This is a genomic window from Amycolatopsis saalfeldensis (assembly GCF_900110575.1).
Lineage (GTDB): Bacteria > Actinomycetota > Actinomycetes > Mycobacteriales > Pseudonocardiaceae > Amycolatopsis > Amycolatopsis saalfeldensis.
The window spans coordinates 54,372-112,042 of sequence record NZ_FOEF01000024.1; the positions used below are offsets into that span (position 1 = coordinate 54,372).

The following is a 57,671-nucleotide window of genomic DNA, read 5'->3' on the forward strand; positions in this document are numbered from 1 at the left end:
ACGTGGTCTACCTGCGCTCGCTGAGCAAGAGCGTCTCCCCGGCGGTCCGGGTGGCCGCGCTGATCGCCCGTGGCCCGGCGCGCAAGCGGATCCTCGCCGACACCCAGGCGGAATCGATGTACGTCAGCGGGGTGCTGCAGGCGGTCGCGCTCGACGTCGTCACCCAGCCCGCCTGGCGGACCCACCTGCGCCGGCTGCGCCACCAGCTCAAGTCGCGCCGCGATCTGCTCGCCGGCAGCCTGCGCGAGCACGCCCCGGGTGCGAGGCTGGAGGCCGTGCCGCAGGGTGGCCTGAACCTCTGGGCGCGGCTGCCGGACACCGTGGACCTCGACCGGTTCCTGCACGACTGCACCGCGGCCGGGGTGGTGATCGGCCCGGGCCACGAGTGGTTCCCGGCCGAGCCGACCGGGCAGTTCATCCGGCTCAACTACGCGGGCCCGAACCCCGGGGCGTTCCCGGACGGGGCCCGCGTGATCGGCCGCGCGCTCGAAGGCCACTGACCGGCCCGGTCAGCCGACGGCGGCGAGCCGGTCGCGTTCGCGCAGCAGGATCGGGCGGACCCGGCGCATCCGGAGTCGCGTGTAGACGATCACCAGCACCAGCACGGCCAGCAGCGGAGCCTGGGAAAGCAGCAGTGAGTCCAGCACCTGCGCGGGCGGGAAGCGGAACACGATGACCGCCCGCAGCACGGCGTCCACCAGGAACCCGGCACCCCAGACCGCGGTCACCGAACGGATCGCCGAGCGGAACGGCGGGGAGGTGTCCCAGCACCGTTCGTAGGCCGCCACCATCCGTGGTTCTCCCTTGGTGGCAAACGGTTTCCCGGACTCGTAGACCAGCGGGCGGCCCACGGCCAGGGTGCCCAGCGCGTACAGGCCGCCGACGGCGACGTAGAAGGCGGGCTTGAGCAGCAGCACCCGCGGGTCGTCGCTGACGAACAGCAGCGCCAGCGACAGCGCGACCTCGAGCACGACCAAGCCGCCGAACGCGTCGAGCCGGCCCCGGTGCACGGTGGTGACCACCGCGTTCACCGCGGTGGCCAGCCCGCCGGCGGCCAGCGCCCAGAACGGGCTGAGCCCGAACCCGTTGTGCAGCAGGTAATAGACCGCGACGGGCAGGACCAGGTCCAGCAGGAACGGCGCCAGCGCGCGGATTCTCGGTTTCATCGGTTCCCCCTCACCCACGGCCGCGGGCCAGTCCCGCGGCCAGGTTGCTCCGGTGCACGACGGCGGTGGCGTACTCGCGCATTTCGTGCTCGTAGGCGGCGATCGCGGCCAGCGGGTCGGCGCCCGTGGCGGTCAGCTGCCTGGTCAACAGGGCGGCATCGCGCAGCGCGGTGTTCGCGCCGGCGCCACCGGAGGGCGGCATCACGTGGATCGCGTCGCCGAGCATCGTGACCCGCCCGGCCGTCCGGCGGGGGACCGGCGGGGAGGTCCGGATCGGCGTGCGGAACGTCGCGGGCACGTCCGCCTCGCGCACGATCCGCACCAGCTCCGGGTGCCAGCGGCGCACCGCCCTGGCCGCGAACCGGTGCAGCGCCACGGGTTCGCGCGCACGCGGCGCCGCGCCGACGACGGCCCACATCAGGTAGTCCGGCACCGGTGTCAGCGCGAGGCCGGCGGCGTCCTCCGGCGGGGTGCGGGCCCGGAACGCGGCCAGCGCCAGGGTGACGGTGCCGCCGGCCACCGCGGTGAACCCGTCGAAGAACCGCTCGGGCAGGCCCGGCAGCGCGGCCAGCGGCGTCCGGCCGTACACGCACCGCAGGCCGGTGTCGATCGGCGCGCTGTCCGGCGCGACCGCGGCCCGGACCACGGAGTTCACCCCGTCGGCGCCCACCAGCACGTCCCCTCGGCGCTCTCCGCCGTGGCCGAACCGGATGCGCACCCCGTCCGCGTCCGGCTCGACGGCGGCCACCTGGTGTCCGAAGTGGACGTCCGAGCCGAGGCCGGCGAACAGGATTTCGCGCAGGGTAAGGCGGTTCACCGCGGTGTGCGGGCTCCCGGTCCCGGTGTCGAGAGTGGACAGCACGCCCAGGTCGGTGCCCAGGGTGCTGATCCGGCCCGCGCCCGGCCGCGTGGACGTGGCCAGGTAGAGGCGGTACAGGTGTTCCGGCAGGCAGTGCCGCAACGCCTCGCCGCCGTGGTCGTCGATGTGGATCCGGTAGCCCTGGCCGCGGTTCTCCAGAGCCGGGTCGCGTTCGAACACGCTCACCCGCACTCCGGCCGCGCGCAGTCCCTGGGCGAGGCACAGTCCGCCGATTCCGGCGCCCGCGATCAGCACGTGCACGTCACTCCGACCCTTCGCGCCGTTGCCAGGGCCGTCCGCCCGGCCGCTGCGACTGGCGTTTGGCCGTGTCCGCCGAGGCTTCCAGCCGGGTGAGCAGACGGCCGAGCGTCCGCACGTCCTCGGCGTCCCAGTCCGCCAGGAACTCGGAGAACCGGTCCAGGCCCAGCCGGGTCAGCCGGCGGACCTCCTCCCAGCCGGGCTCGGTGAGCGAGATCAGGCAGGAGCGCCGGTCGGCCGGGTCGGCCTCGACCGCGATCAGCCCGTCGTCCTCCAGCGACCGCGTCTGCCGGGTGATCGACGACGGGTACAGGTCGAGTTCCGCGGCCAGCTCGGACGGCCGCACCCGGCCTTTGACCGCCGCCTGCTGCAGGATCGCCTGCCGCGTCGGGTCGATCGCCTTGTTCTGCGCGCGGCGCATCGACTGGCCCAGCCGGGCCAGCGGGTACACGATCCGTTCGAGGTCCTCGTAGTCGTGGGGCATGAAGCCACCGTCCGCTACTTGCGCGCCGCAAACAAGTGGTTTCCGAGGAAATCAGGGATGACCCTGACCTCCGCCCCGAGCCGCCCGATCGAAACGGCCGGTCCCCGGTTCTTCGGGTACGTCCCCGGCAGCGGCTTGGTCAGCTCGGCCGTGGGGGAGCTGATGGCCCGGGCGCCCAACCGGTTCACCGCGGTCGGCGAGTTCGCGCCGGGGCTGGTCGCGCTCGAACACGGCGTGCTGACCTGGCTGTTCGGGCTGCCCGCGGGCGCGACCGGGATCCTCACCAGCGGCGGTTCGGCGGCGATGCTGTCGATGGCGGTGGCGGCCAGGGAGGACCGGCTGGTGCCGACCTCCGACGGCCGGCGGCTCGACCCGGTGGCGCTGGACGTGCCGCAGCTGCCCGAACTGTCCACTGTGGTCTTCCGCCTGCGCGAAGGCGGCGGCGAGGCGAACCGGGCGCTGCTGGACCGGATCCGGCCCGCGCGAGCGGTCCTCAGCGCGGGCCGGCGGGCAGCGAGTCGAACCAGGGCACGATCTGCGGCAGCGCCACCGCGGGAGTGTCGAGGTGCTCGGCGGAACCGAGCCGGGTGAGGGGCGCGTTGACCCCGTGGACGCGCAGATCCCGTTGGCAGTTCAGGGAGTTCGCGATCGGCACCTGGGTGTCGGCGTCGCCGGCGAAGAGCCGGACCGGGACGTGCGGGCGCCAGGCCGAGCAGGTGCCGTCGCTGTCGCGGGCGGCGTCGAGCAGGGGGCCGGAGAGGTGGCGGACCCGGTTCAGGTAGCTGTCGGTGAACATCGCCGCCGGGGTGGCGGCGAGCCTCGGGAAGATGTCCTCCTCGCTGTGTGATCCGTCGAAAAGGGACTCCGCGTACTGGTCGTAGGGCGCGCGGAAGACCTCGGAAGCGTTGCGGTACAAGGGGAACAGCCGGTTCATCGAGACGGTCCAGTAGGACAGGTAGAACACCGCGACGTCCGGGGCGACGCTGCCGTCGAAGATGCCGGGCAGCTCGGCGCCGCGGACGTCGTACGGGCCGCTGATCGGGGCCAGCGCGGAGAGCCGGAAACTCGCGTCCGTGCGCCCCTGCAGGGCCTGGCCGACCGCCATCGCCGCCTGGCCGCCCTGGGAGAACCCGCTCACGAAGACCCGCGGGTCGAACCGCTTGCCCCGGTCCGACGCCAGGGTCTGGGCCGCGCGCAGGAGGTCGAGGGTCGCCGAGACCTCGGTCCGGGAATCCATGTACGGGTGGAAACCGGGGCCGGTGCCGAGGCCGAGGTAGTCGGGCAGGACGGCGGTGTAGCCCGCCGCGCCCAGCAGCAGCCCCGCCTGACGGTCCTGAATGGACTCCTGCACCGAGGCGACGTCCGCCCGGTTGCTGCGGGTGCCGTGCTCGTACACGGCGGTCCGCGGCTCGCGGGTGCGGGGGAGCACCACCAGGCCGCTCGCGGTGGTCGGCCGGCCGCGCCGGTCGGTGGTCCGGTAGATCACCCGGTACGCGTCGAGCCCGTACCGCACCGTGGCGGAGCCGAACGGGGTGGCGTCGAGTGCGGCGCGGGCCCCGGCCTGGTCGAGGCTCTGCACCGGGACGGCGCCGAGCAGGGCGCCGTGGCCGGGCGCGGCGCCGGCGACCGCGGGCGCGGACAGCAGCGCGGCGGCGCAAGCCCCGGCCGCCAGCGCGGGAATGATCTTGTGACGCAAGGGTTTTGTCATACCCGACAGCCTTTCGGCCCGGCGGGCGGCGGCCCATCCGGCAGGCCGGTGGAGGCGGGGTAGGGCGCTCCCCACCCCGTAAACTTTCCGGATTGGCAACTTTGCAATTCCGGAAAGTTTCGCTACGGTGGTCACCATGACCTCAGAAGGGCTGCGGGAGCGCAAGAAGCGCGAGACCCGTCTCGCACTGAGCCACGCGACCATCCGGCTCGCGCTGGAGCGCGGGTGGGACAACGTCTCGGTGGAGGACGTCGCGGCGGCGGCGAACGTCTCCGAGCGCACCTTCCGCAATTACTTCGCCGGCAAGGCCGAAGCGGTGGTCGCCGCGCATGTGGAGCGCGGGCAGCGCATCGCCGAAGTCCTGCGGGAGCGGCCGGCGGACGAACCGCTCTGGGACGCGCTGGTCGCGGCGGTCGTCGCGCAGTTCGAGCCGGCCGAAAGCGGACCGCGCGACGACGGTTACGCCGCCGCGCTCCAGGGGCTGCTCGCCCAGCCGTCGATCCAGCACGAGGTGTTCCGCGCCCACGCCCGGGCGCAGGACGAGCTGACCGCCGCCATCGCCGACCGCACTGGCACCGCCGCCGAGGACCTGTACCCGCAGGTCCTCGCGGCGGTGGTCGCGGCCGGGCTCGGCACCGCGATGGCGCACTGGACGCGGCAGCCGGCGCGGTCGCTCGTCGCCGTGCTCCACGAGGTCTTCGACCAGCTCCGAGCCGGGTCGCCCGACCCGCGCTGACCCCCATGCCCGATCGCCCGCGCAGGCGGGCTCATCCGGCGTGCCCGGAAAAGGAGAACAGTCATGGACGTAGTCATCGTCGGCGGCGGGCCCAACGGCCTGATGACCGCCTGTGAACTCGCGCTCGGCGGCGTCCGGCCGATCGTGCTCGAGCGCCGCACCGGCCCGAACCCGGAACCCCGGTCGAACGGCCTGGTCGGCCAGGTCGTGCCGATGGCCGACCGGCGCGGGCTGTTCGAGCCGCTCAGCGGGCAGCCCGGCCCGCCGCGGCCCAACAACGGCTACTTCATGTTCGCCGCGATGCCGCTGCACCTCGGCCTGCTGGACGACAGCCCGATTTACAACCTGCCGGTGCCGGAGCTGAAAACCGTGCAGGTGCTGGAAGAACGCGCCCTCGAACTCGGCGTCGAGATCCGGCGTGGCCACGAATTCACCGGCCTCGACCAGGACGAAGCCGGTGTGACCCTCACCGTCCGCGGACCGGATTCGCAGGCCTACCAGCTGCGCACGCGGTACGTCGTCGGCGCCGACAGCGCGCACAGCCCGGTCCGCAAGGCCGCGGGCATCGGCTTCCCCGGCGTCACCTACGACCGGAGCACCAGCCGCAGCGCCCACGCCACCGTGCCGGCGGACTGGCTCGACCCGGCCACCGGCGCGCTGAACGTGCCGGGCCACGGGCCCGTCCTGCCGTTCCTGCCGATCCGGACCGCGCGGGGCGGATTCTCGTACGCGCCGCTGCCCGGGCGCCCGCCGCTCGTCGCCACCGTCGAGTGGGACGAGCCCGAGAACGCCGAGCCCATGACGCTCGACGAGATGCGGGCCAGCATCAACCGGGTGCTCGGCGCCGACGTCCCGATCGGGCCGCCGCCCGGCGACGGCCCGCACGTGCTGCGCCGGATCAACGGGGGCAACACCCGCGTCGCGGAGAAGTACCGCGAGGGCCGGGTGTTCCTCGTCGGCGACGCCGCGCACGTCTTCGCCGCCGGCGGCACCGGCCTCAACCTCGGCCTGCAGGACGCGATCAACCTGGGCTGGAAGCTCGCGGCCGTGCTCCAGGGCACCGCTTCTGCCGGCGTGCTCGACACGTACGAGACCGAGCGGCGCGCGATCGCGGAGCGGACCATCACCTACGCCCAGGCCCAGGCGGCGTTGCTGGCTCCGGGGAAGGACGTCACCGGCCTGCGCGGGCTGTTCGGCGAGCTGCTGACCCAGCCCGGTGTCGTGCGGGTGCTCGCGGACCTGGTCGCGGGCGCGGACGTCCGCTACCCGGTCGGTGAGGGCGCCCACCCCCTGGCCGGCTGGCCCGCGCCGGACCTCGAGCTGCACACGTCCGGCGGCACGGTCCGCCTCGGCGAGCTGGTCCGGCGGGCGCGGCCGCTGCTGATCGACCTGACCGCCGACGGTCTGGACGTCAATGACTCCGATGTGGACGGCGTGGAGGTGGTGCGTGCCAAGGCGGACACCGGCGTCACCGCGCTCCTGCTCCGTCCGGATTCCTATGTGGCCTGGGCTTCCAGCGAGCCGCGGCCGGACCTCGAAGCCCTCCGCGCCGCCGCCGGTGCGTGGTTCGGCGCGTGACCCCGGCGTTCAGTCGCCGTACGGGTCGTCGACCGCGGAGTGGTAGTCCCAGTCCGAGGCCAGCGCGGGGTCGATGAGGGCGAACCGGGTGCCGGTGGGGTCGGACAGCACGGCGACTTTGCCCAAAGTGGACGAATACGGGGCGAAGCGCAGCCGGGCACCCGCGCCGCGGGCCTCGTGCAGGGTCCGGTCGAAGCCCAGCTCGGGGTCGACGGCGAAGTGCGCGATCCAGCGGGGCGGCACGTCCGCGGGGGTGTCCAGGGCCATCCGCACCCGGCCGATCACCGAGTCCGGCCCGATCGAGTAGACCATGTAATCCACGGCATCGCCGTCGCCGAACTGGCGCTGGGTGTAGCCGAACAGGTGGCTGTAGAAGCGATCGGCGAGCTCCGCCTGGCGGGTGACGAACTCGATCCAGACCAGCGAGCCGGGCACGCCGGCGGTGAACCCGTAGTCCACGGCCGGCTGGACGAGGCCGACGGTCGCCCCGCTCGGGTCGTCGATGAGCAGCTTGGCGCCCACCCCGGGCACGACGGCCGGGCGCGTTTCCAGCACGGTGCCGCCCAGCCGGATCACCTGCGCGCAGGCGGAGGCCAGGTCGGGGGTGGCCAGGTAGAGCGTCCAGTCCAGGATCGCGCCCGGGTGCGGCCGCAGTCCCGCGACCGGCTCGCCGTCGAGCAGCGCCAGCACGTAGTCCTGCCCGCCGGAATCCTTGACGCGCTGGTACTCCCAGCCGAACAGGCGCTGGTAGAACCGCATGCTCCGGTGCGGGTCGGCGGTGGCCAGCTCGACCCAGAACGGGCTGCCCGCGCCACCGGGATGCACGCTCACCGGGCCGCCACCCCCGGGCTGGTGCGGGCGGGGAGCGCGGTGCCGATCATGCGGCGAACCCTACCGGGCCCCTGCCTCGAGCCGTCGACAGTCCTCGCGGAGGGATTTCCCGGCGCTGTGATCACTTTTGCGGGATCACCGGGCAACGGGCGGGGGAGCCGCGCGTCGATAGCTTCAGGGGTTCGTTTCCCGAGCCGTCGAGGTGAACGGCGCCTCAGGAAATGGAGTGGATGTGCCCTACGCGCAGAACCGGAGGCCACCGGGCTCGCCGGCCGGGACCCCCGGCCACCGCCGCGTCGGCAACCGGCTGCTGGCGGTGTCCGCCTGCGGCGCGTTCGCGCTGGCCACGGCGATGCTGGTGGTGCTGCACGTGGATCGCCGGGCCGCGCCGGTCAACCCGGTCACCGCGATGCTCAGCGACTACGCGCTGACCCCCGGCTGGTGGCTGTGGGACGGTTCGCTGCTGCTCACCAGCGCCGGCTCGGCCGCGGTGCTGGTGGCGCTGCGCCGGGCGCGGGTGCTGGCCGGCGGCGCGGCGACGTCCGTGCTGGTCGTGTGGTGCGTGAGCCTGCTCGGAGTGGCGGTGTTCACCAAGGACCCGCAAGGGGGCGCGGTCAGCGTCACCGGCAAGCTCCACCTCTACTCGACCGCGCTGACCTGCCTCAGCCTTCCGGTCGCCGGCTGGCTGCTCGGCCGGCGCCACCGCGAGGAGCTCCACTGGCAGCGGTTCGCGGCCTGGTCGCGGCGGCTGGCGCTGGCCGCGATCCCGTTCTACCTGCCGTTCATCGTGCCGTTCGCGCTGAACGTCGTGCTGGGCAGCCACGTGCCGACCGTCGCGACCGGCCTGATCGAACGGCTGATGGTGGCGCTGGAGCTGGTGCTGCTGGTCGTGCTGGCCGGGTGGGCCCGGCACGCGGGTGCGGCTCAGGTGGCGTCCGGGTCGACCGGCGCCCGCTCGCCGGCCCGCAGCGGACTCACCGCGGCGGCCGGGGCGGAGGCCGGGGGATGACCGGCGGTGGCCGAGTCGTCGAGCAGGTAGCGGGTGACCGCGGTCCTGGGGTTGAACTCCCGCAGCGCCTGCAGGTCCTGCAACGGCTTGCGCAGCTCCTGGAACTCCGGCCCGAGTTCGGCGCGCAGCTGCTCCTGGGCGCCGGAGGCGAACCCGCGGACCCGCCGCACGGTCTGCGCCAGCCACCGGGCCGATTCCGGCAGCCGCTCCGGCCCCAGGATGAACAGAGCCGCGACGAGCAGGACGAGCAGGTGATCCAGACTGAAACCGAACACGGTGTGACCTCCGGCCCCGCTGCGACGTCCGCAGAACAGGTATGTCCCATAGTAGGCACAGTCCCGCGTGTGGGCGGGCACCGCGTGAGCGGCGAAAGGCGGAATGATGAAGCAGCGTCGGAGAACCAGACCCTGGCTGGCCGCGTCGGTGATCGTGGTGGCGCTCGCCGGGTGCTCCGCGACGCCGGGGACCGGTGGTGCGCCCGGTTCTTCCGCCGCCGCACCGAGTTCCCCGGCCGGGGCCAGTTCGTCGGCGGGCTCCTCGGTGACTAACCCGGACCCGTCGCGCTACGCCGCCCAGGTCCGCGCCCACGCGGGAGAAGCCGGGGTCGATCCTCAGCTGGTGATGGCGATCCTCTACAACGAGTCGTACAAACCGCACGACCCGGAGCTGGAACGGGCCTGGCAGAAGCTCAAGCCGGACGCCGCGTTCGGGGTGGCGAACATGCACCGGGCGACGTTCGACCAAACCCGGCGCGGCCGTCCCTTCGCCGGCCGGACCTGGGAGCAGCTGCCGGACGACCCGGACCTGGCGATCCAGGCCGAGGCCTGGTACCTGCACGACCTGGCCGCCCAGCTCCCCGCGTCCCACGGCGCGTACCAGACCTCGGAGCTGCTCGCGCTGGGCTACAACACCGGGCCGGGCACCATGAAGGCCTTCGCCCGCGGCACCAAGCCCGGCGCGCAGGCGCAGTCCTATTTGGACACCTTTCGGGCCAATCAGGCGAAAGCGGCCGCCGCGCTCGGCCACTCCTGACCGCCCCGGTTCAGGCCGCGTGATGCCGTCCGGCCGGGCGCTGCTGGTTGCGGCCCCGTCGGGTGGCCGGGCGGGCCGGGCCGAGGGTGCCGCGGTCCGGTACCCGGGTTTCGGTCCCGGTGCCGAGCTCGTCGCCGAGGCCGGGGCCGGGCTCCTGGCGCGCCCGGTGCTGCCGGTGGACCGCGAACAGCAGGCCGAGGCCGACGACGAGGAACACGTGGGTGAGCACCCGCCCGGCCGTCACCTGGCCGCCGATGAGGTCCGAGGTGGTGACGACCGTCAGCACCAGCACGAAGCCCGCGATCATCGGGAGCTGCCCGGCCGCGGCGCGGGTGCGCAGGGCGGCCCACAGCAGGCCGATGCCGACGGCGAGGTTCCAGGCCGCGCTCTCGTTGATCAGATGCCCGGCCATGGCCGCGCCACCCGGCCCGCCGTGCACACCGGTGTCCATGCCCAGCAGCTGCGCGAACGCCAGCCCGCACTGCACCAGCCCGACCAGTCCCAATGCCACGCGAAGGCCCCATTTCTCCCGCGAAACCGGCGGCGCCTGCGCCAGGATCGACGCGGTGAGGTCGGGCACCGCGGGCGCGCTGCGGACCAGCATGGCGCGGCGCAGCGCCTCGCCGCGCGCGTACCAGCCGCGGCACGCCGAGCAGGTGGCCAGGTGCGCGTCGACCTGGTCCGCCGGCAGCGGGCCGGGCTCGGAGTCCAGCCGGGCCGACAGCGCTTCGCGGAAGATTTCGCAACTCACGACTACATAGTCGCCCGGACGCCCTCCGGAGTTCCCGCGGCCCTCGTGCATTACCGTGATCGCGTGTCCAGTGGCAGGGGCGGCGACGAGGACGAGCGCATCACGGCGCTCGCGCTGACCGCTGCCCGCGGCGACCAGGCCGCACTGGAACGCTGGGTGCGGGCCACCCAGGCCGACGTCTGGCGGTTCCTGGCCCACCGCACCAGCCCGGCCGAGGCCGACGACCTCACCCAGGAGACCTACCTGCGGGCGTTCGGCTCGCTGCGCCGGTTCGCCGGGCGGTCCAGCTCGCGGACCTGGCTGCTGTCCATCGCGCGCCGGGTCGTCGTCGACCAGATCCGGTCCGCCTCGGTGCGGCCGCGGATCTCCGGCTCGGCGGATTGGCAGCGCGCGGCCGAGAACCACACCGCGCGCGGCCGGGCGGCGGGCTTCGAGGACGTGGTCGAACTCGGCGTGCTGCTGGCCGGCCTCGACGAGGACCGCCGCGAGGCGATCGTGCTCACCCAGTTCCTCGGGCTCTCCTACGCCGAAGCCGCCGAAGTGTGCGGCTGCCCGGTCGGCACCGTCCGATCCCGGGTCTCGCGGGCCCGTGAAGACCTCCTGCGCGCGCAAGGCGAGACCAACAGCGCCATGTGACCGTCCGCTGTGGACCGTCGACATGGCACAGATCACGTCACCGCCGGGAACCCGGCCGCCCCCTGGGCCGACTTCTGGGGGGTGATGGCACCTCACCGGTTCCGGGCAGCGGCGGCAGTGCTGTCCGGAGTGCTGTCCGGGCTCGCCTTGCTGCTGCTCGTGGTCGCCACGGCGGGGGACGTCTACGCGCCCGTGGGCAACGCCGATCCCGGACCGCTGACGACGTACGGGTTCGCCGTCGTCCGGTTCGCGGCGGACGCCGCGGGCGCCGGGTGCTGCGGCGCGCTGGTGTTCGGCGCGTTCGTGGCGGCCGGCCGTCGCGGCGGTGCGCTGTCGGCCGACGGTTACGCGGCGGCCCGGCTCGGCGCGGCCTGCGCGGTGTGCTGGCTGGCCGCCGCGGTGGTCGCGGTGCCGTTCTCCGCGGCGGTCGCCGCGGGACTGCCGGTGACGCAGCTGGTTCGGCCGGATGTCTTGGCGGCGACGGTCGACGCGGCCGAAGAACCCAAGGCGTGGCTGTGCGTCGTGGTGGCAGCCGCGGTGGCCACCGTGCTGTCGTGGCAGGCGATGGCCTGGCGCACCACCGTCGCGGCCGCGGTCACGGCGGCGGTGGGGCTGCTGCCCCTGATCACCGCCGGGCACGCGTCGAACGGGGCCGGGCACGACCTGGCGTCCAACGCGCTGTTCTGGCACGTGCCGGCGGCGAGTGCCTGGTTGGGGGCGCTGGTCGCGTTTCTCGCCTGGTCGCGGCGCACGCCGGATCCCTCCGCGTTGGTGCTGCGCCGGTTTCACCGGCTCTCCGCGGGATGTTTCGTGGTGGTCGGCGTTTCCGGTGCGGTGGCGGGATTCGTCGCCGTCGGCCCGGACGGCGCGAGCGGCCGCTACGGGCTGGTGCTGGCCGGCGAGATCGTGCTGTTCCTCGGCGCGGGGGCGGCGCTGGCCCGGCGGCGACGGGCCCGGTCCCCGATCCGGACGGCGCTCGCCGAGCTGGTGCTGCTGGGCCTCGCGACCGGTGGTGCGGCCGCGCTGACGGTGCTCTTCCCGCCGTCACTGGCGAACCACCCGGCGACGGTGCAGGAAACCATCCTGGGCTACGGCCTCGACCTCCCGCCCACGTTCGCCCGGCTGGCCCTGGACTGGCGGCCGGACCTGCTCTTCGGCCCGATCGCGCTGGCCGCCGTGCTCGCCTACCTGCTCGGGGTCCGGCGGCTGCGGCGCCGCGGCGACACCTGGGCCACGGGCCGGACGGTGGCGTGGCTTTCGGGCTGGGCAGTGGTGCTGGTGGCGACGTCGTCCGGCTTCGGCGTCTACGCGCCGGGCACGTTCAGCCTGCACATGATCACGCACATGGCGCTGAACATGTTCGCGCCCGTGCTGCTGGTACTGGGCGGCCCCGTCACGCTGGCGCTGCGGGCCCTGCCGGCCGGCGCGCACGGCGACGTCCCCGGCGCCCGCGAATGGGTGACCTCGCTGCTGCACGCACCGGTGACGCGGTTCTTCGCGCACCCGGCGGTGGCGGCCGTGCTGTTCGCCGGCTCGTTCTACGCGCTGTACTTCTCCAGCCTGTTCGGGGAAGCGATGCTCTACCACTGGTCGCACCAGCTGATGAAGGTCCACTTCCTGGTCACCGGCTACCTGTTCGCCTGGGTCGCGGTCGGCGCGGACCGCACGCCGCGGCGGGTGCCGCACCTGGCCCGGCTGGGCATGCTGTTCGCGGTGATGCCGTTCCACGCGTTCTTCGGCGTGATCCTGATGAGCAAGCAGACGGTCATCGCGAACACCTACTACCACTACCTCTCCCTGCCGTGGGCCGGCGACCTGCTCGCCGACCAGCGCCTCGGCGGCGGCATCGCCTGGGCCAGCGGGGAAGTGCCGATGCTGGTCATGGTGGTGGCGCTGCTGGTCCGGTGGTCACGCGACGACGAGCGCCGCGCCCGTCGCAGCGACCGCAACGGCGAGGGCGAGTTCGACGCCTACAACGCGATGCTGGCCGAACTCGCGGGCCGCCGCCGATGAGCTGTCCTGCCCCTAAGAATCCGACGCACGGAGAGTCCGCATGACCACCGCACCCCCGGCCCACCGGGACGTCCGCACCCTCGAACTGGCCGTGTCGGGGATGACCTGCGCCGCCTGTTCCGCCCGGGTCGAGCGCACCTTGAACAAGCTCGACGGCGTCCGGGCGTCGGTCAACTACGCCACCGAGCGGGCCACGGTCCAGGTTCCGGCCGGGCTCGGGGACGAGGTGCTGCTCGACCGCGTCCGCAAGGCCGGCTACGGCGCGCGGGTCCGCGGCGAGGACGACGAAGACCTGACCGAGGTCCGGGTGCGCGACCTGCGCCGGCGGCTGATCGTGGCCGCGGTGCTGGCCGTCCCGCTCGGCGATCTGTCGATCACGCTCGCGCTGGTGCCGTCACTGCGGTTCCCCGGCTGGCAGCTGCTCTGCCTGGCGCTCGCCGTGCCGGTGGTGTTCTGGGCGGCGCTGCCGTTCCACCGGGCGGCGCTGCGTAATCTGCGCCATCGTTCGTCCAGTATGGACACACTGGTGTCGCTCGGGGTGCTGGCCTCGTTCGCCTGGTCGGCCTGGGCCACGCTCTTCGGCGGCCACGAACCGGGGTACTGGGTCGGGTTCGGGCCGACCGCGGCGGGCGCGGACGCGGTGTACCTCGACGTCGCCGCGGGCGTGACGACGTTCCTCCTGGCGGGCCGGTACTTCGAGAGCCGGTCGAGGCGCGGGGCGGCGGGCCTGCTCGCGGCACTGGACGCGCTGGCCGCGAAGGAGGTCCGGGTGCTGCGGGACGGGGCCGAGCACCTGGTCCCGATCGGTCAGCTGGCGGTCGGCGACCGGTTCGTGGTGAAGCCGGGCGAGGCCATCGCCGCCGACGGGATGGTCGAAAGTGGACGGTCCACCGTGGACGTCAGCGCGGTCACCGGTGAGCCGGTCCCCGCGGAGGCCGGCCCGGGCGGCCGGGTGATCGGCGCATCGGTGAACCGCGAGGGACGGCTCGTGGTGCGCGCGACGGCGGTCGGCGCGCACACGCAGCTGGCCCAGATGACCGCGCTGGCCGAACGCGCCCAGGCCCGCAAGGCCTCGGTGCAGCGGCTGGTCGACCGGATCTGCGCGGTCTTCGTGCCGGTGGTGCTCGTGCTGTCGGCGCTGACCCTGGCGGGCCGGCTGCTGACCGGGCATCCGCTGCGCGACGCGTTCACGGCGGCGGTCTCGGTGCTGATCATCGCCTGCCCGTGCGCGCTGGGCCTGGCCACGCCGACCGCGCTGATGGCCGGCGTCGGCCGGGGCGCGCAGCTGGGCATCCTGATCAAGGGGCCGGACGCGCTCGAGGCGAGCCGCCGGGTGGACACGGTGGTGCTGGACAAGACCGGCACCGTGACCACCGGCCGGATGACGGTGACCGGCTGCCATCCGGTCGCCGCCCGGACCGCCGGGGAAGTGCTGTGGTTCGCCGGCGCCGTCGAAGCCGGCTCGGAGCACGCGATCGCCGCCGCGGTGGTGGCCGGGGCCCGGGCCGAGATGGCCGAACTGCCCGAGGTGACGGCGTTCCAGGCCTTGCCCGGCCTCGGCGCCCAGGGCGAAGTGGACGGTCGCGAGGTGGTCGTCGGCAGCGCGCGGCTGTTCGCCGAGCGCGCGATCGAGCTGCCCGCGGAGGCGACCGCCCGGGTCGACGCCGCGCACGCGGAGGGCGCCGTGCCGGTGCTCGTGGCCGTCGATCGGGAGGTGGCCGGGGTGATGGTGGTCCGTGACGTGGTGAAGCCGTCCGCCCGTGCCGCGGTCACGGCGTTGCGGGAAATGGGCCTGCGCACGGTGTTGCTGACCGGCGACCACGAGACGGCGGCCCGGGCGGTCGGCGCCGAGATCGGCGTGGACGAGGTCCGGGCCGGGGTCCTGCCCGCGGAGAAGGCCCGCGAGATCGAGGCGATGCGGGCCGCGGGCGCGCGCGTGGCGATGGTCGGCGACGGCGTCAACGACGGGCCGGCGCTGGCCACCGCCGACCTCGGCATGGCGATGGCGCACGGCAGCGACATCGCGCTGCGCTCGGCCGACCTGGTCCTGGTCCGCGAGGACCTGCGGGTCGTGCCCGATGCCATCCGCCTGGCCACCGGCACGCTGCGGGTCATCCGGGGGAACCTGGCCTGGGCGTTCGGCTACAACGTGGCCGCGCTGCCGCTGGCCGCGCTCGGCCTGCTCAACCCGCTGATCGCCGGGGCGGCGATGTCCCTGTCCTCGGTCCTGGTGGTGTCCAACAGTTTGCGGCTGCGGTCGTTCGGGGAGGACTGACGGCCCTCAGTCCAGCGCCGTGACGTGGTCCGGGCGCCCGTTCCGCCACACCACGGTGCCGAGCTGCTCCGCCCGGGCCCGGGGGAGCAGCTCGACGGTCCCGTCACGGTGCCGGAGCGCACACGAGTGCCACGGCGTGGTCCACAGGTCGGGGGCGTCGAGCAGCCGGATGCCGAACTTCGCCGAGCCGATGGGCTGCGGGTGGATCGACAGCCGGACCGAGCCCGGGTGGTGCTCGGCGATGACCCGGCCCCAGGCGGTGCTGCGCCGCAGGACACCGTAGGCGCGGACGCGGCAGGACCGTTGCAGGGCCGACCGGCTGCCGTCGAACCCGGCGCTGTCCTCGAACAGGAACTTGGTGACACCGCGGTAAAGCCGCCGCATATGGTCGTCGCTGTGGACCTGGGCGCGCAGCTCCGTGAGCGCGGGCGCGTACAGCTCGTCGACGCGGCGGCGCTTTTCCGCACAGGACAACTCGCCGAAGACGTCCCTGAGGTCGAACGTGGTGAGGTTCCCCAGCCGTTCACGCGTGATGATCGCGCGGATTTCCGCGGCGTAGGCGTCGATGTGCTCGTCCGGGACGCCGATGAGGTCGCCGAAGACGTGGCCGTCGGAGCAGATCAGCAGCCGCGCGCCCGGCGGGTGGACCTGCCGGACCCGCTCGCAGAGCCCGTCGAGGAACCGCAGCGCGAGCCGCTCGCCCTCGTCGGGCAGCCGGCCGAGGACCTTCGCCGGATTCGGTGACTTGCACGGGAATCCGGGCAGAGTGAACAGGATCGGCCGGTCGGTCCCGATGAATCCGCCGAGCTGGCCGAGCTGAGGGGCGAAGGCCGCGGGCGGCTCGTCGGCGAATGGGCCGCGGCGATGCGGCAGCAGGAGGCGCAGGACGTCTTCGGCGATCCGTTGCGCGGACCGGGCAGGGCACAGCAAGTTCGGCTCCGGTGGTGGTCAGCGGGTGGTGGTGACGGGAAGACTGGTCACGCCCCGGCCGAGCACGGCGGGGATCCAGTTCAGCTCGGCCTCGTCGACGGCGAGCCGCAGCCCGGGCAGCCGCGCCAGCAGGGTGCCGAGGGCGATCTGCAGTTCGGCGCGGGCGAGGGCGGCGCCGGGGCAGAAGTGCGCGCCGTGGCCGAACGCGAGGTGCGGGTTCGGGGCACGGCCGAAGTCGAGCCCGTCGGCGTTCGCGAACTGCCGGGGATCGCGGTTGGCGGCGCAGAGGGAGACGATGATCGAGTCACCGGCCGGGATGCGGCGGCCGTGCAGTTCCGCGTCTTCGGCCAGGAACCGCCAGGTGGTGAGCTCGAATGCGCTGTCGTGGCGGAGGAGTTCTTCCACCGCCTGGGGCAGCAGGGCGGGCTCGGCCCGGAGCCGGTCGAGCCGGGCGGGACGGCGCAGCAGCGCGACCAGCGCCGTGGTGAGCTGGTTGGTCACCGGCTCCTGCCCGGCCACCAGGAGCTGGAAGATCATCGAGTCGAGTTCTTCGGCGCTGAGCACGCCTTCGGCCTGCGCGGTGACCAATGTGGACAGAAGGTCTCCGCCGCGGGACGGCCGTTTGGCCGCGACCACCTCGGCGATGTAGGCCTGCAGGCCGTGCAGCAGCGCCTCGTAGTCCGCCCGCCCGGGGTCCTGGGGGCCGACCGGGGCGACGACCTTGCCCCAGTCCCGCCTGAATTCCCGGGCCAGCGCCGGCGGCAGCCCGATGACCTCGGCCAGCACCAGGAACGGGAACCGCGCGGCGAAGTGCGGGACCAGGTCGATCCGGTCGCCGGGCGGGAATTCGGCGACGAGGGCGTCGGCGATCTCCTGGAACCGCGGTCGCAGCGCCTCGATCCGGCGCGGCGCGAAGCTGTCGAGGACGAGCCGGCGCATGGTGGTGTGTTTCGGCGGATCCTGGTGCAGCAGGTGCACTTGCAGCCGGGAATGCTGGGGCTCGGGCATGATCGAGGCCAGCGCCCGCCAGCTCTCGTTGCCCAGCGCGTGGTTCTTCCCGAGACGGCGGTCGTTCAGCGTCGCGTGCGCGGCGTCGTAACCGGTGACCAGCCAGGCGTGGACGCCGCTGGGGAATTCGACGCGGTGGACCGGGCGCTCGGCCCGCATCCGCTCGTACAGCGGGTACGGGTCGCGTTTGTACTCCGGGCCGTAGAGGGCAACGGGTTCTTCTGGCATGTGAGAAGGAGTCGTCCACTCGATCGAGTGGGTTCCAGCGCGACCACGGTGACCTGAGTCACGGCGTATCCGGGGAACTCGGCCGGCCCGTCGGACGACTTCTGCTCCTGAACGGATCCGTGACCTGCGAGGAGAATCCGGTGAGAACGCTGCCCTGGCTGGCCGTGGTCCTGTGTGTCCTGTGTGTCCTGTGTGGACTTTCCGGGTGCGGGTCCGCCGATCCGGGGCAACCGGCGTCCAGTTCCGCGGCGAGCCCGGCGAAGAGGCACCCGGCGACGCCGCCTTGCCCGGCTCCGCCGAAGCTGTCCGCTCCGCCGAAGCGAGTGGTCACCATGGACGGCGGCGCGGCGGCGATCCTGGAACGGCTCGGGGTGTCCAGCCGGATCGTCGGCACCGCGGCCCCGGACTTCTTCAAGGCCTTCAGCGGAAACGAGCGGGCGAAGCTGTCCGCGATCCCGGTGCTCGACCGCGGGCAGGGCAACGCCGAGGCGGTGATCGCGGCGAAGCCGGACCTGGTCGTCGGCATCTCCGCCTACAGTTTCGGCGGGTTCGGCGGCACGCCGACGGTCGAGCAGCTCGCGAAGGCCGGTGCACAGTCCTTAGTGGCCTGCAAAGGCTCCGCACCGGTGAAGGACCTCTCCGCGACAACCGGCTTCATCCGTCAGGTCGCGAAAGCCTTCGGTGTCGAGCAGCGCGGGGACGAGCTGATCACGCAGCTGACGGCGTCGATCGGCCGCCCTGCGACCACCGCGCCGGTGCGGACGCTGGCCCTGTCCGCGCCTCCGGCGGCGGGGCAGCCGGTGACCGCCCAGGGCGGGGCCGGGCTGGCCAACGGCATCATCACCTTGGCGGGCGGGAGCAACATCGCGCAGGACTCGGGGCAGGACTTCGCCGGCCTCAGCGCGGAGGAGGTGGTCACCCGCGATCCGCAGGCGATCGTCGTGGTCTCCGGGTTTTCCCGTGGCAGCGAAGCGGAACTGCTCGCGTCGATCCGCAGCAGCCCGGTGCTCGCCGGGACCACCGCGGTGAAGGAGGGACGGTTCGCCGTGGTCCCGCAGAGCATCCTGCTCTCGCCCAGCGTGCTCAACGGTGACGCCGTCGCCATGATCGCCGCGGTGCTGCGGAAACCCGCGGCGTGAGCGTGGCGCGGGAACGCTCGGGCGGCCTGCTCGGGCGGATCCCCCTCGGCCTGCTCCTGGCCGGGCTCGCCGTGGTGCTGCTCGGCTCGGCGCTGGTCGCGATCGGCCTCGGGCCGGTGTCCATCACGCCGGGGCAGGTGACGTCCATTGTGGCCGGTCACCTCACCGGCCGCGCCCAGGCCGGACCGGACGAATTCATCGTGTGGAACCTGCGCGCTCCCCGTGTCCTGCAAGGGATCTTCGTCGGCATCGGGCTTTCGGTCGCGGGGCTGCTGACCCAGGCGATGGTGCGCAACCCGCTGGGAGAGCCCTACCTCCTCGGCCTCACCTCCGGCGCCGGGGCCGGGGCGGTCCTCGTGCTCACCACCGCGGGCGCGGGCGTGGCCGGGCTGCTGACGCTGCCGCTGGCCGCGTTCGGCGGCGCGGTGCTCACCGCGCTGGTGGTGTTCGGCTTTTCCCGCGTGCGCGGCCGGATCCAGCCCGGCCGGATGGTGCTGACCGGGGTCGCGACCGGCCAGCTGCTGGCCGGGGTGATCTCGTTCCTGTTGCTGCGCACGCAGGACGTCGGCGCGCAGCAGCGGATCCTGTTCTGGATCCTCGGCAGCCTGGCCGGCGCCCAGTGGCCGCTCGCGCTGACCTGCTCGGCGGTCGTGCTGGTCCTGACCGTCGCGGCGGCGCTGCGGGCGGGCCGGCTGAACCTGCTGGTGCTGGGTGACGACGGGGCGGCGGCGCTCGGCCTCGATGCCGGACGGGCCCGCGCGGTGCTGCTGGTCCTCGTCGCGTTGCTGACCGGCACGGTCGTGGCGGTGTCCGGCAGCATCGGTTTCGTCGGGCTGATCGTGCCGAACCTGGCCCGGCTGCTGGTCGGCGCCGACCACCGCCGGGCCCTGCCGGTGTGCGTGCTGCTGGGCGCGTTGCTGGTGGTCTGGTCCGACACCGCCGCGCGGCTGGTGCTCGCGCCGACCGAGCTGCCGATCGGCATCCTCACCGCGGCCGTCGGGGTGCCGTTGTTCCTGGCCGTCCTGCGGCGCGGTCCGGCCGGCGCAGTGGGGCTTTCGTGAGTGGGGCTTTCGTGAAGCTGGTCTTCGAAGGCGTCACCGCCGGCTACGCCGAACTGCCCGCGGTCCGGGACGTCACCCTGACGATCGCCCCGGGCGAGTTCGTCGCCCTCGTGGGCCCCAACGGCAGCGGCAAGTCCACTGTGCTCAAAACCGTCTACCGCGCCCTTTCCCCCGCCGCGGGCCGGGTTCTGCTCGACGGCGCCGATGTGTGGACGGCGAATCGCCGCACCATCGCCCGCCGGGTCGCCGCACTTGGCCAGGAGGAGCACGGCGGCCACGACTTCACCGCCCGCGAGGCGGTCCGGCTCGGCCGTTACCCGCACCTCGGCGGGTTCGACCGGCTCAGCGCACAGGACGAGGAGATCGTCACCGCGGCTTTGCACCGCACGGGTTGCGCGACGCTGGCCACCCGCCCGCTTTCGACCCTTTCGGGCGGCGAACGCCAGCGTGTGCTGCTGGCCCGGGCGCTGGCGCAGCAACCCGGGCTGCTGGTCCTCGACGAGCCGACGAACCACCTCGACCCGCAGCACCAGATCTCCATGCTCGGCCTGGTGGCCGCCCTCGGCGTCACGGTGATCGCCGCCCTGCACACCCTCGACCTCGCCGCCCAGCACGCGACGACGATCGTCGCGCTCAAGGACGGCCGGATCGCCGCCGCGGGCCCACCGGAAGCCGTGCTGACGCCCCGGGTTTTCCGCGAGGTGTTCGCCGTGGACGGAACCCTGGTCCCCGATCCGGTCGACGGGCGCCCCCGGGTGCTGCTGCGCGGACTGGACCGCTGAGCATCACCGGCTTCCGCGGTGCACGACCTCGTCGAACGGGCGCCGGTCCGGCTGGGTGACGGGCCGCAGCGGGCGGTCGGCCGGGTAGCCGACGCCGAGCAGCATCGCGTACATGGCTTGGCCGAGGTCGTCCTGGTCGATCCGGCGCATCCGCTCGTCTTCCGGTTCGGGCACGACGAAGGCGATGTGGGCCGCGCCGGACCGTGGCCGGCTCCTTCAGCGCCGCGGGATCGGTGACGAGCACGAAATCCCGGCGTTGCCGGTTGGACGCCGAGGGCGCCTCGGCGATTCGCGTCAGCGCCGCTTCCGGCTCGGCGGGGTAGCCGCGGACGTTGCGGCGGGCCCGGATGGCGTCCCGCCGGACTCGGCGTACGCGGCCAGGCCGTCGGCCATGCGCTGCATGACCCGCGACATGACGCGGCCCATGACCCAGCGCATGAGCCAGCCGGTGGAGTAGGTGCCGTGCCAGTGGATGGCCGTGCCGCCGCCGGCCGCCGGGGTCAGGTCGATGACCGCCCGGTAGTCGTGGATGGCCTGGTTGAACGCGTCCTCGTAGGTCAGCTGCGTTTCCTCGACGAGGCCGGTCAGCCGCTCGCCGGTGACCGCCTTCCCGGTGCGGAACGCGCGGACGGCGCCGACCGGGTCCCGGCCGTCCGGGTCGAGCCCGCTGGAGCGTTCGAGGTCCAGGCCATCAACGGCCGACCAGGCAGGCCAGGTGCGGGCGTCGAGCAGCAGGCGCCAGACGGCGGCGGGCGGCGCGGCCGAGGTCGCGCGCGCGGAATAGCTCAGCATGATCGGAAATCCTTGACCGGGGAAACACGGGGCACCACCTGAAACTAGGCCGGCCGCCCGGCGCGGGCCAGACTCAGGATTGCCGTGGCGTCGATCAGATGTTGCGGTACACCGACGGCCGGACGCCGACCTGGCTCAGGAAGGTCGACGACAGTGCCCCGGGGCTGGAGAAACCGCACCGGCCGGCGATCTGCGCGACGCTGAGGGTGCTGCCGGACAGCAGCCGCTGCGCCCGTTCGATCCGCAGCCGGGTGAGGAAGCGATGGGGCGTCTCGCCGGTTTCCGCGCGGAAGACGCGGATGAAGTGGTACACGCTCAAGTGCGCCTCGGCGGCGATGGCGGCCAGCGTCAGCGGCTCGTCGAGCCGCTCCTTCATGACGGCGATGCCCGCGCAGACCGCCGAGTGCTCGGGGCCGGGCAGGCGATCGTGGCGGCCCTGGGTGAGCAGGTGCGTCGCGAGGAACGCCGCGGCGGATTCGGCGTACAGGTCGTTCGTGGCTGTGACGGACGGAAGCGCGCGGACGAGGTTTTCGACGATCGGGTCGCCCGCGCCGATGGCGGCCGACAGCATCTCGAAGTCCGGCCGTCGGCCCAGCCGGTCCGCGGCCCGGTCCACGGTCGCGGACGGAATGTGGACCTGAATGGTGCGCAGCGCGGAAGAAGCCCGGTAGTCACGGGTGCTCGCCCGGCCGGGCGCCAGGAGCTCCAGGCTGCCGGGGACCCGGCGGCGACGGTCCGGTTTCCCGCCGTCGCGGGTCCGCATGACCACGTCCCCGGCCACGTAGAGCACGAGGTGCAGGTCGGCCACCGCCGGCAGCGGCAGCTGCTCGGCCTGCGGCGCGTGGTCGAAACCCTGCACCAGCAGCGAGCGCCAGCCCGCGTCGTGCCAGCTGCAGTAAGTGCGGCGGACGTAGGCCGGCATGTCGAAATCCGCATACGGCGCGAGGTCGAAGTCAGCCGACGGGAACACCGCGCCAGTTTAGTGGACCGCGCTGCCTGGGTGGTTCGCATCGGCGCGCGGACGGATACAACGGCGGCTGGGCCCGCCTGCCGACGGCAGAGCCCCGCCGATTAATCCGCAAACCGGCGTGGGTATATTTGCCGACCGGAAACATTCCTCGTTCCCGGGACTGGAAAAAGCCCGGGTGAAAAGGCATCCTGAGCCGGGAAATAGGGCACACTTCCGCTGGCCGGGAGCAGTTGCTCCCCCCGGCGGTACGGGGTGCGGGCCCGTCCTGATAGGTCAGTTACCGTGACGGCGGGCCGGTGGCAAGGCAGGTTGCTCACGTTCCCGCCAGGTGATACGTGACGAATGCGTTAAATCTCCATGTCCTGGTCCAGGGTGGTCCCGGCTTTTTTGTACCAGAACACGAAGATCATGGTGGGTTGTTGACGAAACCGGACGTCACTGTTTAAGTTGCACCCCGTTACGCCCTATCACCCTTTCGTGCGTAGCGGGAGTTCTTATGCCTGTTTTGAAAGACGACTTCAGTTCCGCTGGGCTGGTCGTCGCGGTGTCGCCGCTGGGACGGCCGTCCGCGCGGTGCGTCGCGGCGGCCGGGCGCGGTGGCGCGCTCGGCGTGCTCGACCTGACCGGCGGCGGACCCGCCGGGGCGGAGGAACTCACCCTGCTGGGGGAGTGGGGCACCAGAGGGTTCGGGGTCCGGCTCACGCGCCTGCCGGCGGGGGCCGGGCTGCCCGGAAACGTCAGCACGGTGCTGCTGACCGAAGACTCCCCCTGCGTCGCGCGGGACTTCCCGGGACGGCGGGTGCTGGCCGAGGTCACGAGCCGCGCGTCGGCCGCGCGGGCGGTCGAGGGCGGGGCCGACGGCCTGATCACCCGTGGTCACGAGTGTGGCGGCCGCGTGGGTGAGCTGAGCACGTTCGTGTTACTCCAGGCCCTGCTCGCGGACGAAACGCTCGACGTGCCCGTCTGGGCCGCCGGCGGGATCGGCCCGCACACCGCCGCCGCCGCGATCGCGGGCGGCGCCGCCGGGGTCGTGCTGGACACCCAGCTCGCGCTGCTCCCGGAGGCCGAGCTGCCGTCCGCGAGCACCGTCGCGCTGACCGGGCTGGACGGCTCCGAGACGGTCGTGGCCGACGGCGTCCGGCGTCTGGTCGCCAGGAACAAGCAGGCCGATCACGACAACCAGCCCGAACCGCTCGAAGCCGGCCAGGACGTTTTCCTCGCCACCCGGTTCCGCGACCGATGGCCGACCGTGACCGCCGCCGTCCGCGGCATCCGCGACGCGATCGGCGAGGCACTGGCCACCGACACGCGGGTGCTCGGCCCCGGCACCGCGGGCAGCCGCGCGTTCGGCACCGCGCTGCCGGTCGCGCAGGGGCCGATGACCCGGGTCAGCGACCAGGCCGCGTTCGCCGCCGAGGTCGCCGCGGGCGGGGGGCTGCCGTTCATCGCGCTGGCCCTGTCCGGTCCGGACCAGACTCGCGAAGTCCTGCTGCGCACCCGCGAGGCGGTCGGCGAAGCGCCGTGGGGCGTCGGCGTGCTCGGCTTCGCCGCCGACGAGGTCAAGGCCGCGCAGCTCGAGGTCATCCGCGAGCTGCGCCCTTCGCACGCGATCATCGCCGGGGGCCGCCCGGCGCAGGCCGCCGGCCTCGAAGCGGCCGGCATCGCGACCTTCCTGCACGTGCCGTCTCCCGGGCTGCTGAAGCAGTTCCTCGAAGCCGGCGCGCGCAAGTTCGTCTTCGAGGGCTCGGAATGTGGTGGCCACGTCGGGCCGCGCACGAGCTTTCCGTTGTGGGAGGCCCAGCTCGGCGTCCTCCAGGACTTCCTCGCGAGCACGCCGGGGGCCGCGCGCGAGCTGCAGATCCTGTTCGCCGGCGGGATCCACGACGAGCGCTCCGCCGCGATGGTCGCCGCGCTCGCCGCGCCCGTGGCCGGGCGGGGCGCCGCGATCGGCGTGCTGATGGGTACCGCGTACCTGTTCACCCGCGAGTCGGTCGACGCCGGCGCCGTGCTCCCGCTGTTCCAGCGGCAGCTGCTCGACGCCGAGCACACCGACCTGCTGGAGACCGCGCCCGGGCACGCCACCCGCTGCGTCCGCAGCCCGTTCACCGAGGAGTACGCGGCGGTCAAGGCCGGCCTCGCCGAGCGCGGGGTGCCTAGCCGGGACGCCTGGGAACAGCTGGAGACCCTCAACGTCGGCCGGCTTCGCTTGGCCAGCAAGGGAATCGAGCGCGTCGGCGCGGACCTGCGCGAGGTCGGCGAAGACCGGCAGCTGGCCGAGGGCATGTTCATGGCCGGCGAGGTGGCGGTGCTGCGCTCGGCCGTCACCACGATCGCGGACCTGCACACCTCGGTCGGCGACGGCGCGAACGCCTTCCTGCGCGCGAGGGCCGCCGCCTTCGGCGCCGTCACCTCCGAGCCGCCCGCGCCGGAGCCGCTCGACATCGCGATCGTCGGGATGGCCTGCATGTTCCCGCAGGCACCGGACCTCGCCACGTTCTGGGCGAACGTGCTCGCCGGCGCGAACGCGGTCACCGAGGTGCCGCCGCAGCGCTGGGACACCTCGCTCTACTACGACCAGGACGGCCAGGGTGAGCGCACCCCGTCCAAATGGGGCGGGTTCCTCCCGGAGATCGGGTTCGACCCGCTGCAGTACGGCATCCCGCCGTCTTCGCTGGCCGCCATCGAGCCCGTGCAGCTGCTGGCCCTCGAAGCGGCGCACCGCGCGCTCGCCGACGCCGGGTACACCGACCGTGCCTTCGACCGTTCGCGGACCTCGGTGGTGTTCGGCGCCGAAGCCGGCAGCGACCTGTCCAACGCCATGACCCTCCGCTCGGTCCTGCCCGCGTACGTCGGCGAGCTGCCGGCCGGGCTCGACGAGCAGCTGCCCCGGCTCACCGAGGCCTCGTTCCCGGGCGTGCTGGCCAACGTCATCGCCGGGCGCATCGCCAACCGGCTCGACCTCGGCGGGGCCAACTACACCGTCGACGCGGCGTGCGCGTCCTCGCTCACCGCGGTCGACGCCGCCTGCAAGGAACTCGCCGGCGGCACCAGCGACCTCGTCCTCTGCGGCGGCGCCGACCTGCACAACGGCATCAACGACTACCTCTTGTTCGCCTCGGCGCACGCGCTTTCCCCGACCGGGCGTTCGGCGACGTTCGACAGCGCGGCCGACGGGATCGCGCTCGGCGAAGGCGTCGCCTGCGTCGCGTTGAAGCGGCTCGCCGACGCCGACCGCGACGGGGACCGGGTCTACGCGGTGATCAAGGGTGTCGGCGCCGCCAGCGACGGCCGCGCGCTCGGCCTCACCGCGCCGCGCCCGGAGGGCCAGCACAACGCGCTCACCCGTGCCTACCGCAACGCCGGCGTGTCACCGGCGCAGGTCGGGCTGGTCGAGGCACACGGCACCGGGACCGTGGTCGGCGACCGGACCGAGCTGGGCACGCTGACGCGGGTGTTCACCGAGGCCGGTGCCGCGCCGGGCGGCTGCACGATCGGCTCGGTGAAGTCGCAGATCGGGCACACCAAGTGCGCCGCGGGCCTGGCCGGGCTGATCAAGGCCGCGCTCGCCGTGCACACCGGCGTGAAACCGCCGACCCTGCACGTGACTTCGCCGAACCCCGCCTGGGACCCGGAAACGAGCCCGTTCGTGTTCCAGACGGCGGCGCAGCCGTGGGCCGCGCCGCCCGCCGAGCGGATCGCCGGGGTGAGCGCGTTCGGCTTCGGCGGCACGAACTTCCACGTGGTGCTCGGCGCGCACACCGACGGCGTGCCGCCGGCCCAGGTCGGCGACGAATGGCCGGCCGAGCTGTTCACCTTCACGGCCGACGCGGCGGTGCGTGATCTGCTCACGCTGGTCGAGGACGTGCCCGCCGGGCATCGGCCGTGGCGGCTGCGGGACCTGGCGCTGAGTGCTTCGCGCCGGGCCGAGGCCGCCGTCGCTTCGGGGGCGCGGGTCCGGCTCGCGCTCGTCGCGTCCACTGTGGACGAACTGGCCGGGATCCTGCGCCAGGCGCTCGCCGGGACCGACGCGCCCGGTGTGCTCCGGGCGGACGGCTCGCCGGCGGGCGAGGTCGCGGTGCTGTTCCCCGGACAGGGCAGCCAGCGGCCCGGCATGCTCGCCGAACTGTTCGTCACCTTCCCCGAGCTGCACCGGTATCTCCGGCTGGACCCGGCCACCACCGACGCCGTGTTCGGCCCGGCGGTGTTCGGCGAGCCGGCCCGGCAGGCCGCGGCCGGCCGCGTCACCGACACCCGCGTCGCCCAGCCCGCGCTCGGCCTGGCCGGGCTGGCCGCGTTCCGGCTGCTGAGCCGGGCGGGCGTCCGGCCGGCCATGCTCGGCGGGCACAGCTACGGCGAGCTCACCGCGCTGGCGGCGGCCGGTTCCCTGACCCCGGACGCGTTGCTGCGCGCGAGCCACGCCCGGGCCGGAGCGATCCTCGACGCGGTGCCCGAAGGGGATCCGGGCGCGATGGCCGCGGTCGCCGCGTCCGCGCCGGACGTCGAGAAGGCCCTCGCCGACGCCGGCCTCGCCGAAGTCGTGCCGGCCAACCAGAATTCACCGCGGCAGACGGTGATCTCCGGGCCGACCGCCGGCGTCGAGGCCGCGGTCGGGCACCTGCGTGCCGCCGGGTTCGGCGCGAAGCGGATCGCGGTGGCGTGCGCGTTCCACAGCCCGCTGGTCGCCGATGCGGGTGCGGCGTTCGGCCGGGCCCTGGCGGCGTTCGACGTCGCGGCCCCCGCCGTCCCGGTGTACGGCAACCGCACCGCGGCCCCGTACCCGGCGGATCCGGACGGCGTCCGCGCCGGGCTGGCCGACCAGATCGGCGCGCCGGTCCGGTTCGTCGACCAGATCGAGGCGATGTACGCGGCCGGGGCCAGGGTGTTCGTCGAAGCCGGTCCCGGTGCGGTCCTGGCCCGGCAGGTCGAGGCGATCCTCGGCGACCGTCCACACCGGACTGTCGGGCTGGAACAGCCGGGACGGCGCGGGCTGGCCGGGTTCCTCGGCGCGCTGGCCGCGCTGGCCGTCTCCGGCGCTGTTGTCGAAACCGGGTGGCTGTTCCACGGCCGGGACGCCGTCGACGCGGCGAGGGCGAAACGCCCGAAGCGTCCCGGATGGACAGTCGACGGCCAGCTGGTCCGCACCGCGGACGGTACGATCCCGGCCGCGGGGCTGCGTCCCGCCCAGCGTCTCCCGGAGGTTCTCGTGACCACACCCCAGCCCGGCACCCCCGCGGGCGGCGCCGAGGCGATGGTCGCCGATTTCCTGCGCACCAGCCGGGAGATGATCGCGGCCCAGCGGGACGTCCTGCTCGGCTACCTCGGCGCCGACCCGGCGGCCGCACCGGTGCTCGAGGCGATGCCGATCGCCGTCGCCACTGTCGAGCCGGCGCCGGTCGTCGTGCCGAAGACGCCGGCTCGTTCGGTGTTGGAGACGGTGATCGAGGTGATTGGGGAGCGGACGGGTTATCCGGTGGAGATGATTGAGCCGGGGTTGGATCTTGAGGCGGATTTGAGTGTGGATTCGATCAAGCGGGCGGAGATCGCGGGTGAGTTGGCGTCGCGGTTGGGGTTGGATCTTGGTGGTGATGTGGAGGAGCTTTCGAAGGCCCGGACTGCCGGGGCGGTCGCCGAGTTGATCGGTTCGCAGCGGCCGGTTGTGACTGAGGTGCCGGTGGTGGTGCCGGGTCGTTCGGTGCTGGAGACGGTGATCGAGGTGATTGGGGAGCGGACGGGTTATCCGGTGGAGATGATTGAGCCGGGGTTGGATCTTGAGGCGGATTTGAGTGTGGATTCGATCAAGCGGGCGGAGATCGCGGGTGAGCTGGCGTCGCGGTTGGGGTTGGATCTTGGTGGTGATGTGGAGGAGCTGTCGAAGGCCCGTACCGCCGCGACGATCGCTGAGCTGATCTCCGGGCCGGCCGCGCCGGAGCAGTCTTCGCCGAAAAGCCGGCCGGAGCCGGTCCAAGACCAAGCGGCAGCGGAGGTCGTGGCGCCGAAGCGGCTGGTGATGGCCGAGTTCGAGCTGGCCGCCGCCGGTGTCCCGGAGGTGGCGGGACGAAGGTTTCTCCTGCTCGGCCGGGGCGCGCTGGCCGAGGCCGTCCGTGACCGGCTGACCGGGCTGGGCGCGGAGGCGGAGATCGCCGAGGAGGTCCGGCCCGGGTTCGACGGGGTCCTCCACCTGCCGGAACCGGCGGCCGGGCCGGTGCTGCCGGACGCCTTCCCGGCTTACCGCGCCGCGCTCGCCGGTAATCCCCGTTGGCTGCTGACCGCGGGGCCGGGCGAGGGTCTGCGCGGGTTCTACCGAAGCGTCTCCCGCGAGTACCCGGACACCCTGGCGCGAGTCGTGGAACACCCGCCGGGCACGGAGATCGGCGAGGCCGCCGCCGGGCTGGTCGCCGAGTTGTCCACTGTGGATCGTGAGCCGGTGGTGCTGCGCGGCGCCGGCCGGCGCGGTCTCCGGCTGACGCCGGACAGCCTGGGCCTGCTCGGCAGCAGCGGCGCGGGACCGGCCGGGGACGGCGCGGCCGAGGCCACCGCCGCCGGGCTGGACCGCGATTCCGTCGTCCTGCTGGTCGGCGGGGCGAAGGGGATCACCGCGCGGTTCGCCACGACGCTGGCCGCCGCGTCGCGCTGCCGGATCGAGCTGCTCGGCCGGACGCCGGTGCCGCCCGCCGAGGACGAGCACCCGGAAGCCAAGGACGCCAAGGAACTCCGGGCCGCCCTGATCGCGGCCGGGCAGCAGGTCCCGGCCGAGATCGAACGCGCGGTAAAGCGCATCCTCGGCGAACGCGAGGTCCGCGGCACCCTCGAACGGCTCGAAGCGCTCGGCAGCCCGGTGCGGTACCAGTCCGTCGACATGCTGGACGCCGAGGCCGTGCACCGCGCGGTCAAGGAGATCCACGCCGAGCACGGCCGCCTCGACGGCATCGTCTACGCGGCCGGGGTGATCGACGACAAGCTGATCGCGCAGAAGTCCCCGGAGTCGTTCGACCGGGTGTACGGCACGAAGGTCGACGGCGCGCGGACGCTGCTGGAGGCGACCGCGGACCTGCCGGGCGAACCGAAGTTCGTGGTGCTCTTCGGCAGTATCGCGGCGACGCTGGGCAACCGCGGCCAATCGGACTACGCCGCGGCGAACGACGCGCTGGAGGCACTCGGCCGCGGCTGGCCCGCCGGGCGCGCGGTGACCGTCCACTGGGGACCGTGGGCCCCGACCGGCACCAACGACGGCATGGTCACGCCCGAGCTGATGCGTGACTACGCCCGCCGCGGCATCAAGCTGATCGACCCGGAGGAGGGCGCGCTCGGCCTGCTGCGCGAGCTGGCCTGGGGCCGGCCGGAGGCCACCGCCGTCGTTTACACCGCGTCGGGCTGGTGACGCGCATGCCGGAAGGGGTGGCGATCGTCGGCATGTCGGTGCTGTTCCCCGGCGCGCCCGACCTCGACGCGTACTGGCAGAACCTGCTCGGCGGCGTCGACGCGATCACCGAGGTGCCGCCGGAGAAGTGGGACAGCGCGCACTACGCGCCCGATGGCGACCGGCGCGCCGACCGCGTCTACTGCCGGCGCGGCGGTTTCGTCGACGAACTGGCCGAAGTGGACGTGACCGGGTTCGGGATCATGCCGAACTCGGTGCCCGCCACCGAGCCCGACCAGCTGATCGCGCTGCGGGTCGCGGCGCAGGCGCTGGCGGACGCGGGCGGCGCGGACCGGCTGCCCGCCGACCGCGCCCGGGTCGGGGTCATCCTCGGCCGCGGCGGCTACCTCACCCCGGGCCTGGCCCGGCTCGACCAGCGGGTCCGCACCGCGAGCCAGCTCGTCCGCACCCTCGGCGAGCTGCTGCCGGACCTCGATCAAGCGCGGCTGGAGACGGTCCGCCAGGCGTTCACCGACCAGCTCGGCCCGGAGGCGCCGGAGTCCGCGATCGGGCTGGTGCCCAACCTCGCCGCGTCGCGGCTGGCCAACCGGCTCGACCTGCGCGGGCCGGCGTACACAGTGGACGCTGCCTGCGCGTCCTCGCTGATCGCGGTCGACCACGCGGTGCGGGAGCTCGACTCGAATCGCTGTGACGTCGTGCTCGCCGGCGGCGTGCACCACTGCCACGACATCACGTTCTGGAGTGTGTTCAACCAGCTCGGCGCGCTTTCGCCGACCGAGCGGATCCGGCCGTTCCACCGGGACGCCGACGGGGTGCTGATCGGCGAGGGCACCGGGGTGGTGGTGCTCAAACGGCTCGCCGACGCCGAACGGGACGGTGACCGCGTGTACGCCGTGATCACCGGGACCGGCGTCGCCTCCGACGGCCGGACCGCGAGCCTGGCCAGCCCGGACTCCGGCGGCCAGGTCCGGGCGGTGCGCCAGGCCTGGGCGGCGGCCGGGGTGGACCCGGCCGGCCCGGACTCGATCGGCCTGCTGGAGGCGCACGGCACGGCGACGCCGGCCGGGGACGGGGCCGAACTCGCCACCCTCGCCGAGGTTTTCGGCGCCGCGGGCAGCGCGGTGCTGGGCTCGGTCAAGTCGATGATCGGGCACACCATGCCCGCGGCCGGGATCGCCGGGCTGATCAAGGCCGCGCTGGCCGTGCACCACGGGAAACTGCTGCCGACCCTGCACTGCGAAGACCCGCACCCCGCCCTCGCGAAAACCCGGTTCGCCACCCTCGACGTGGCGAAGCCCTGGGACGCGCCGATGCGCCGGGCCGCGGTCAACGCGTTCGGGTTCGGCGGGATCAACGCCCACGTCGTGCTCGAACAGGCCCCGCGCCCGTCGGTCCCGGTGGTCGTGCACGAGGCCGAACGCGTGCTGCGGCTGGCCGCCCCGACCGTCGACGCGCTGCGGGAAACGTTGTCCGGCAACGATCCGGCGGTGCTGGCCGCGCCCGAAGGCGAGGGCCCGGTCCGGCTCGGCATCGTCGACCCGACGGAGAAACGGCTCGCGCTGGCCCGCAAGGCCGTCGGCCGGGGAAAACCCTGGCGGGGGCGCAACGACGTCTGGTTCGCCGACCGGCCGCTGCTCGGCCCGGGCGGCGGCAAGCTCGCGTTCGTCTTCCCCGGGCTGGAGTCCGAGCTGACGCTGAACTGCGGCGACGTCGCCCGCCACTTCGGCTTGCCTTGGCGGCACAGCGGCGTCGAAAGCGGTGATGTCGTGGTCGGCGACGTCGGACGGCAGGGCACCGCGGTGTTCGAGCTGGGTCGGCTGCTCGACGCGGCGCTGGCCCGGATCGGCGTCGTCCCGGACGCGCTGGCGGGCCACAGCCTGGGCGAGTGGACCGCGATGGCCGCGGCCGGCCTGCACGCCGCCGACGAGGTGGACGCGTTCCTGGCCGGGTTCGACCCGGACGCGCTGGTCGTGCCCGGCCTGGCCTTCGCCGTGGTCGGCGCGCCCGCCGCCCGGGTCCTCGACGAGCTGGGCGGCCGCGAGGACGTGGTGCTGTCCCACGACAACTCGCCGCACCAGGCGATGATCTGCGGACCGGCCGCGGAGGTCGGCGACCTCGTCGCGCGCTTTCGTGACGCCGGGGTCATCACGCAGGTCCTGCCGTTCCGCACCGGCTTCCACACCCCGATGCTGAGCCCCTACCTCGGCCCGATCCGCGCCGCGGCGGAGCGGTACACGCTGCACCCCGCGAAGCTGCCGGTCTGGTCGGCGACCACGGCGTCGGAGTACCCGGCCGACCCGGCGGAGATCCGGGACCTGTTCGTCCGGCACCTGCTCGAGCCGGTGCGGTTCCGGCCGACGGTCGAGGCGATGCACGCGGCCGGGTTCCGCGCGTTCGTCCAGCTCGGCGCCGGGCAGCTCGGCTCGCTGATCGGCGACACCCTCCAGGGCAGCGAGCACCTGGTCGTTTCGGCGCACTCGGCGCACCGGCCGGGGCTGGCCCAGCTGCGCCGCGTCGCGACCGCGCTGTGGGCCGACGGCGCGGCGGTCGACGTCACCGCGCTGCCGGGACCGGCGAAGGCGCCGCGAACGGCGGTCAAGCTCGACCTCGGCGGACGGCTGGTCTCCCTCGACGACCGGACGCGGGCGCAGGTCGGCGCGGCCCTCAAAACGTCCACAATGGACGGGCTGGGCGCGCTGGCGGCCGGCCCTCCGCTGGCCGCGGAATTCGCCGCCCTGCTCAAGGACACCGCCGACCTCGCGTCCACAGTGCTCGGTGCGTCTTCGCGCCGGCTCCCGCCGCCGAAGGAGCTGCGGACCACGCTGGCGGTGTCGGTCGAGTCGATGCCTTACCTGCTCGACCACTGCTTCTTCAAGCAGCCACTGCAGGCGGAGGTGGCCGACCGCTGGCCGATCGTGCCGGCCACGACCGTGATCCACCATCTGATGGGCTTCGCGGAGCAGGCCGCGCCCGGCCGTCACGCGGTCGCGGTGCACGACGTCCGGCTGAACCAGTGGATCACCGCGACCCCCGCGGTTTCCGTGCCGGTGCGGGTCCTGCCGCAGAGCCGGGGCCGGGTGCTCGCCTCGCTGGGCGGTTACTCACAGGCCGTGGTCGAGCTGGCCCCGGCTTACCCGGCGGACGCGCCCGCGCCCTGGCAGTTTCCCGCCTCGGCCGAGCAGACGCCGACGACCACCGCCGCCGAGCTGTACGACGACCGCTGGATGTTCCACGGGCCGCGGTTCCAGGGCGTCACCGAGCTGACCGCGATCGGCGAACGCCACGTGCGGGCCCGGCTGACCACTCCGCCCGCACCCGGCGCTTTGCTGGACAACGTCGGCCAGGTGCTGGGCTACTGGATCATGGCCCGGCTGCCCGAGCGCACCACCGTCTTCCCGGTGGCCATGCGCGAGATCCGGTTCCACGGCGCGCATCCGGCGCCGGGGGAGCGGCTCGAGTGCCTGGTGCGGATCACCTCGCTCACCGAGGACTTCCTCGAAGCCGACATGCAGCTCGTCCACAATGGACGGGTCTGGGCGGAGTTCGCCGGCTGGCGCGACCGGCGCTTCGACAGCAACCCGGAGATCCGCCAGGCCGACCGGACCCCGGAGCGCGCGACGCTGTCGAAACCGCGGCCCGGCGGCTGGGCCGTGGTGCACGAGCAATGGCCGGACCTGGCCACGCGCGAGCTGATCATGCGCAACTACCTCGCGGGATCCGAACGCGAAGCCTACGAAAGCCGTCCGCCGCGCGGGCGCCGTCAGTGGCTGCTCGGCCGGATCGCGGCGAAAGACGCCGTGCGCCGATTCCTGTGGGCCGAGGGCGAGAGCGCGATGTTCCCGGCCGAGCTGCGCATCGGCAACGACGAGGCCGGGCGTCCCCAGGTGAGCGGCGCATACGGGCGTAAGCTGCCGCCGTTGACGATCTCAGTGGCCCACCGGGCCGAAGCCGGAGTCGCGATCGCCCGGTACGGGCCGTGCGGCATCGACGTCGAAGAGGTCAAGCCGCGCCCTGAGTCCACTGTGGACGCGGCGTTGACCGCAGGCGAAAAGGCGCTGCTCGAAGCCCAGGACGGCGAGCGGGACCGCTGGTTCGCGCGGTTCTGGACCGCCAAGGAAGCCGTGGCGAAGCTGCTGGGCACCGGGTTGCGGGGCGAGCCTCGGAACTTCGAGGTCGTAAGAGCCTCGGCCGACGAGCTGACCGTGCGCGCGGCCGGGCGCGACCGTCGCGTGCACAGCGCCGGCCTCACGAACCTGCCCGGGCAGCCGGCACGCGAGTACGTCGTGGCCTGGACCGAAGAGAAGAAGGAGACGGGAAAATGAGCATCGAGACCACGGCCGTGGATGAGGTGACCGTGCTCGCGCGGCTCAGTGAGATGCTGCGGGAACTGCTCGAGGAATACGGCCTCGACGACACCGAGATCACCATGGACACCACCTTCCACGACGATCTCGAGCTGGAGAGCGTCGACCTGGTGGCGTTGTCCGGGCAGCTGCGTGAGCACTACGGCGACCGCGTCAACTTCGCCGCCTTCATCGCCGAGCGCGACCTCGACGAGATCATCGCGCTGACCATCGGCGAACTGGTCCGCTACATCGTCGGGTCGCTGCGGGCCGCGCCGTGAGCCGGGTCCGGGCGGGTGAGCTGGACGTGCACGTCCAGCGGCTGATCCCGGAAACGCCGCTCGACGGACACGCGCCGATCGTGGTGTGCGTCCACGGCCTGCTCACCGACAGCCTGGCCAGCTACTACTTCACCCTCGGCCCGGCCTTCGCCGAACGCGGTCTCGACGTGCTCATGTACGACCTGCGCGGGCACGGCCGGACCACCCGCCCGCCGAGCGGGTACCGGCTGGAGCAGTTCATCGGCGACCTGGTCGCGCTGCTCGAAGCCGAGGGCGTCACGCGGCCGGTGTACGTGGTGGGCAACTCCTTCGGCGGCTCGGTGGCGTACGGCCTCGCGGCCGCGAGGCCGGACCTGGTCGCGGGTGTCGTGGCGATCGAGGCCGAGCCCCCGACCCGGGAGTGGATCCGCCACATGGCCGACGGCCTCGCCGACGCGAAGACGCGGCTGGCGCTCGACGAGGTGATCGGCTGGATCAAGGAGCACCACGGCGCGCACACCGCCCGGCTGTCCAAGGGGGCGGGCAAGATCCTGCAGGTCACCACGATGGCCGAGGACATCCCGCGCAGCGCCACCATCGAGGACGACCTCTCCGCGGTTCGCTGCCCGGTGCTCGCGATCTTCGGCGCGGACTCCGGGCTGTCCGCGCAGGTGCCGCACCTGCACGAGAGCCTGGCGCAGTGCCGGACCGAGGTGCTGCCCGACCAGGGCCACTCGGTGCTGGTCGAGCGGACGGCCGAAACGATCGAGCTGATCTTCGACTGGGTCCGCGAGACCTCGCGGGTCCCGGCACAGGCGCGCTAGTGGCCCGGTTCCTGTTCGTGGTGCCGCCGCTGGTCGGGCACGTCAACCCGGCCACGGGCGTCGCGGGGGAGCTGGCCGCGCGCGGGCACGAGGTCGCCTGGGCCGGCCACGAAGAGCTGCTGCGACGGCTGGCCGGCGCGCAGGCGCGGGTGTATCCGTGCGCGGTGCCGCCGGAAACCGCCCGGCCGCCCGGGCTCAAAGGCCCCGCCGCGTTGCAGTTCCTCTGGCAGGACTTCCTGATCCCGCTCGCCGACGCGATGGCCCCCGGGGTGCGCGCGGCGATCGACGCGTTCGAGCCGGACGTGGTGGTCGCCGACCAGCAGGCGCTGGCGGGCGGCCTGATCGCCGAGGGTCGCGGCCTGCCGTGGGTGACCTCGGCGACGACGTCGGCCGAGCTGCTCGACCCGCTCGCGAGCATGCCGAAGGTCGCGAGCTGGGTCGGTGAACTGCTGGCGGCCCTGCGGTCGAGGCTGGTCGACGGCCGCGGCGGCGCGGATCCCCGGTTCTCCCCGCACGGCGTGCTGGCGTTCACCACGCGCGAGCTGCTCGGCCCGGCCGCGGTGCCCGAGCCGGTCTGGCTGGTCGGCCCCTCGATCACCGCCCGTCCGTCCACAGCGGACTTCCCGTGGGAATGGCTCGACGCGCCTTGCCCGACCGTCCTGGTGTCGCTCGGCACGGCGAACACCGATGCGGGCGCGGCGTTCCTGACCACGGTGGCCGACGCCTTCGCCGGTCTGGGCGACCGGGCGCGCGCGGTGATCGCCGACCCGGGCGGGGTGCTCGGCGAGGTCGCGCCCAACGTCCTGGTCCGCCCCGAGGTGCCGCAGCTGCCCTTGCTGGCGCGGGTCGACGCCGTGCTCTGCCACGCGGGGCACAACACCGTCTGCGAGACGCTCTGGCACGGGCTCCCGCTGGTGGTCGCGCCGATCCGCGACGATCAGCCGATCGTCGCCGGCCAGGTCGTCGACGCGGGTGCCGGGCTCCGCCTGCGCTTCGGCCGGGCCGACGCAACACGGATCACCGCGGCCGTCGACGCGGTGCTGACCGAGCCCGCGTACCGCCTCGCCGCCGGGAAGATCGCGGCGTCCTTCCACGCGGCGGGCGGCAGCCCGGCCGCCGCCGGCCACCTGGAGGCCCTCGCGGCTCAGCTCAGCCTTCGCTCCGCGGAAACCGAATAGGCGAGCGGCCGGAAGGCCAGCACGGTGTCGTCGGAGAGTTCGACGCCGTGCGTGATCCGGGTCGGGTCGAAGACCTGGCGCTCCCAGTCCGCGGACTCCGGTGAGAGCCGCTCGATCCGGATCTCCCCGGCGGGCAGCAGCGGGCGGTGCTCGGGCCAGGCGATCGACGGGTCGTGCGTGGGGTCGCCCGGCTCGCCGAGCTGGACCACGAGCGTGAACGACACCGGCCCGCCCTCGAGCCGCCGGTCGAGGTCCGGGAGCAGGAAACCGCGCTCCAGCTTGGTGGTGTCCGCATCGAGGTCGGCTTCGCCGAGCTGGGGGACGAGCCGGTAGCGGAACGCCGTGCGGGTGCCTTCGGCGCCGGTGAAGTGGAACGCGTGCAGCCCGTCGTAACGGGTGGTGGCGAAGCTGGCCGGTGCGCGCCGGGAGACGAACGCCTTGATCCCGGCGTGGCTTTCCTTGTGCTGGAACAGGAAGCCGGCGAGCTTGCCGCCGCCGGCGAGCTTCTCCTTCAGCCCGGCCTCGCCGGTCGCGGAGAGGGCTTCGACCAGCTCGACGAATCCCTCGGGCGTGCTGCTCGGGAACACGCGGAAGTTCGCGGCGACGAGGTCGTGCACGCCGTTGCCCTCGCCGTCGAGGAATTTGACGGCCATCCCGCGGATGCCGCGAGCCCGGTCGTCGGCGTCGTACTGCGGTGAGCCGTTGGAGAAGCGGACCACCGCGGAAGTCTCCGTGGTCAGGTGCGCGGCGGAGGTGAGGTGCGCGATCCGTCCACTCGGGACGAACTTGGCCTCGTAGACGGCGCCGCGGGCGTGCAGCCGGCGGTCCTGGGGGCGCGGGTGGCCCGCGGCCTCGATGCGGTTGATGGCTTGTTCGGCGGTCATCCCGTCCGGCGTGGTCACGCGGGGATCGTACAAGGCCGGTGGCCGCCGGAGCGCCCGTGACGCCCGGAAGTGTCCCGCCGTCGGACAGGCCTGATGAAAATTGAACAGGACTGCTAAATTTCTTCCCATGCCCGGGCGGACGGCGGACGAAGGCGCGTCGTTCATCCAGGCCGCACGCAGGAAACAACTGGTCGAGTGCGCGATCGAGGTGATCGCCGAGGTCGGTCTCGCGCGGGCCTCGACGGTGCGGATCGCGCGGCGGGCCGGTGTCAGCCGCGGGGTGCTGACCTATCACTTCCGGGACCGGGCCGAACTCGTCGAGCAGGTCGTCCAGTCCGTTTACGACCTCGGTGCCGAGGCGCTCGCGCTCCCGATGGCGCGGGCGGGCGACCCGAGGCAGGCCTTGCTGGCCTTCATCGCCGGCAGTATCGAGCTCTATGCGGCCCAGCCGGTCGCGATGGCCGCGCTGACCGAGATCTACGCCGACGCGCGGGCCGCCGACGGGGTGTCGCGCGCCCGGCATCGGCGGCACGGCCGGGAAATGTCCGAGATGGCCGCGATGCTGCGGGCCGGCCAGTCCCAGGGCCTGTTCCGCGATTTCGACGTCGACGTCATGTGCTCGACGATCCGCTCGGCACTGGACGGCGCGCTGGCGCACATCCTCGGCGGCGGCCGGGCCGAGCCCTACACCACGGAACTGCAAGCCATCTTCGACGCCGCAACGGCAGCAGAGGTGACCCGATGAACCGTTCCGACCGAACCCGATACCGAACCCGGATGAGCCGCGCGACCGCCGGCCTGGCCGTCGCGCTGGCGGTGCTCTCGATCACCACCGCCGGCCCCGTGAACGCGGCCCCGGCCGAGGCGCCATTGACCGTGACAGTGGATTCCGGCCGGCTGCACGGCACCGTGGCCGGCTCGACCCGGCAGTTCCTCGGCGTGCCGTACGCGAAGCCGCCGGTGGGCGAGCTGCGGTGGACGCCGCCGCAGCCGGTGGCGCACTGGTCCGGAGTCCGCGAAGCGACAGCCGCGGGCAACCCCTGCCCGCAGCAGGGCGCGCTCCCCGGCAACCTGCCCCCGATCAACGAGGACTGCCTGTTCCTCAACGTGACCACGCCGCGGTCCGAGCGCCCGGGCGCCCGGCTGCCGGTGATGGTGTGGTGGCACGGCGGCGGCTACACCACCGGCGCCGGCTCGCCGTACGACGCGCAGCGCCTGGCCGACCAGGGCGACGTCATCGTGGTGACGGTGAACTACCGGCTCGGCATCTTCGGCTACTACGGCCTGCCCGGGCTGGCGGGGTCCGGGAACTTCGGGTTCGCCGACCAGATCGCCGGGCTGAAGTGGGCCAAGCGCAACGCGGCCGCGTTCGGCGGCGACCCGCGCAACGTGACCATCTTCGGCGAGTCCGCCGGGGGCATGTCGGTGTGCGCGATGCTCACCTCGCCGCAGGCGCCCGGGCTCGTCGACAAGGCCGCGATCTCCTCCGGCTCGTGCCGGCTCGACTGGCCGGACGGCGGCCTCTTCCCCGGCACCCCGGCCCAGACGCCGTACATCTCGCTGGCGCAGGACCAGGCCGACGGCACCTCGAAGGCGGCGAGCCTGGGCTGCACCACCGAGGTGCTGCGCTGCATGCGCGGCAAGCCGATGGCCGAGCTGCTGCCGTCCACTGTGGACTTCTCCGACCACCTCGCCTACGGCACCTCGCTGCTTCCGCGTTATCCGGCCGATGCCCTGCGGGACGGCCGGTTCGCCCGGATCCCGGTGATCTCCGGCGGGAACGCCGACGAGGCCCGCTCCTTCGTCGGCGGCGCGATCGTCGCCGACCCGTCCTCGGTCACCGCGCAGAGCTACCCGAAGCTGATCCAGCAGGCCTTCGGCGACCAGGCGGGCAAGGTCGCCGCGCGGTACCCGCTTTCGGCCTACCCGTCGGCGGCGCTGGCCTGGTCCACGGTGATCACCGACGGGGCCTGGGCCTGCCCGACCGCGACGGCGGACCGGCAGCTCGCCGCGCACACGACCGTCTACCCGTACGAATTCGCCGATCCGAACGCGCCCAACGTCAACGGCATCAACCTGCCCGAGCTGCCGCAGGGTGCCGCGCACGCCACCGACCTGCCGACGTTCTTCGACCTCGGCGGCGTCAACCTGCTCAAGACCCCGCCACAGCAGGAGCTGGCGGCGAGCATGATCGGCTACTGGACCCGGTTCGCCTGGACCGGGAACCCGAACCGGCCCGGCGCGCCGCACTGGGCGCGGGCCACGCGCATCGGCACCGCGGCGTTGCAGTTCGTGCCCGGCGCGATCCAGCCGGTCGACTTCGCCGCCGAACACCAGTGCGGGCTCTGGGACTCCCTCGGCTGACGCCCCTTTCACTGCACGCCGGCCGGCCGCGCTCCCCCAGGGCGCGGCCGGTTTTGTCCTGCCCGGCCGAGCGGCTCCGACGGCTATTGCCTACTCCGGAAGTTAGATGCTATAACTATCGCAACAGCAACGAACGGAGTGACCATGAACCACATCGGCAACGCCCAGCTCACCCAGGTGGTCCTGCCCGGCAAGGTCGGCGTCGACGGCTTCCGGGTCGAGCGCGGCCCGGTCCCGTCGCCGGGCGCCGGCCAGGTGCTCGTCGACACGGAGGCGTCCGGCATCTCGTTCGCGGAGCAGCAGATGCGCCGCGCCAAGTACTACGACCAGCCGCCGTTCCCCTTCGTGCCGGGTTACGACCTGGTCGGCACCGTGCTGACCACCGGCGAAGGCGTCGACCCGGCGCTGCGCGGGCAGCGGGTGGCGGCGCTGGTGAAGGTCGGCGGCTGGGCCAGCCACGTGGTCCTCGACGCGGGCAAGCTGATCCCGGTTCCGGACGGCATCAGCGCCGTCGATGCCGAGACGGTGGTGGTCAACGGCATCACCGCGTGGCAGATGCTGCACCGCAAGGCCCGCGTGCAGGCTGGGCAGACGATCCTGGTGCACGGCGCGAACGGCGGCGTCGGCTCGACGCTGGTGCAGCTCGCCCGCGTCGCGGGGGTCAAGGTGATCGGCACGGCGTCCGCGCGGCACCACCAAGCGCTGATGGAGCAGGGCGTGACGCCCATCGACTACCGCATCGAGGACGTGCCCGCCCGGGTGCGGGAACTCGCCCCGGACGGCGTGCACGCGGTGTTCGACCACCTCGGCGGCCGCAGTGTCGTGGACTCGTGGAAGCTGCTCGCCAAGGGCGGCACGCTGGTCTCCTACGGCAGCGCCTCGACCAAGGACGACGACGGGTCCAAGCAGTGGCCGGTGCTCAAGATCATCCTGCGCCTGGCGGTGTGGAACGCGGTGCCGAACGGCCGGAGCGGGTCCTTCTACAACATCTGGACCGGGGTCAAGAACGCCGACGCCTACTACGGCCGGCTGCGCGCGGACCTGGCCGAGGTCTTCGCCCTGGTGCGCACCGGCGAGCTGACCGCCAAGCCCGCCGCCGTGCTGCCGTTCGAGCGCATCACCGAAGCGATGCGGCTGGCGGAGTCCGGCACGGTGGCCGGGAAAGTCGTGCTGACGCCCTGAATTCGCCTACTGTGCGAACGGCAGGTACGGCCGTAACCGCCCCAGCCGGGCTCGCGCGGGGACGTCTTGCTGCTGCACCAGGAAGCCGCCCACGATCGCTCCCGCGTCAGGCTCGACGCGGTGCGCCACGGCCACCTCTCCCGGGAGCGACGGCTGCTACAGCCTGCGTGTCGGCCTGCGCAAGGACCCGGTCTCCAGGGTGAAGCCCCATCGGGTGCTCGCCGGGATCCACGGGCACTGGTTGCCTGAGTGACGCCCTGAATTCCCGCCTCAGCCGGTGATCTCGTCCGACGGCACCTCCAGCTCGGTGATCCGGAGGAAGCCGGTGGGGGTGTCCGGCGCCGGGCTGGTCAGGTCGAGCCGGAGTGACGTGGTGCTGACCGGCTGGAACGTGATGGTGGTCGGCGCGTTCGACTGCGTCGCGAACCGCACCTGCTGATCGCGCGCCGGCAGCCAGCGGGCACCGTCCCAATAGGACACGGTGATCGACCGGGGCAGCACCAGTGAGGCGCTGATCGTGAAGTAGGCGACCACGGCGGCAACCCGCTGTCCTTCGGGCCAAGTCACCGAAACCCAGTCCGCGGCATGCGCCTTGCTCACCTCGGGCAGCGTGTAGGTCGCCGACTTGGTGTAGGAGTTCGACCAGCCGCCGGAGGTGGTGACGCCGTCGAGCAGGCCGGCCGGCACGCTGTCCGGGCTGCCGGAGTAGCCGGCGTCGGCCGTCGGCTTCGCCGGGCTGGTCACGAGTGCGATGTTCCGGTTGGGGACGAAGGAATCGGTGACCCGGACCGTCGCGGTGGCACGGCGGCCGGCCGCGCTGCCCCCGACCGTGAACTCACCGGGCCGGGCGTACTTCTCCTGGCCGACGCCGTCCCAGCTGACCGGCACGGTCTGGGTGACGCCATCGGTGTACCGCGCGACGACCACCGAGGGCAGGTACGGCGGCGCGCCGACCGGGGTCACCGTCGAATACGGCTCGACCGCCGCGACCGCGTAGCTGGTCACCGTCGCGTGCGCGGGCACCGACGACCGCGGCACACTCCCGGTGAGTGAATACGTTGCCGCGCCGGAAGATCCCGTGCCGCTCCAGCGGACATCGAGGGGCGCGGTGGACCCGTCGGCGTACACGCCGGTGACCGTGGACGGCAGGGCCGGCGGAGTCCCCGCGACGGTGCGGACGGACACCGGCTGGGTCGCCACGAGCCCGTGCGCCGAGCCGTCGGCCGCGAACACCGTGGCGGTCGCCGGGGCGAGACCGGGGCTGGTCGCGGTGACCGTGATCGCGCCGGGACGCGAGCCGGCCCGCACGATGACCAATGCCTTGCCGTTGAACGCGGTGTGCGTGGTGGAGGTGAAGCCCTCGCCGCTGTCCTCCTTGCCGTTGTCGGCACCGGCGAAGGAGCCGGCGCCGGACACACTGAAGGTGATCGCGTTGGCAGCGCCTGGGTTCACGACCCCGCCCTGATCGACGACGTCGACGGTGACGTAGGCCAGCGCTTTGCCATCGGCGGGCAGCACGGGACGGTCCGCGGTGAGCCGCAGTGCGAGGGGCGGGCCGGCGGTGGTCAGCTCGTCGCGCGCCACCACCCGGCCGCGATCGTCTCGGGCGACACAGGACAGTTTCCCGGGCTGGAACGGCACCTTCCAGGTCAGGTGCAGCTTTCCGGTGCCGCCGTTCGGGCTGGTGTAGCTGCCGGACGGGAAGTTCTTGTCGTCACCGGTCGGCTCGGTCGTCTCCAGGTAGCGCGCACCGTCCACAGTGGTCTTGACGTCGTAGGACCTCGTTCCGAGGGAGCGGCCGTTGAGCAGCAGTTCGACACTGCGCACGTTCGTGTAGGCCCGGACCTCGACCTCCTCGCCGTGCTCGTGGCCGGTCCAGTCCATCGGCACCAGGTGCACCATCGGCGCGGACGTCCACTGGGACTGGAACGCGAAGTAGGCGTCCTTGGCGAAGCCGGCCGTGTCGACCAGGCCGAAGGCGGAGGTCTTCACCGGGAACTGCGCGTACGGCGTCGGCTCGCCGATGTAGTCGGTGCCGGTCCAGACGAACTGCCCGCCGCTGTAACGCCGGTCCCGCTCGACCTTCAGCACGTATTCGTGGCTCATCGTCCACGACGAGAGGTTGTTGTCGTAGGCCGAGGGGAGCCGTTTGCCCGGGGTGTAGTTCTGGCCGGTGTTGACGTACGCCGGATCCTGGTAGACCCCGCGCGCGGAGGTGCACGACGAGGACTCCGACTCGAAGAACATCTTCGCCGGGTACCTCGCGTGCATCGTGTCCATCACGCGCGCCGGCTCGTAGCTGAACCCGACCAGGTCGAGGTTCTGCAGCATCTGCTCGCCCGGCGAACCCGCCGCGGGCGGCTCGCGGTACTGGTCGCAGTTCGCGGTGACCGGGCGGGTGGTGTCGATCTTCTTGACGCCGGCGATCAGCCGCTTCTCGATCGGGAGGCTCGCCGCCTCGGTGAAGTCGGGGATCTCGTTGCCGATCGACCACATGATCACCGCGGGGGAGTTCTTGGCCGCGTTGACCATCTCCGCGAGGTCGGCATCGGACCATTCGTCGAAGTACAGGTGGTAGTCGTAGTCGAGCTTGCCGACGTGCCAGCAGTCGAAGGCCTCGACCATCATCACGATGCCCAGCCGCTCGCAGACGTCGATCATCTCCGGCGACGGGGGATTGTGCGAGGTCCGCAGGGCGTTGACGCCGGCCCGCTGGAGCGTGGTCAGCTGCCGCCACAGCGCGTCGTGGTTGTTGACCGAGCCGAGCGCGCCCTGGTCGTTGTGCAGGCAGACGCCCTGCAGCTTGAGGTGCTTGCCGTTGAGTGAGACACCCGTGTCGGGGTCGAAGCCCAGCCAGCGCACGCCGAACGTGGTGTCGTAGCTGTCCACGACTTTCTTGTCCAGCACCACTTCGCTGCGCAGCGTGTACAGGTACGGATCGGTGGTCGACCACAGGCGCGGGCTCGCGAGCTTGATCTCCGCGGTCGTGCCGTGGCCGGTGGCGACGGTGTGGCCGGCGGCGTCCCGGATCGTGGAGACCACCTCCGCCGGCGCGCCCTCGGCGCCTTCGAGCGTCGTCTCGACCCGTACGGTGGCGTAGCCGTTTTTGATGGTGGCGCCCAGATCCGGTGTGGTGACGAAGGTGCCCCACCGGCCGACGCGCACCGGGTGCGTCGCGGTCAGGTGCACGTTGCGGGTGATGCCGGTGCCGGAGTACCAGCGGCTGCTCGGCTGTTTGTTCTGCACCACGACGGCCAGCACGTTCGGCGTGCGGCCGTCGGTGTGGGCCTTGCCGGTGAGGTCGAAGCTGAATCCGGTGTAGCCGTACGGGTGATTGCCCAGCAATTCACCGTTGAGGTACACGTACGAATTCATGTAGACGCCGTCGAAATCGACCGTGAGGTGCTTTCCGGTCATCGAAGCGGGCAGGGTGAACGTCTTTCGGTACCAGCCGAGCCCGCCGGGGAAATAGCCGGTCCCGTCGCGCTGGCCGGGCTCCGGCTGCTGCTCGATGCTCCAGTCGTGCGGCAGGGCGAGCGGCCGCCACCCGGAGTCGTCGAACGCCGTCGCCGCGGCCTTCGGGTCGTCGGAGTTGCCGTACCGGCCGGACGGATCGGTGACGTCCTGGGTGTTCACCAGGTGGAATTTCCAGCCCTGGTTGAACTCGACGGTGCGCTCGCTCTGGTCGAGCACGCCGCCGGCGGCCGCGGAGGCGCTCGGCTGGTCCAGTCCCCAAGCCAGCGCGGACCCCACCGCGGCGGCACCCGTACCGGTCATGAACGTCCTGCGGTCAAGTTCCACGACGAACTCCCCACCTCAAGAACCACCTACAACGAACAACACTAAACCAGATCGAACAACGGTGGAAGTGCCCTTGCTACTTCCGGATTGGTGGACATGGAGTAATTGCCGTTCGGCCATTCGGCGCACATTTCCGGAGAATGGCGAGCCTCAGCTGTCGAACCCGAAGCCGACGCGGTCCATGGCCTTGAGCCAGAGGTTGCGGCGCCCGCCCCGGCGGTCGGCGCGGGCGAGGGCGAGCTGGGTGAGCCGGACGCCGGTCCAGCGCAGCGGCTCGGGCGGGAACGGCATGGGCTTGGTGGTCACCATGGTGGTCCGGGTCCGTTCGGTGGGCACCCCGGACAGGAGGTCGAGCATGACGTCCGCGGCGAAGCGGGTGGCCCCGACCCCGAGGCCGGTGTGGCCCGCCGCGTAGGCCACCTTCCCGCGCGCGGCCGTGCCGTAGAACGCGCTGAACCGGGTGCACGTGTCGATCGCGCCACCCCAGGCGTGGCTGAACCGCAGCCCTTCGAGCTGCGGGAAGGTGCGGAAGAAATTGGCGGCCAGCGAGCGGAGCGTCCGCGGCCGGGTGTCGTGCTCCGCGCGGACCCGGCCGCGGTAGTGGTACACGGCGTCGTAGCCGCCCCAGAGGATGCGGTGGTCGGCGGTCATCCGGTAGTAGTGGAACTTGCTGCCGGTGTCGGCGAGGCCTTGACGGCCCTCCCAGCCGATCGCCGCCTGCTGCGCCTCGCTGAGCGGTTCGGTCATCAGCGCGTAGTCGTAGACCGGGATGGTGTAGGGCCGGACCCGCCGCAGCGGCGAGCGGAAGGCGTTGGTGCCCAGCACGGCGTTGCGCGCCAGGACGGTGCCGAACCCGGTCCGGGCCGTCACGCCGCGGTCGTCGTGGTCGAGCGCGGTCACCGGGCTGGACTCGAAGATGCGGACGCCGAGCCGTTCGCAGGCCTCGGCCAGTCCCCAGGCGAGCTTGGCCGGGTGGACGAGGGCGACCCCGTCGGGATCGGACACCCCGGCCAGGTAGGTCGGCGAATGCACTTCGGCACGCACGCGGGCGCCGTCCAGGACCTCCATCTTCTTCCCGCAGCGGGCGGCCAGCTCGGCGGTGTGGTGCAGCTGCGCGATCTGGTGGGGGTCGGTGGCCACGGTGATCTCGCCGCTGCGGCGCCAGTCGCAGTCGATGCCGTAGCGGGCGAGGGTGTCCTCGATGCCCTGGAGGTTCTCGGCGCCCAGGCGTTCGAGCAGGGCGAGTTCTCCGGGCCACCGGCGGTCGCCGTTGGGCAGGCCGTGGGTGAGGCTGGAACTGCAGAAGCCGCCGTTGCGGCCCGAGGCCGCCCAGCCGATCCGGTTGCCCTCCAGCAGGACGACGTCACGGGCCGGGTCGCGTTCCTTGGCCAGCAGCGCACTCCACAGGCCCGAGTAGCCGCCGCCGACGACCACCAGGTCGGCCGAGGTGTCCGCGACCAGCGCGGGCCGGGGGCGCGGGCGGCCCGGGTCCTGCAGCCAGAACGGCTCGAACAGGACGTCGCGCAGGGACGCGGTGGTGTTCATGGGGAAAGTGGTCCTTTCGGCTTCGAGGTGGGGCCGGGTCACCGCTGCGACCAGCGCTGCCCGCGCAGGGCCCGCCGCACGAGGCCGAGTTCGCGCTCGTGGGCCTCGAGCATCGCCACGGTGCTGGTGGTCTCGTGCCCGCCCTCGAACCAGTCGAGCACCGCGTCGCCGCCGGCCGCGGTCAGCCGGCGGACGTATTCGCCCGCCTGGCGCGCGGGGGTCCGGGAGTCCGCACGGCCCTGGCTCAGCAGCACCGGCGCGCGGACCTGCTCGACGTAGGTCAGCGGTGAGCTGTAGGCGAACCGCTCGGGCGCGGACTCCGGGGTGCCGCCGATGAACCCGCGCCACGCCGCCTGCAGCGCGGGCGCCATGTCGTCGTAGGCCAGCCGCCAGTCGGCCATCGCCACGGACGCGAGCCCGCCGGCGAAGAGGCCCGGCAGCCGGCCGAGGCTGAGCAGCGTCATGAAGCCGCCGTAGGACGCGCCGGCGATGAACACCTCGGCCGCGATTCCCTGATCCACCAGCCAGTTCCGGGCCGCTTCCACGTCTTCCAGCTCACGGTCGCCGACCGCGCCCCAGAAGCCCTCGCGGAACTTCCGCCCGAACGTCACCGAGCCCCGGTAGTTCAGCGAAGCGAAGCCGAACCCCTCGTCGAGCCAGGCCTGCGCGGACGGGTCGTAACCATCCACTGTGACCAGATTCGGTCCACCGTGGATGTACAGGATGGTCGGCACCGGACCGGTCGCCGACGGCGGCCGCGCGGCCCACAGCTGGAGCTTCGTGCCGTCCTTGGAGACGACACGCTCGGACTTCAGCCGAGTGCCGGGCACGATCGGCCCCGGTTCGAGGCGCGTCTTCGGCTCGCGCCGTGTGGCGTCGAGGGAAAGGACTTCCAACGGCCGGTCGAACCGCTGGCGCACCAGCCGGATCTCGTTGCCGGGGCCGTAGTGCGAAGCCCAGTAGCAGGGCAGCGGGCTGGCGACGTCGGGGCTGAAGTAGGCGCCGTCCGGATGGTCCACACGGGACAGTCCGGCGGTGGCCAGGTCGTACTCGTAGAGCCGGTGGATGCCTTCGTCGACGTGGGCGAGCAGCAGGAGGCCGGCGTCGTCGGACCAGTCGAGGGTGACGAGGTCTCCGGTCAATTCGGGTGCGTCGACGTCGATGCGCGCCCCGGTCAGCGGATGCCAGACCGCGGGCCGGGCGAAGCCGGAGCGCTCGGTGCTGACCAGGAGCCGCGGATCACCGGGCACGGGGGAGAACCGGACCGCTCGGACCGGCGCTTCGGGCCCGTCGGAGAGCATGGCGAGGACGGCGCCGTCCCGGTCGGCCACGGTGACGGCGAACCGGCGGGTGCCGGGGTTGTGGTCGGTGGTGTCGATGCTGGCGTACGCGCCGTCGGCGGAGACGCGGCTGTTCCAGGCTTCGTTGCGGGTCTGGTAAAGGCGGCGCGGTTGCCCGCCGGACGGCAGCAGCCAGAGCCCGAAGCCGTCTTCGGCGGACGCGGCGATCACGATCGCCGAACCGTCCTGGGCGACGTCGCTGCCGCGCAGCACGTACTCGGGCAGGCCGGGGGTGAGGTCGGTGCCGGGGCCGCCGTCGGCCGGAAACGACCACAGGTGACCGATCTCGGCACCGGTTTCGTCGCTCAGCATGAGCACCGAGCGGCCGTCCGGTCCCGGCGCCGGGCAGTCGACGAGCGCCGGCAGCCCGCCCACGGGCGTGATCGCGCCGGTCTCCGGGTCCCAAAAGGACACTTCCCGGCCCGCCTTGCCCACGGCCAGCACGAGTTCGAGGCCGCCGCCGCCCGGGCTCCGGGTGCTGCTGACCCGGATGGGGACCTCGAACCGGGCGCGCCAGCCGGTGGCGTGCGCTTCGGACGAGCGCGGTTCAGACGACATGGCGCAACTCCTTGTGGTGACAGGCGGCCTGGTGGCCGCGTTCGTCGGTCAGCAGGGCGGGGACCTCGTCGGCGCAGACCTGGGTGGCCTTCCAACACCGGGTCCGGAAGCGGCAGCCGGACGGCGGGTCGGCCGGGCTGGGCAGCTCGCCCGAGAGCACCAGGCGGGTCCGCGCGCGTTCGACCCGCGGGTCCGGCACCGGGACCGCGGACAGCAGCGCCTGGGTGTACGGGTGCTGCGGGCGCTCGTACAGCTCGTCGGCGGGAGCCTGCTCGACGATCCGGCCCAGGTACATCACGGCGACCTCGTCGCTGACGTGCCGGACCACGGCGAGGTCGTGCGCGATGAGCAGGTAGGTCAGCCCCAGCCGGTCCTGCAGCCGCTCCAGGAGGTTGAGCACCCCGGCCTGGATGCTCACGTCCAGCGCGCTGACCGGCTCGTCCAGCACGAGCACGTCCGGGTCGACCGCGAGGGCGCGGGCGATGCCGACGCGCTGGCGCTGCCCGCCGGAGAACTCGTGCGGGAAGCGGCCGGCGTGCTCGGGGTCGAGCCCGACCAGCTCCAGCAGCTCGTGCACCCGCTCGTTTTCGTGGCCGCGGTGCAGGTGGTGGATCTGCAGCGCCTCGCCGATGATCGCGCCGATCGTCATCCGCGGGTTCAGCGAGGCGTACGGGTCCTGGAAGACCATCTGGATCCGGCGCCGCGCCGTCCGCAGCGGCTCCGGGCCGAGCGCGGTGAAGTCCTCGCCGTCGAGCAGGACGCGGCCGGCGGTGGGCTCGACCAGCCGGACCAGGCAGCTCGCCAGGGTGCTCTTGCCGCAGCCGGTTTCCCCGACCAGGCCCAGGGTTTTGCCCCGGCCGATGGTGAAACCGACCTCGGACACGGCCTGCACGGAGCCGGTACGGCGGCGGCGCAGCCCGGACCGGATCGGGTACTCCTTGACCAGTCCGGCGACGACCAGCCCGCCGGTGCCGGGCGCGGTCATGCCCCCGCCCCCTCGAATTCGCCGAGCCGCAGGCAGGCCGCGGTGTGCGCGGCCCCGACCGCCGAAGGGACCGGGACGCCCGTGTCGCACCGGCCGGGCTGGGCGTGGCGGCAGCGGGGGTGGAACGCGCAGCCTTCCGGCCGGTGCCGCGGGCTCGGCGGCTGGCCCGGGATCCGGTACAGCTCACCGCGTTCGCGGCGGTCCAGGCGCGGGAGCGAGGCGAGCAGGCCCTGGGTGTACGGATGCGCGGTCTCGTAGAAGATCGGCTCGACCGGCCCCTCCTCGACCTTCGCGCCCGCGTACATCACCAGCACGCGGTCGGCGACGCCGGCGACCACGCCGAGGTCGTGGGTGATCAGCAGGATCGCGGCGTCCGTGCGGTCCTGGATCCGCTCGATCACGTCCATGATCTGGGCCTGCACGGTCACGTCCAGCGCGGTCGTCGGCTCGTCCGCGATCAGCAGCTCCGGCTCGTTGGCGATGCTCATCGCGATCATCACGCGCTGGCGCATGCCGCCGGAGAGCTCATGCGGGTACTGGCCCGCGCGGGTGGCCGGGGACGGGATGCCGACGACGTCGAGGAGTTCGACCGAGCGCCGCCGCAGCTCGGCGCGGCGCGGGCGGGCGTCGTGCACCCGGATGGCCTCGGCGATCTGCTCGCCGACCGTGCGGACCGGGTTCAGCGCGGTGAGGGCGTCCTGGAAGACCATCGCGATCCGGTTGCCGCGCAACGGCCGCAGCTGGCCCTCGGACAGGCCGAGCAGCTCCCGGCCCTGGAACCGGATCGAGCCGGTGACCCGGGCGCGGCGGGGCAGGATGCCGAGCACCGCCATCGAGGTGATGCTCTTGCCGGAGCCGGACTCCCCGACGATGCCCAGCGTCTGCCCGGGCTCGACGCGGAAGGACAGCCCGGTCACGGCGGTGACGAGGCCGTCGTCGGTGGGGAAGCGCACGGTGAGGTCGTCGACTTCGAGCAGGGTCACGGCCGGGCTCCTTGGGGGTCGAGCGCGTCTCGCAGGCCGTCGCCCACGAAGTTGATGGCGATGGCGGTGAGCAGGATGAACAGGCCGGGGAAATAGAGCAGGTACACCTTGTCCGTGCCGATCAGCCCGGACGCCTGGCTCAGCATGTTCCCCCAGCTGGTCTCGGGTGGCTGGACGCCGTAGCCGAGGAAGCTGAGCGTGGATTCGATGATCACCGCGGTGGCCGCGCCCAGCGAGGTGTTGACCGCGATGACACCGGTGAGGTTGGGCAGGATGTGGCGGAGCACGATACGCCCGCGCCGGGCGCCGAGCACCTTGGCGGCGGCGACGTATTCCTTCTCCCGCAACGAAAGCACCTGCCCGCGCACGACACGGGCGACGTAGGTCCAGAACAGCGAGGCGAGCACCAGCACGATGGTGGCCGGGGACTTGCCGAAGCCCTGGAGCGCCAGCGCGAGCACGACGATCGCCGGGACGACCAGGAACAGGTCGGTGACCCGCATGACGACCTCGTCGACCCAGCCGCCGAAGTAACCCGCCACCGCGCCGAGCGTGGTGCCGAGCGCGGTCGCCAGCACCGCCACGGAAAGCCCGATCGCGAGGGAAATCCTCCCTGCGTAAAGGATTTCGCTGAGGTAATCGCGGCCGAGTTCGTCGGTGCCGAGCCAATGCGCACCCGAGGGCAAGGCCGGGCCGAGGGCGAGGTCCTGGGCGTTGCGCGCGAACGGCGCGATCCAGTCCGCGCCGAAGCAGCAGACCAGGAGCACGGCGAGCACGCTCAGCCCGGCCACGGCGAGTTTGTGCCGCAGGAACCGGCGGCGGGCGAGCTGCCACTGGGTGCGGGCGGGGGCACTGGTCATCGGAGCCTCACGCGGGGGTCGAGCAGGGCGTAGGAGATGTCGGCCAGCAGGTTGAACCCGATCACCGCGACCGCGATCACCAGCATCCACGGCACCAGCACGAAAACGTCGCCCGACAGCAGGGAGTCGAGGAACAGCCGTCCCATGCCCTGGATCGCGAAGACCTGCTCGGTGACGACCAGCCCGCCGAAGAGAATGCCGGCGTCGACCGCGGCGACGGTGACGAACGGGCCGAGCGCGGTCCGCAGCGCGTGCCCGAGGATCACCTGGCGGCGCGGCACCCCCTTGGCCCTGGCGGTCCGGACGTAGTCGCTGGCCAGCGTTTCGAGCATGGTCGTGCGGGTGTAGCGGCTCCAGCTGGCGACCAGGCCGACCGTCAGGGTCAGCACCGGCAGCACGAGGTGGCGGGCGTAATCGCCGATCCCGCCGCCGCCCGGCGAGTGCAGGCCGACGAAGTACAGCGGCGGGTCGTTCAGGCCGAACTGCTGCTGCGGCCACGCCGCCAGCAGCTGGATCAGGATCAGCCCGAGCCAGAACGGCGGCATCGCGACCCCGAGGTAGGACAGCCCGGTCAGCGCGAAGTCGCCCGCCGAGTACTGCCGCACCGCCGAGTAGACGCCGACGGCCAGCGCCACCAGGCCCGCGAACAGCGCGCCCCAGAACACCAGCTGCAGCGTCGTGCCGAGCGAGGGCAGGATCAGGTCCCGCACGGCGCCGCCGGTCCGGGTGCTCACCCCCCAGTCACCGGACGCGAACGCCTTGAGCCACAACCAGTACTGCACCGGGACCGGCCGGTCGAGGCCCAGCCGGGCGGTTTCGCGGGCGATCACCGTCGGGTCGGGGATCGAGCGCAGTTTCGCGAGCGGGTCGAAGGTGACCCGCACCGCCCAGAAGAGCAGGAAGGACGCGACGAGCACCACCGGCACGGAGTACAGCAGGCGCCGCAGCGCGTATGTGAGCATCTGACCTCCTTGTCCTGTAAGAGATTCCGGCTCAGGCGGCGAGGCCCCATTGGGCGAGGTTCCACCACGGGCCGCTCGCCGGGTTGATGGACAGCGGGCCGCCGATCTTCTTGTTTCACAGCAGCACGTTCGGCACCGCGTCGATCGGGAGCGAAGCGGCGTCACGGGCGAGGAGCCGGTCGGCCTCCTTCGACGCCTGCATCCGGGCGTTTTGGTCCAGGCTGCTGTTCAGCGTGGTCAGGGCCCGGTCGAGGTCGGGGGAGCTGATCCGCGAATAGTTGAGGCCCGAGTTCCCGTTGGCGGGCGCGGGGATCGCCCCGGTGCTGAACGAGGTGCCCAGCGACGGCTGCGGGAAGGTGTCCACCAGGGTCCACAGGCCCAGCTGGAAATCGCCGGGCGGGGTGACCTTGCTGAACAGCTCGGCCGCGGTGGTGTTGGCGATGGTCAGCTCGAAACCGGCGGTCTTCAGCTGCTGCTGCAGGATCTGCTCGGTCAGCTCGCGCCGTTTGTTGCCCGCCAGCGAAGCGATGCCGAACTCCGCCCGCTGCCCGTTCTTCGCCCAGATCCCGTCGGCGCCCTTGGCCCAGCCCGCGCCCTGCATCAGGCTCGTCACCTTGCCGAGGTCGAGCTGGTACCGGCTGAAGTCGTCGCCGCCGTACTGGGCGATGATCGGGGTGAGGAAGCTCTGCGCCGGCGCGGTGACGCCGAGCGCGCCGTACAGCCGGGTGACGATCGCCTTGCGGTCGATGGCGTACGACACGGCCTGGCGGAACGCGGTGGAGTCGAACGGGAACTTGCCGTTGTTCATCCACAGTGCTTCGAGATTGCCCGAAGCGGGGTCGACCGCGGAGTTCGCGCCGGGCAGGCCGCCGGTGATCTGGTCGACCGAGTCGAGCTGCGGGGTCGGGTACAGCGCGTCGAGCTGGCCGCTCTTGAACGCCTGGAACGCCGCCGCGGTGTCCGCGGTGAACTGGAAGGTCACCTTGTCCAGCTTGGGTTTCCCGCCCCAGTAGTTCGGGTTCGGCACCAGGGTCACCGACACCCCGCGTTTCCAGGACTCGATCTGCCACGGGCCGCCGCTGAAGCGGTAGCCGTCCTTCATCACCGCGTCGCGGTCCTTGCCGGCGAGCAGGTGGCTGGGGAAGATCCCGAACGTGTCGCTGAACAGCGCGCGCCAGTTCGCGTAGGGACTGTCGAACGTCACCACCGCGGTCTTCGGGTCCGGGGTGCCGACGGCGGTGACGTGGTCGTAGCCGGTCTTGTCGAGCACGTCCTTGCCGTCGCGGACCTGCTCGACGGTGTACTTCAGGTCTTCGGAGGTGATCGGCGCCTTGTCGGACCAGACCGCGGCGGGGTTGATCCGGTAGGTGACCTGCTGCCGGTTCCCGGCCGTGGTCACCGTGGGCTCGCCGGCCAGCACGTCGGACGGCACGGGCGCCCAGCCGTCGCCGGACTTCCGCGTGACGAACGCCCGCGGCATGGTCGGCACGTCCATGATGTAGGTCCCCCAGATGGACCCGGCGCAGGTGGAGATCCAGTCCGCGCAGTCGGGTTCCTGCTCGGCGCCGATCACGATGCTGCCGCCCTGGCGGACCGGGACCACGGCCGCCGGCTGCCCGCTCGCGGTGGTGCGCAGCCCGCCGCTGGTGCAGGCGCTGGTGAGCGTGACGGCGGCGGTGGCGAGCGCGGCGAGCGCCAGGCCCGTGCGCCCGGGAAACCCGCGGCGGCCGGTGGTCAAGGTGATCCGAGTGGTCATGCGGCGACCTTTCTGGCTCGACCCCCTGAAGCGATGGGGGGAACTGTAAGACGACGTCAGAGGCTTTGCAAGGGTTATGGGCAGGTCTATAGTCATGAGCGTTGACTAGAGCTGTCCGGATCTGCCCGCGGGTGGATGCGACAATGCGCGAGGTCCCGGATCGGGGGCGGAGCGCGGGGGAGGAGCCGGAATGCCAGGCGCACGGCAGGGCAAGCAGCAGCCGAAAGCGGGGGGCGCCCGGCCGCGCCGTCCGCGCGACAGCCTCAGCCGGGAGGCGATCCTCGAAGCCGCCGAGAAGATCGCCCTGCGCGACGGGCTGGGCGGCCTGACCTTCCAGGCGATCGGCGCCGAACTCGACGCCCACCCGACTTCTATGTACCGGCACTTCCGCGACAAGGACGACCTGCTGCTGGAACTGGTCGACGGCCTGCGTGCGCGTTCCTACGGCGGCACGGTGACCGCGACCGACGACTGGCGCCACGATCTGCGCACGATCTCCCAGCGGGTGCGCGAGCACTACGTGCGGTACGCGCCGTTCGCGCAGGAGATGGTCATGCGCACGACCCGGCGGCCGGTCGAGTTCTCCAACGTCGAGTTCACTTTGGACGCTCTGCGCCGGGCCGGCCTCGACGACGAGGAGGCCGTGGTGGTCCAGCGGGCCTTCGGCAACTTCGTGCGCGCGGTCGCGAGCCTCGAAGCCGCGTTCCTGGCGCTCGAGCCGGAGGTCCGCAAGCGGGACGAACTGGCCTGGCAGGTCGAATACCGCCAGCTCGATGCCGGGCAGTACCCGGTGATCGCCGACTGCGCCGACCTGCTGCCGAACCTCGGCTCGCCGGTCGCGTTCGACACCGGGCTGGAGATGATGCTCGACTCGATCGAGCTGCGGGCGCAGAAGTCATTGCAGCGCAAGGGGATCGGCGAGGGCGTCGAGCAGGCGGGCGACCAGCGCCGAGCGGACGGCGAGTGAGGACAGTTCGGCCCACTCGTGCCGGGCGTGCGCGCCGTCGCCGTCCGGGCCCAGCCCGTCGAGCGTCGGGATCCCCAGCGCGGCGGTGAAGTTGCCGTCGGAGGCCCCGCCGACGCCGGCCTCGGTGAGCTCGCCGAGGCCTTCCCGTCCGGCGATGCGGCGGGCGAGCGTCAGCAGCGCCCGGGAGGACTCGCGTTCCAGCGGCAGCCGGTTGATCTCGCCGGACACGGAGATCGACGCCCCGGGCACCACGGCGCTCAGCTCGCCGATCCGCCGGTGCACCCGCTCGAGTTCCGCCCGTTCCCAGGCGCGGACGTCCACCCGGAGTGAGGCCGCGGCGGGCACGGTGTTGGTGGTCGTGCCCGCGGACGCCACGGTCGGCGTGACGGTGGTGCCCTTCGCGGCGTCGCCGAGCCGGTCGAGCGCCAGGGTCTGGTGGGCCAGTTCGAGCATAGCGTTGATCCCGCGCCCGGGCTCCAGCCCCGCGTGCGCCGCCCGTCCGGCGATGTCCAAAGTGTAGAAGGCGCCGCCTTTCCGGGCCGTTTTCAGCGCGCCGCCGAGGCTGGGTTCGAGCACCAGCACGGCGGTGGCCCCGGTCGCGGCTTCCTCGATCAGCGCCCGCGAAGTCGGCGAGCCGATCTCCTCGTCCCCGGTGACCAGCAGCCCGACGTGCGCGATGTCGCGGGCCAGCTCGAGGGCGTCGAACGCCGCCACCAGCCCGGCTTTCATGTCGAACACCCCCGGCCCGCTCGCCCGCCCGCCGTCGACCTCGAACGGCCAGCCGGCGCCGGTCCCCAGCGGCCAGACCGTGTCCGCGTGCCCGAGCAGCAGCACCCCGGGCTCACGCTCCGGGCGCCAACGCAGATGTGGAGTTCCTTGCACGGTAACGATTTCCGGAGGACGGCCGAAGATCGGCCCGCCCCACTCGCGCAGGAGCGCGTAGCCGCGCAACAGGCCGTCGGTGTGGCCCGACGGCGTTTCGATCGAGACCAGCTCCGCGAGCCTGGCCACGGTCCGGGCCTGATCCGTGAGGTGCACGCCGGGTCCTCCTCGTGGTGGGGGTGAGCTGCCCCGGAACGCTAATCACTGGCGTTGACTATGGCAAGGGCTATCTCATTTGCGCAGGTCGGGATGGCCGCTTCCGGGCGCTGGGCCGGCGAAGTCCTGCCGGAAGCGGATCACGATTTCCGCCGGCGGCGGCTCCGGGACCGGGAATCCGCCGAGTCCGTGAAGGACGGTCGGGCGCGGGACCCGGCCGAGGGCGAACCGAACCGGCGGCCGTCCACAGTGGTCGTGCGCGGTCCGGAATCATGCCCGGTGTTCGCCGGGGCGTTCAGTCGTTCGCCACTCATGGTGATCCGGTAATGTGCCCCCGGGCCGGACCGGGTGTCCGGCCCGTGACTTCTGGAGGGCACCGAACAATGGCGCAAAAGATCCTGGTGGCGATGGTCGACGATCTCGATGGCGGCACCGCCACGCAGACTGTCCCTTTCGGTCTGGACGGCGTGCAGTACGAGATCGACCTGTCGGACGAGAACGCCGACGACCTGCGGGACGCCTTGGCCCGCTTCATCTCCTACGCCCGCCGGGTCGGCGGCCGTAGGGTGCGGCTCGCGGTCGGCGAGTCGGCGGCCGCGAGCAAGGCCCCGACCGGGGCGGAGCGGGAGCGCAACCGCGAGATCCGCCAGTGGGCGCAGGACAACGGGTTCGCCGTCGCCGATCGCGGCCGGCTGCCGTCGGAGGTGGAGAAGGCCTACGAGGACGCCCAGCGCCGGCCGGTGGCCCCCGCGAAGACGACCGCCGCGGCCCGCAAGCGCGCGCCGCGCAAGAAGGCCGTCGCCAAGGTGTGATCTCCCCGGTGTGAGGTGGGCGGGCGGCCCACCTCGCACCGGTGGGGCCGCCGTGGGTCAGTGGCCCGGCGGGGCTGCCTCCTGCGGCGTCCACGATCCGTCGGCCGCGACGCCGGCGGCCGCGGCGATGCGGTCACGGGACTCCAGCACCTGCGCGCGCAACGCCGGCAGGTCCACGCCGAGCAGGCGGCCGTGTCGCTTAACGGCTTGGCCCGCAACGAAAACGCTGTCCACGAGCCCGGGATGGCCGGCCCCGACGATCGTGCCGGCCGGGTAGCCGACCGGGAAGACCGAGGGGTCCTCGGCGTCGAGCAGGATCAGGTCGGCGTCCTTGCCGACGGTGATGCTGCCGATCCGGTCGCCGAGCCCGCACGCCCTGGCACCGTCCACAGTGGCGAACTCGACGAAGTCCCGCGCGGTGAGCCCGGCGCCCAGGCCACGCTGCACCGAGAACGCCGTGCGCATGGTGGAGAACATGTCGCCGCCCGCGGACAGGCAGTCGTCGATCGACAGCGAGGGACGGATCCCGGCGGCCAGCAGCCGGCCGGTTTCCGGCCAGCCGAAGCCCATTTTCAGCTCGACGTCCGGGCTGACCGTCGCCGAGCAGCCGGCGTCGGCCAGCATCGCGAGCTGGTCGCCGGGTATTCCGTTGCAGTGCACGAAGGTCGTGCGGTCGTCGAGCAGGCCGCGTTCGCGCATGCCCTCGACCAGCCGGTCGCCGGTGGGCCAGCCGGTGGCGCCGTGCAGGTGCACGCTCACCCGCAGCCCGAGTTCCCGCGCCAGCGCGACTTCGGCGGCGGTGGTGTCCATTGTGGTCAGTAGTGGCCCGCGCAGGCCCAGCACCATGCCGTCGCCGGGCAGCTGCGCCCGCACACGCGTGATCTCGGCGGTGATGTCCGGGCCGGGCGCGCAATAGCAGAACAGCGAACGGCCGGGTGCCTCGCGCAGCCCCTGGATCGCGGCGTCCGCGTGTTCCGGGCCGGCGACGCAGTTGTACCAGTCGAGCATGGTCGTGACGCCCGAGCTGAGCGCTTCGAGCCGGCCGAGCCGGTTGGCCAGGTACACGTCTTCGGGCCGATAATGCCGCGGGAGCGTGCCGTGCATGGCGGCGCGGTACTGGCCGAACGTCCAGTCCGTGCCGACGCCGCGGAACGCGGTCTGCCAGGTGTGCCGATGGGTGTCCACGAAACCGGGCAGCACGATCTTGCCGGTGGCGTCGACGATTTCGGCGCCGGCGCCGGTGCCGGTGCCGTCGATGGCGGCGGCGACGGCGGCGATCCGGCCGTCCTCGATGAGCACGTCGCCCTGCCGGAGATCGCCGGCGGTGGGGTCCGCGGTGACCACCATGCCGCCGCGCAACAGCGTCCTCGCCGGCCGGACTTCCGGTTGTGCACTGCCGAAAACC

General features: G+C 72.8%; 45 protein-coding genes (2 of these 45 cut by a window edge). 22 read left to right on the top strand and 23 right to left on the bottom strand.

The features are described from left to right. Nucleotides 1–500 carry the final stretch of an aminotransferase-like domain-containing protein gene (locus BMY97_RS38235; RefSeq protein WP_091627429.1) on the top strand. The gene continues 907 nt to the left of window position 1, outside the view, so 500 of the gene's 1,407 nt are visible here — the last part of the coding sequence; its start codon lies beyond the left edge, outside the window; it ends in the stop codon at nucleotides 498–500. 9 nt (nucleotides 501–509) lie between these two features. Here the strand turns inward: BMY97_RS38235 and BMY97_RS38240 are convergent, their stop codons facing one another. From BMY97_RS38240 to BMY97_RS47415, 3 genes are read right to left on the bottom strand one after another with little or no spacing between them, the layout of a single operon-like run. Next, nucleotides 510–1,166, bottom strand: coding sequence for a VC0807 family protein (locus tag BMY97_RS38240; RefSeq protein ID WP_091627432.1), 657 nt, complete (start codon nucleotides 1,164–1,166; stop codon nucleotides 510–512). Nucleotides 1,167–1,176: 10 nt separating this feature from the next. Continuing rightward, a complete protein-coding gene (locus BMY97_RS38245) occupies nucleotides 1,177–2,286 on the bottom strand; it encodes an FAD-dependent oxidoreductase (protein WP_091627435.1) in 1,110 nt (369 codons plus the stop codon). A 1-nt stretch (nucleotide 2,287) separates the two neighbouring features. Next, nucleotides 2,288–2,767 (bottom strand): MarR family winged helix-turn-helix transcriptional regulator, encoded by a 480-nt coding sequence (locus BMY97_RS47415; protein ID WP_091627437.1) that lies wholly within the window; start codon nucleotides 2,765–2,767, stop codon nucleotides 2,288–2,290. A gap of 57 nt (nucleotides 2,768–2,824) precedes the next feature. On the opposite strand from BMY97_RS47415, the gene BMY97_RS46460 reads away from it, so the two are divergent. Next, complete coding sequence (locus BMY97_RS46460) at nucleotides 2,825–3,358, top strand: pyridoxal-dependent decarboxylase (RefSeq protein ID WP_143086390.1); 534 nt, start codon at nucleotides 2,825–2,827, stop codon at nucleotides 3,356–3,358. Here the strand turns inward: BMY97_RS46460 and BMY97_RS38260 are convergent. Beyond that, entirely contained in the window at nucleotides 3,261–4,475 is a 1,215-nt protein-coding gene (locus BMY97_RS38260) for an alpha/beta hydrolase family protein (RefSeq protein ID WP_177231736.1), read from the bottom strand. The two genes, BMY97_RS46460 and BMY97_RS38260, sit on opposite strands and share 98 nt — an antisense overlap. Nucleotides 4,476–4,611: 136 nt before the next feature. Between BMY97_RS38260 and BMY97_RS38265 the strand changes: the two genes are divergently transcribed. Both BMY97_RS38265 and BMY97_RS38270 read left to right on the top strand, forming a co-directional pair. Further along, complete coding sequence (locus BMY97_RS38265) at nucleotides 4,612–5,211, top strand: TetR/AcrR family transcriptional regulator (protein ID WP_091627609.1); 600 nt, start codon at nucleotides 4,612–4,614, stop codon at nucleotides 5,209–5,211. 63 nt (nucleotides 5,212–5,274) lie between these two features. Then, nucleotides 5,275–6,789: an FAD-dependent monooxygenase gene (locus BMY97_RS38270; protein ID WP_091627446.1), complete on the top strand. Its 1,515-nt coding sequence runs from the start codon at nucleotides 5,275–5,277 to the stop codon at nucleotides 6,787–6,789. A 9-nt stretch (nucleotides 6,790–6,798) separates the two neighbouring features. On the opposite strand, the gene BMY97_RS38275 is transcribed toward BMY97_RS38270, so the two are convergent. Further along, a complete protein-coding gene (locus tag BMY97_RS38275) occupies nucleotides 6,799–7,620 on the bottom strand; it encodes a VOC family protein (protein WP_091627448.1) in 822 nt (273 codons plus the stop codon). 226 nt (nucleotides 7,621–7,846) lie between these two features. Here BMY97_RS38275 and BMY97_RS38280 point away from each other — a divergent pair, with 226 nt between their 5' ends. Then, nucleotides 7,847–8,629: a DUF998 domain-containing protein gene (locus BMY97_RS38280; protein WP_245787716.1), complete on the top strand. Its 783-nt coding sequence runs from the start codon at nucleotides 7,847–7,849 to the stop codon at nucleotides 8,627–8,629. Here the strand turns inward: BMY97_RS38280 and tatB are convergent. Further along, nucleotides 8,545–8,904 (bottom strand): Sec-independent protein translocase protein TatB, encoded by a 360-nt coding sequence (tatB, locus tag BMY97_RS38285; protein ID WP_091627451.1) that lies wholly within the window; start codon nucleotides 8,902–8,904, stop codon nucleotides 8,545–8,547. The genes BMY97_RS38280 and tatB overlap by 85 nt on opposite strands. A gap of 265 nt (nucleotides 8,905–9,169) precedes the next feature. Here tatB and BMY97_RS38290 point away from each other — a divergent pair, with 265 nt between their 5' ends. After that, the gene (locus BMY97_RS38290) at nucleotides 9,170–9,661 is read left to right on the top strand and encodes a transglycosylase SLT domain-containing protein (RefSeq protein ID WP_245787717.1); all 492 of its coding nucleotides are present in this window, start codon (nucleotides 9,170–9,172) and stop codon (nucleotides 9,659–9,661) included. A gap of 10 nt (nucleotides 9,662–9,671) precedes the next feature. Here the strand turns inward: BMY97_RS38290 and BMY97_RS38295 are convergent, their stop codons facing one another. Then, nucleotides 9,672–10,412: a zf-HC2 domain-containing protein gene (locus BMY97_RS38295; RefSeq protein ID WP_177231737.1), complete on the bottom strand. Its 741-nt coding sequence runs from the start codon at nucleotides 10,410–10,412 to the stop codon at nucleotides 9,672–9,674. A 63-nt stretch (nucleotides 10,413–10,475) separates the two neighbouring features. Here BMY97_RS38295 and BMY97_RS38300 point away from each other — a divergent pair, with 63 nt between their 5' ends. The 3 genes from BMY97_RS38300 (at nucleotide 10,476) to BMY97_RS38310 (ending at nucleotide 15,336) form a co-directional block, all read left to right on the top strand. Then, a complete protein-coding gene (locus tag BMY97_RS38300; RefSeq protein WP_091627456.1) occupies nucleotides 10,476–11,048 on the top strand; it encodes a sigma-70 family RNA polymerase sigma factor in 573 nt (190 codons plus the stop codon). A gap of 84 nt (nucleotides 11,049–11,132) precedes the next feature. Beyond that, complete coding sequence (locus BMY97_RS38305) at nucleotides 11,133–13,061, top strand: cytochrome c oxidase assembly protein (RefSeq protein WP_245787718.1); 1,929 nt, start codon at nucleotides 11,133–11,135, stop codon at nucleotides 13,059–13,061. A 40-nt stretch (nucleotides 13,062–13,101) separates the two neighbouring features. Next, entirely contained in the window at nucleotides 13,102–15,336 is a 2,235-nt protein-coding gene (locus tag BMY97_RS38310; RefSeq protein WP_091627458.1) for a heavy metal translocating P-type ATPase, read from the top strand. Nucleotides 15,337–15,342: 6 nt separating this feature from the next. Here the strand turns inward: BMY97_RS38310 and BMY97_RS38315 are convergent, their stop codons facing one another. Further along, a complete protein-coding gene (locus BMY97_RS38315; protein WP_091627461.1) occupies nucleotides 15,343–16,266 on the bottom strand; it encodes an L-tyrosine/L-tryptophan isonitrile synthase family protein in 924 nt (307 codons plus the stop codon). A gap of 18 nt (nucleotides 16,267–16,284) precedes the next feature. After that, nucleotides 16,285–17,502, bottom strand: coding sequence for a cytochrome P450 family protein (locus tag BMY97_RS38320; protein ID WP_091627463.1), 1,218 nt, complete (start codon nucleotides 17,500–17,502; stop codon nucleotides 16,285–16,287). Between the two features lie 332 nt (nucleotides 17,503–17,834). Between BMY97_RS38320 and BMY97_RS38325 the strand changes: the two genes are divergently transcribed. The 3 genes from BMY97_RS38325 to BMY97_RS38335 are packed head-to-tail and all read left to right on the top strand — an operon-like array spanning nucleotide 17,835 to nucleotide 20,484. After that, entirely contained in the window at nucleotides 17,835–18,641 is an 807-nt protein-coding gene (locus BMY97_RS38325) for an ABC transporter substrate-binding protein (protein WP_245787719.1), read from the top strand. Continuing rightward, on the top strand, nucleotides 18,638–19,702 hold the full coding sequence (locus tag BMY97_RS38330; RefSeq protein ID WP_091627468.1) for a FecCD family ABC transporter permease: 1,065 nt from the start codon (nucleotides 18,638–18,640) through the stop codon (nucleotides 19,700–19,702). Before BMY97_RS38325 ends, BMY97_RS38330 begins: the two co-directional genes overlap by 4 nt. After that, nucleotides 19,699–20,484, top strand: coding sequence for an ABC transporter ATP-binding protein (locus BMY97_RS38335; RefSeq protein ID WP_342744080.1), 786 nt, complete (start codon nucleotides 19,699–19,701; stop codon nucleotides 20,482–20,484). Before BMY97_RS38330 ends, BMY97_RS38335 begins: the two co-directional genes overlap by 4 nt. 3 nt (nucleotides 20,485–20,487) lie before the next feature. On the opposite strand, the gene BMY97_RS47900 is transcribed toward BMY97_RS38335, so the two are convergent. The 3 genes from BMY97_RS47900 to BMY97_RS38350 all read right to left on the bottom strand — a co-directional run bounded on the left by BMY97_RS47900 (nucleotide 20,488) and on the right by BMY97_RS38350 (nucleotide 22,246). Beyond that, nucleotides 20,488–20,658, bottom strand: coding sequence for a hypothetical protein (locus BMY97_RS47900; RefSeq protein WP_218156968.1), 171 nt, complete (start codon nucleotides 20,656–20,658; stop codon nucleotides 20,488–20,490). 120 nt (nucleotides 20,659–20,778) lie between these two features. Then, nucleotides 20,779–21,276 (bottom strand): SRPBCC family protein, encoded by a 498-nt coding sequence (locus tag BMY97_RS38345; protein ID WP_091627474.1) that lies wholly within the window; start codon nucleotides 21,274–21,276, stop codon nucleotides 20,779–20,781. 94 nt (nucleotides 21,277–21,370) lie between these two features. After that, complete coding sequence (locus tag BMY97_RS38350; RefSeq protein WP_245787720.1) at nucleotides 21,371–22,246, bottom strand: AraC family transcriptional regulator; 876 nt, start codon at nucleotides 22,244–22,246, stop codon at nucleotides 21,371–21,373. Between the two features lie 496 nt (nucleotides 22,247–22,742). Here BMY97_RS38350 and BMY97_RS38355 point away from each other — a divergent pair, with 496 nt between their 5' ends. From BMY97_RS38355 to BMY97_RS38375, 5 genes are read left to right on the top strand one after another with little or no spacing between them, the layout of a single operon-like run. Further along, entirely contained in the window at nucleotides 22,743–29,624 is a 6,882-nt protein-coding gene (locus BMY97_RS38355; RefSeq protein ID WP_091627477.1) for a type I polyketide synthase, read from the top strand. A 5-nt stretch (nucleotides 29,625–29,629) separates the two neighbouring features. After that, the gene (locus BMY97_RS38360) at nucleotides 29,630–33,946 is read left to right on the top strand and encodes a type I polyketide synthase (protein ID WP_091627621.1); all 4,317 of its coding nucleotides are present in this window, start codon (nucleotides 29,630–29,632) and stop codon (nucleotides 33,944–33,946) included. Next, entirely contained in the window at nucleotides 33,943–34,248 is a 306-nt protein-coding gene (locus tag BMY97_RS38365) for an acyl carrier protein (protein ID WP_091627479.1), read from the top strand. The genes BMY97_RS38360 and BMY97_RS38365 overlap by 4 nt, the downstream gene beginning before the upstream one ends. Continuing rightward, a complete protein-coding gene (locus tag BMY97_RS38370) occupies nucleotides 34,245–35,051 on the top strand; it encodes an alpha/beta fold hydrolase (protein ID WP_091627482.1) in 807 nt (268 codons plus the stop codon). The genes BMY97_RS38365 and BMY97_RS38370 overlap by 4 nt, the downstream gene beginning before the upstream one ends. Then, nucleotides 35,051–36,229, top strand: a complete 1,179-nt coding sequence (locus BMY97_RS38375; RefSeq protein ID WP_091627484.1) for a glycosyltransferase — start codon at nucleotides 35,051–35,053, stop codon at nucleotides 36,227–36,229. Before BMY97_RS38370 ends, BMY97_RS38375 begins: the two co-directional genes overlap by 1 nt. On the opposite strand, the gene BMY97_RS38380 is transcribed toward BMY97_RS38375, so the two are convergent. Next, nucleotides 36,196–37,131, bottom strand: coding sequence for a catalase (locus BMY97_RS38380; protein WP_218156969.1), 936 nt, complete (start codon nucleotides 37,129–37,131; stop codon nucleotides 36,196–36,198). The two genes, BMY97_RS38375 and BMY97_RS38380, sit on opposite strands and share 34 nt — an antisense overlap. A gap of 109 nt (nucleotides 37,132–37,240) precedes the next feature. Between BMY97_RS38380 and BMY97_RS38385 the strand changes: the two genes are divergently transcribed. The 3 genes from BMY97_RS38385 (at nucleotide 37,241) to BMY97_RS38395 (ending at nucleotide 40,659) form a co-directional block, all read left to right on the top strand. After that, on the top strand, nucleotides 37,241–37,858 hold the full coding sequence (locus BMY97_RS38385; protein ID WP_091627487.1) for a TetR/AcrR family transcriptional regulator: 618 nt from the start codon (nucleotides 37,241–37,243) through the stop codon (nucleotides 37,856–37,858). Nucleotides 37,859–37,890: 32 nt separating this feature from the next. Next, nucleotides 37,891–39,477 (top strand): carboxylesterase/lipase family protein, encoded by a 1,587-nt coding sequence (locus tag BMY97_RS38390; RefSeq protein ID WP_177231738.1) that lies wholly within the window; start codon nucleotides 37,891–37,893, stop codon nucleotides 39,475–39,477. Between the two features lie 144 nt (nucleotides 39,478–39,621). Next, nucleotides 39,622–40,659, top strand: a complete 1,038-nt coding sequence (locus tag BMY97_RS38395; RefSeq protein WP_177231739.1) for a medium chain dehydrogenase/reductase family protein — start codon at nucleotides 39,622–39,624, stop codon at nucleotides 40,657–40,659. Between the two features lie 270 nt (nucleotides 40,660–40,929). Here the strand turns inward: BMY97_RS38395 and BMY97_RS38400 are convergent, their stop codons facing one another. The 8 genes from BMY97_RS38400 to BMY97_RS38435 form a co-directional block, all read right to left on the bottom strand. Further along, nucleotides 40,930–44,436, bottom strand: a complete 3,507-nt coding sequence (locus BMY97_RS38400; RefSeq protein ID WP_091627491.1) for a glycoside hydrolase family 2 TIM barrel-domain containing protein — start codon at nucleotides 44,434–44,436, stop codon at nucleotides 40,930–40,932. Between the two features lie 174 nt (nucleotides 44,437–44,610). Continuing rightward, entirely contained in the window at nucleotides 44,611–46,005 is a 1,395-nt protein-coding gene (locus tag BMY97_RS38405; protein ID WP_091627494.1) for an NAD(P)/FAD-dependent oxidoreductase, read from the bottom strand. A gap of 38 nt (nucleotides 46,006–46,043) precedes the next feature. Next, entirely contained in the window at nucleotides 46,044–47,903 is a 1,860-nt protein-coding gene (locus tag BMY97_RS38410; protein WP_091627497.1) for a S9 family peptidase, read from the bottom strand. After that, entirely contained in the window at nucleotides 47,893–48,888 is a 996-nt protein-coding gene (locus tag BMY97_RS38415; protein ID WP_091627500.1) for an ABC transporter ATP-binding protein, read from the bottom strand. The genes BMY97_RS38410 and BMY97_RS38415 overlap by 11 nt, the downstream gene beginning before the upstream one ends. Beyond that, nucleotides 48,885–49,871 (bottom strand): ABC transporter ATP-binding protein, encoded by a 987-nt coding sequence (locus tag BMY97_RS38420; RefSeq protein WP_091627502.1) that lies wholly within the window; start codon nucleotides 49,869–49,871, stop codon nucleotides 48,885–48,887. Before BMY97_RS38420 ends, BMY97_RS38415 begins: the two co-directional genes overlap by 4 nt. Further along, entirely contained in the window at nucleotides 49,868–50,731 is an 864-nt protein-coding gene (locus BMY97_RS38425; RefSeq protein WP_091627505.1) for an ABC transporter permease, read from the bottom strand. The genes BMY97_RS38420 and BMY97_RS38425 overlap by 4 nt, the downstream gene beginning before the upstream one ends. Continuing rightward, nucleotides 50,728–51,693 carry an ABC transporter permease gene (locus BMY97_RS38430; RefSeq protein WP_091627507.1) on the bottom strand — a complete coding sequence of 322 codons (966 nt, stop codon included), beginning with the start codon at nucleotides 51,691–51,693 and terminating at the stop codon, nucleotides 50,728–50,730. The genes BMY97_RS38425 and BMY97_RS38430 overlap by 4 nt, the downstream gene beginning before the upstream one ends. A gap of 115 nt (nucleotides 51,694–51,808) precedes the next feature. Further along, nucleotides 51,809–53,449 carry a peptide ABC transporter substrate-binding protein gene (locus BMY97_RS38435; protein ID WP_218156970.1) on the bottom strand — a complete coding sequence of 547 codons (1,641 nt, stop codon included), beginning with the start codon at nucleotides 53,447–53,449 and terminating at the stop codon, nucleotides 51,809–51,811. 190 nt (nucleotides 53,450–53,639) lie between these two features. Between BMY97_RS38435 and BMY97_RS38440 the strand changes: the two genes are divergently transcribed. Next, entirely contained in the window at nucleotides 53,640–54,416 is a 777-nt protein-coding gene (locus BMY97_RS38440; RefSeq protein WP_091627509.1) for a TetR/AcrR family transcriptional regulator, read from the top strand. Here BMY97_RS38440 and BMY97_RS38445 read toward each other — a convergent pair. Next, on the bottom strand, nucleotides 54,345–55,454 hold the full coding sequence (locus BMY97_RS38445) for a M20 family metallopeptidase (protein WP_091627512.1): 1,110 nt from the start codon (nucleotides 55,452–55,454) through the stop codon (nucleotides 54,345–54,347). The genes BMY97_RS38440 and BMY97_RS38445 overlap by 72 nt on opposite strands. Before the next feature lie 383 nt (nucleotides 55,455–55,837). Here BMY97_RS38445 and BMY97_RS38455 point away from each other — a divergent pair, with 383 nt between their 5' ends. Then, entirely contained in the window at nucleotides 55,838–56,266 is a 429-nt protein-coding gene (locus BMY97_RS38455; protein WP_091627517.1) for a histone-like nucleoid-structuring protein Lsr2, read from the top strand. Nucleotides 56,267–56,323: 57 nt separating this feature from the next. On the opposite strand, the gene BMY97_RS38460 is transcribed toward BMY97_RS38455, so the two are convergent. Then, on the bottom strand, nucleotides 56,324–57,671 hold the 3' portion of the coding sequence (locus tag BMY97_RS38460) for an amidohydrolase family protein (RefSeq protein ID WP_091627520.1). The gene runs 2 nt beyond the window's last position; only the last 1,348 of its 1,350 coding nucleotides appear in the window; its start codon straddles the right edge of the window (only 1 of its three bases is visible, at nucleotide 57,671); its stop codon occupies nucleotides 56,324–56,326.

Excerpts from the sequence above, each read along its gene's own strand:
- BMY97_RS38360 (WP_091627621.1), top strand. The coding sequence starts at position 29,630 with ATGCCGGAAGGGGTGGCGATCGTCGGCATGTCGGTGCTGTTCCCCGGC.
- BMY97_RS38430 (WP_091627507.1), bottom strand. The coding sequence starts at position 51,693 with ATGCTCACATACGCGCTGCGGCGCCTGCTGTACTCCGTGCCGGTGGTG.
- BMY97_RS38410 (WP_091627497.1), bottom strand. The coding sequence starts at position 47,903 with ATGTCGTCTGAACCGCGCTCGTCCGAAGCGCACGCCACCGGCTGGCGC.
- BMY97_RS38395 (WP_177231739.1), top strand. The coding sequence starts at position 39,622 with ATGAACCACATCGGCAACGCCCAGCTCACCCAGGTGGTCCTGCCCGGC.
- BMY97_RS38260 (WP_177231736.1), bottom strand. The coding sequence starts at position 4,475 with ATGACAAAACCCTTGCGTCACAAGATCATTCCCGCGCTGGCGGCCGGG.
- BMY97_RS47415 (WP_091627437.1), bottom strand. The coding sequence starts at position 2,767 with ATGCCCCACGACTACGAGGACCTCGAACGGATCGTGTACCCGCTGGCC.
- BMY97_RS38435 (WP_218156970.1), bottom strand. The coding sequence starts at position 53,449 with ATGACCACTCGGATCACCTTGACCACCGGCCGCCGCGGGTTTCCCGGG.
- BMY97_RS38425 (WP_091627505.1), bottom strand. The coding sequence starts at position 50,731 with ATGACCAGTGCCCCCGCCCGCACCCAGTGGCAGCTCGCCCGCCGCCGG.
- BMY97_RS38320 (WP_091627463.1), bottom strand. The coding sequence starts at position 17,502 with ATGCCAGAAGAACCCGTTGCCCTCTACGGCCCGGAGTACAAACGCGAC.
- BMY97_RS38385 (WP_091627487.1), top strand. The coding sequence starts at position 37,241 with ATGCCCGGGCGGACGGCGGACGAAGGCGCGTCGTTCATCCAGGCCGCA.
- BMY97_RS38415 (WP_091627500.1), bottom strand. The coding sequence starts at position 48,888 with ATGACCGCGCCCGGCACCGGCGGGCTGGTCGTCGCCGGACTGGTCAAG.
- BMY97_RS38405 (WP_091627494.1), bottom strand. The coding sequence starts at position 46,005 with ATGAACACCACCGCGTCCCTGCGCGACGTCCTGTTCGAGCCGTTCTGG.
- BMY97_RS38270 (WP_091627446.1), top strand. The coding sequence starts at position 5,275 with ATGGACGTAGTCATCGTCGGCGGCGGGCCCAACGGCCTGATGACCGCC.
- BMY97_RS38310 (WP_091627458.1), top strand. The coding sequence starts at position 13,102 with ATGACCACCGCACCCCCGGCCCACCGGGACGTCCGCACCCTCGAACTG.
- BMY97_RS38400 (WP_091627491.1), bottom strand. The coding sequence starts at position 44,436 with ATGACCGGTACGGGTGCCGCCGCGGTGGGGTCCGCGCTGGCTTGGGGA.
- BMY97_RS38265 (WP_091627609.1), top strand. The coding sequence starts at position 4,612 with ATGACCTCAGAAGGGCTGCGGGAGCGCAAGAAGCGCGAGACCCGTCTC.
- BMY97_RS38390 (WP_177231738.1), top strand. The coding sequence starts at position 37,891 with ATGAGCCGCGCGACCGCCGGCCTGGCCGTCGCGCTGGCGGTGCTCTCG.
- BMY97_RS38365 (WP_091627479.1), top strand. The coding sequence starts at position 33,943 with ATGAGCATCGAGACCACGGCCGTGGATGAGGTGACCGTGCTCGCGCGG.
- BMY97_RS38455 (WP_091627517.1), top strand. The coding sequence starts at position 55,838 with ATGGCGCAAAAGATCCTGGTGGCGATGGTCGACGATCTCGATGGCGGC.
- BMY97_RS38355 (WP_091627477.1), top strand. The coding sequence starts at position 22,743 with ATGCCTGTTTTGAAAGACGACTTCAGTTCCGCTGGGCTGGTCGTCGCG.
- BMY97_RS46460 (WP_143086390.1), top strand. The coding sequence starts at position 2,825 with ATGACCCTGACCTCCGCCCCGAGCCGCCCGATCGAAACGGCCGGTCCC.
- BMY97_RS38240 (WP_091627432.1), bottom strand. The coding sequence starts at position 1,166 with ATGAAACCGAGAATCCGCGCGCTGGCGCCGTTCCTGCTGGACCTGGTC.
- BMY97_RS38305 (WP_245787718.1), top strand. The coding sequence starts at position 11,133 with ATGGCACCTCACCGGTTCCGGGCAGCGGCGGCAGTGCTGTCCGGAGTG.
- BMY97_RS38345 (WP_091627474.1), bottom strand. The coding sequence starts at position 21,276 with ATGCTGAGCTATTCCGCGCGCGCGACCTCGGCCGCGCCGCCCGCCGCC.
- BMY97_RS38325 (WP_245787719.1), top strand. The coding sequence starts at position 17,835 with ATGGACGGCGGCGCGGCGGCGATCCTGGAACGGCTCGGGGTGTCCAGC.
- BMY97_RS38440 (WP_091627509.1), top strand. The coding sequence starts at position 53,640 with ATGCCAGGCGCACGGCAGGGCAAGCAGCAGCCGAAAGCGGGGGGCGCC.